At 58.6% G+C, this 55804-nt stretch carries 57 protein-coding genes and 1 tRNA gene; 40 read left to right on the forward strand and 18 right to left on the reverse strand.

The genetic code is table 11. From position 1 onward, the window contains the following. Positions 1 to 153: 153 nt before the first annotated feature. Entirely contained in the window at positions 154 to 2649 is a 2496-nt protein-coding gene (locus tag BMH52_RS02640; protein ID WP_073842851.1) for a LuxR C-terminal-related transcriptional regulator, read from the forward strand. Here BMH52_RS02640 and BMH52_RS02645 read toward each other — a convergent pair. Further along, the gene (locus BMH52_RS02645; protein ID WP_014719869.1) at positions 2646 to 3521 is read right to left on the reverse strand and encodes a helix-turn-helix domain-containing protein; all 876 of its coding nucleotides are present in this window, start codon (positions 3519 to 3521) and stop codon (positions 2646 to 2648) included. The genes BMH52_RS02640 and BMH52_RS02645 overlap by 4 nt on opposite strands. Before the next feature lie 136 nt (positions 3522 to 3657). Here BMH52_RS02645 and BMH52_RS02650 point away from each other — a divergent pair, with 136 nt between their 5' ends. Next, positions 3658 to 4560: a DMT family transporter gene (locus BMH52_RS02650; protein ID WP_020302018.1), complete on the forward strand. Its 903-nt coding sequence runs from the start codon at positions 3658 to 3660 to the stop codon at positions 4558 to 4560. A 156-nt stretch (positions 4561 to 4716) separates the two neighbouring features. On the opposite strand, the gene norR is transcribed toward BMH52_RS02650, so the two are convergent. Continuing rightward, on the reverse strand, positions 4717 to 6264 hold the full coding sequence (gene norR, locus BMH52_RS02655) for a nitric oxide reductase transcriptional regulator NorR (protein ID WP_073842853.1): 1548 nt from the start codon (positions 6262 to 6264) through the stop codon (positions 4717 to 4719). Between the two features lie 147 nt (positions 6265 to 6411). On the opposite strand from norR, the gene hmpA reads away from it, so the two are divergent. The 8 genes from hmpA (at position 6412) to queC (ending at position 14810) form a co-directional block, all read left to right on the forward strand. Further along, the gene (gene hmpA / locus BMH52_RS02660; RefSeq protein ID WP_073842855.1) at positions 6412 to 7593 is read left to right on the forward strand and encodes an NO-inducible flavohemoprotein; all 1182 of its coding nucleotides are present in this window, start codon (positions 6412 to 6414) and stop codon (positions 7591 to 7593) included. 236 nt (positions 7594 to 7829) lie between these two features. Next, positions 7830 to 8336, forward strand: a complete 507-nt coding sequence (locus BMH52_RS02665; protein WP_014719865.1) for a disulfide bond formation protein B — start codon at positions 7830 to 7832, stop codon at positions 8334 to 8336. 794 nt (positions 8337 to 9130) lie between these two features. Continuing rightward, complete coding sequence (cyoA, locus tag BMH52_RS02675) at positions 9131 to 10072, forward strand: ubiquinol oxidase subunit II (protein ID WP_003194054.1); 942 nt, start codon at positions 9131 to 9133, stop codon at positions 10070 to 10072. A gap of 3 nt (positions 10073 to 10075) precedes the next feature. Next, positions 10076 to 12094 (forward strand): cytochrome o ubiquinol oxidase subunit I, encoded by a 2019-nt coding sequence (gene cyoB / locus BMH52_RS02680; protein ID WP_003194053.1) that lies wholly within the window; start codon positions 10076 to 10078, stop codon positions 12092 to 12094. 3 nt (positions 12095 to 12097) lie between these two features. Then, positions 12098 to 12724: a cytochrome o ubiquinol oxidase subunit III gene (locus BMH52_RS02685; RefSeq protein ID WP_003194052.1), complete on the forward strand. Its 627-nt coding sequence runs from the start codon at positions 12098 to 12100 to the stop codon at positions 12722 to 12724. Continuing rightward, positions 12724 to 13059: a cytochrome o ubiquinol oxidase subunit IV gene (cyoD, locus tag BMH52_RS02690; protein ID WP_003194051.1), complete on the forward strand. Its 336-nt coding sequence runs from the start codon at positions 12724 to 12726 to the stop codon at positions 13057 to 13059. The genes BMH52_RS02685 and cyoD overlap by 1 nt, the downstream gene beginning before the upstream one ends. Positions 13060 to 13070: 11 nt before the next feature. Continuing rightward, positions 13071 to 13958 (forward strand): heme o synthase, encoded by an 888-nt coding sequence (gene cyoE / locus BMH52_RS02695; protein WP_019817484.1) that lies wholly within the window; start codon positions 13071 to 13073, stop codon positions 13956 to 13958. A 153-nt stretch (positions 13959 to 14111) separates the two neighbouring features. Beyond that, positions 14112 to 14810, forward strand: coding sequence for a 7-cyano-7-deazaguanine synthase QueC (gene queC, locus BMH52_RS02700; protein WP_014719863.1), 699 nt, complete (start codon positions 14112 to 14114; stop codon positions 14808 to 14810). A gap of 107 nt (positions 14811 to 14917) precedes the next feature. Here the strand turns inward: queC and BMH52_RS02710 are convergent, their stop codons facing one another. Then, a complete protein-coding gene (locus tag BMH52_RS02710; RefSeq protein WP_014719862.1) occupies positions 14918 to 15781 on the reverse strand; it encodes a queuosine precursor transporter in 864 nt (287 codons plus the stop codon). Then, the gene (locus tag BMH52_RS02715; RefSeq protein WP_003194047.1) at positions 15768 to 16373 is read right to left on the reverse strand and encodes a helix-turn-helix transcriptional regulator; all 606 of its coding nucleotides are present in this window, start codon (positions 16371 to 16373) and stop codon (positions 15768 to 15770) included. The genes BMH52_RS02710 and BMH52_RS02715 overlap by 14 nt, the downstream gene beginning before the upstream one ends. Positions 16374 to 16584: 211 nt before the next feature. Between BMH52_RS02715 and BMH52_RS02720 the strand changes: the two genes are divergently transcribed. The 7 genes from BMH52_RS02720 (at position 16585) to BMH52_RS02750 (ending at position 24463) form a co-directional block, all read left to right on the forward strand. Continuing rightward, positions 16585 to 17670 (forward strand): pyridoxal phosphate-dependent aminotransferase, encoded by a 1086-nt coding sequence (locus BMH52_RS02720; protein ID WP_014719861.1) that lies wholly within the window; start codon positions 16585 to 16587, stop codon positions 17668 to 17670. 197 nt (positions 17671 to 17867) lie between these two features. Beyond that, complete coding sequence (locus BMH52_RS02725; RefSeq protein WP_020302014.1) at positions 17868 to 18584, forward strand: LuxR family transcriptional regulator; 717 nt, start codon at positions 17868 to 17870, stop codon at positions 18582 to 18584. Between the two features lie 248 nt (positions 18585 to 18832). Then, positions 18833 to 19897, forward strand: a complete 1065-nt coding sequence (locus tag BMH52_RS02730; protein ID WP_020302013.1) for a fatty acid desaturase family protein — start codon at positions 18833 to 18835, stop codon at positions 19895 to 19897. 4 nt (positions 19898 to 19901) lie between these two features. Next, positions 19902 to 20873 carry a proline dehydrogenase family protein gene (locus BMH52_RS02735; protein ID WP_020302012.1) on the forward strand — a complete coding sequence of 324 codons (972 nt, stop codon included), beginning with the start codon at positions 19902 to 19904 and terminating at the stop codon, positions 20871 to 20873. Between the two features lie 14 nt (positions 20874 to 20887). After that, complete coding sequence (locus BMH52_RS02740; RefSeq protein ID WP_014719857.1) at positions 20888 to 22138, forward strand: ATP-grasp domain-containing protein; 1251 nt, start codon at positions 20888 to 20890, stop codon at positions 22136 to 22138. Then, entirely contained in the window at positions 22138 to 23340 is a 1203-nt protein-coding gene (locus tag BMH52_RS02745; RefSeq protein WP_019817486.1) for an MFS transporter, read from the forward strand. The genes BMH52_RS02740 and BMH52_RS02745 overlap by 1 nt, the downstream gene beginning before the upstream one ends. 1 nt (position 23341) lies before the next feature. After that, positions 23342 to 24463, forward strand: a complete 1122-nt coding sequence (locus BMH52_RS02750; RefSeq protein WP_073842857.1) for an aminotransferase class V-fold PLP-dependent enzyme — start codon at positions 23342 to 23344, stop codon at positions 24461 to 24463. Positions 24464 to 24473: 10 nt separating this feature from the next. On the opposite strand, the gene BMH52_RS02755 is transcribed toward BMH52_RS02750, so the two are convergent. The 9 genes from BMH52_RS02755 to BMH52_RS02795 form a co-directional block, all read right to left on the reverse strand. Next, complete coding sequence (locus tag BMH52_RS02755) at positions 24474 to 25190, reverse strand: hypothetical protein (protein ID WP_020302011.1); 717 nt, start codon at positions 25188 to 25190, stop codon at positions 24474 to 24476. Between the two features lie 98 nt (positions 25191 to 25288). After that, positions 25289 to 25543, reverse strand: a complete 255-nt coding sequence (locus tag BMH52_RS02760) for a Txe/YoeB family addiction module toxin (RefSeq protein WP_014719853.1) — start codon at positions 25541 to 25543, stop codon at positions 25289 to 25291. Further along, positions 25540 to 25794 (reverse strand): type II toxin-antitoxin system Phd/YefM family antitoxin, encoded by a 255-nt coding sequence (locus BMH52_RS02765; protein WP_003194039.1) that lies wholly within the window; start codon positions 25792 to 25794, stop codon positions 25540 to 25542. Before BMH52_RS02765 ends, BMH52_RS02760 begins: the two co-directional genes overlap by 4 nt. Before the next feature lie 144 nt (positions 25795 to 25938). Next, positions 25939 to 27192, reverse strand: coding sequence for an aspartate aminotransferase family protein (locus BMH52_RS02770; RefSeq protein ID WP_073842859.1), 1254 nt, complete (start codon positions 27190 to 27192; stop codon positions 25939 to 25941). Between the two features lie 110 nt (positions 27193 to 27302). Further along, positions 27303 to 28316 carry a sensor domain-containing diguanylate cyclase gene (locus tag BMH52_RS02775; protein WP_019817488.1) on the reverse strand — a complete coding sequence of 338 codons (1014 nt, stop codon included), beginning with the start codon at positions 28314 to 28316 and terminating at the stop codon, positions 27303 to 27305. Between the two features lie 138 nt (positions 28317 to 28454). Next, complete coding sequence (locus BMH52_RS02780) at positions 28455 to 30356, reverse strand: alkaline phosphatase D family protein (protein WP_073842861.1); 1902 nt, start codon at positions 30354 to 30356, stop codon at positions 28455 to 28457. Positions 30357 to 30798: 442 nt separating this feature from the next. Next, entirely contained in the window at positions 30799 to 33027 is a 2229-nt protein-coding gene (locus tag BMH52_RS02785; RefSeq protein ID WP_032903662.1) for an ATP-binding protein, read from the reverse strand. Beyond that, positions 33024 to 33638: a biliverdin-producing heme oxygenase gene (locus BMH52_RS02790; protein WP_019817490.1), complete on the reverse strand. Its 615-nt coding sequence runs from the start codon at positions 33636 to 33638 to the stop codon at positions 33024 to 33026. Before BMH52_RS02790 ends, BMH52_RS02785 begins: the two co-directional genes overlap by 4 nt. Before the next feature lie 212 nt (positions 33639 to 33850). Further along, entirely contained in the window at positions 33851 to 34213 is a 363-nt protein-coding gene (locus BMH52_RS02795) for a response regulator (RefSeq protein ID WP_003194033.1), read from the reverse strand. 163 nt (positions 34214 to 34376) lie between these two features. Between BMH52_RS02795 and BMH52_RS02800 the strand changes: the two genes are divergently transcribed. From BMH52_RS02800 to BMH52_RS02815, 4 genes are all read left to right on the forward strand, one after another. Beyond that, positions 34377 to 34808 carry a VOC family protein gene (locus tag BMH52_RS02800; RefSeq protein WP_072435022.1) on the forward strand — a complete coding sequence of 144 codons (432 nt, stop codon included), beginning with the start codon at positions 34377 to 34379 and terminating at the stop codon, positions 34806 to 34808. A gap of 30 nt (positions 34809 to 34838) precedes the next feature. Then, complete coding sequence (locus tag BMH52_RS02805) at positions 34839 to 35213, forward strand: cytochrome c family protein (RefSeq protein WP_072435024.1); 375 nt, start codon at positions 34839 to 34841, stop codon at positions 35211 to 35213. A gap of 179 nt (positions 35214 to 35392) precedes the next feature. Beyond that, on the forward strand, positions 35393 to 35905 hold the full coding sequence (locus tag BMH52_RS02810) for a type VI secretion system amidase effector protein Tae4 (protein WP_072435026.1): 513 nt from the start codon (positions 35393 to 35395) through the stop codon (positions 35903 to 35905). Then, entirely contained in the window at positions 35902 to 36135 is a 234-nt protein-coding gene (locus BMH52_RS02815; RefSeq protein ID WP_072435028.1) for a hypothetical protein, read from the forward strand. Before BMH52_RS02810 ends, BMH52_RS02815 begins: the two co-directional genes overlap by 4 nt. An 802-nt stretch (positions 36136 to 36937) precedes the next feature. Here the strand turns inward: BMH52_RS02815 and BMH52_RS02825 are convergent. Then, a complete protein-coding gene (locus BMH52_RS02825) occupies positions 36938 to 37309 on the reverse strand; it encodes a PH domain-containing protein (RefSeq protein ID WP_014719840.1) in 372 nt (123 codons plus the stop codon). 156 nt (positions 37310 to 37465) lie between these two features. On the opposite strand from BMH52_RS02825, the gene BMH52_RS02830 reads away from it, so the two are divergent. Next, on the forward strand, positions 37466 to 38101 hold the full coding sequence (locus BMH52_RS02830) for a LysE family translocator (protein WP_032903668.1): 636 nt from the start codon (positions 37466 to 37468) through the stop codon (positions 38099 to 38101). Between the two features lie 8 nt (positions 38102 to 38109). Here the strand turns inward: BMH52_RS02830 and BMH52_RS02835 are convergent, their stop codons facing one another. Beyond that, positions 38110 to 38802, reverse strand: coding sequence for an NBR1-Ig-like domain-containing protein (locus BMH52_RS02835; protein WP_073842863.1), 693 nt, complete (start codon positions 38800 to 38802; stop codon positions 38110 to 38112). A gap of 225 nt (positions 38803 to 39027) precedes the next feature. Here BMH52_RS02835 and BMH52_RS02840 point away from each other — a divergent pair, with 225 nt between their 5' ends. Together BMH52_RS02840 and BMH52_RS02845 are read left to right on the forward strand one after the other, a co-directional pair. Further along, positions 39028 to 39834 (forward strand): 2OG-Fe(II) oxygenase family protein, encoded by an 807-nt coding sequence (locus tag BMH52_RS02840; RefSeq protein ID WP_032903670.1) that lies wholly within the window; start codon positions 39028 to 39030, stop codon positions 39832 to 39834. A 26-nt stretch (positions 39835 to 39860) separates the two neighbouring features. After that, entirely contained in the window at positions 39861 to 40499 is a 639-nt protein-coding gene (locus BMH52_RS02845; protein WP_020302002.1) for a LysE/ArgO family amino acid transporter, read from the forward strand. Here BMH52_RS02845 and BMH52_RS02850 read toward each other — a convergent pair. Both BMH52_RS02850 and BMH52_RS02855 read right to left on the reverse strand, forming a co-directional pair. Further along, the gene (locus BMH52_RS02850; RefSeq protein ID WP_020302001.1) at positions 40470 to 40799 is read right to left on the reverse strand and encodes a hypothetical protein; all 330 of its coding nucleotides are present in this window, start codon (positions 40797 to 40799) and stop codon (positions 40470 to 40472) included. The two genes, BMH52_RS02845 and BMH52_RS02850, sit on opposite strands and share 30 nt — an antisense overlap. A gap of 83 nt (positions 40800 to 40882) precedes the next feature. Continuing rightward, positions 40883 to 40967 (reverse strand) — tRNA-Leu (locus BMH52_RS02855). 108 nt (positions 40968 to 41075) lie between these two features. Between BMH52_RS02855 and queA the strand changes: the two genes are divergently transcribed. The 6 genes from queA to BMH52_RS02885 all read left to right on the forward strand — a co-directional run bounded on the left by queA (position 41076) and on the right by BMH52_RS02885 (position 47149). Next, positions 41076 to 42125, forward strand: a complete 1050-nt coding sequence (gene queA / locus BMH52_RS02860) for a tRNA preQ1(34) S-adenosylmethionine ribosyltransferase-isomerase QueA (protein WP_003194027.1) — start codon at positions 41076 to 41078, stop codon at positions 42123 to 42125. Between the two features lie 5 nt (positions 42126 to 42130). Beyond that, a complete protein-coding gene (gene tgt / locus BMH52_RS02865) occupies positions 42131 to 43246 on the forward strand; it encodes a tRNA guanosine(34) transglycosylase Tgt (RefSeq protein WP_161937012.1) in 1116 nt (371 codons plus the stop codon). 43 nt (positions 43247 to 43289) lie between these two features. Beyond that, positions 43290 to 43628, forward strand: a complete 339-nt coding sequence (gene yajC, locus BMH52_RS02870; protein ID WP_003175975.1) for a preprotein translocase subunit YajC — start codon at positions 43290 to 43292, stop codon at positions 43626 to 43628. 62 nt (positions 43629 to 43690) lie between these two features. Further along, complete coding sequence (gene secD, locus BMH52_RS02875) at positions 43691 to 45559, forward strand: protein translocase subunit SecD (RefSeq protein WP_014719826.1); 1869 nt, start codon at positions 43691 to 43693, stop codon at positions 45557 to 45559. A 9-nt stretch (positions 45560 to 45568) separates the two neighbouring features. After that, entirely contained in the window at positions 45569 to 46483 is a 915-nt protein-coding gene (gene secF / locus BMH52_RS02880) for a protein translocase subunit SecF (protein ID WP_014719825.1), read from the forward strand. 123 nt (positions 46484 to 46606) lie between these two features. Further along, entirely contained in the window at positions 46607 to 47149 is a 543-nt protein-coding gene (locus tag BMH52_RS02885; RefSeq protein WP_003194023.1) for a glycine zipper 2TM domain-containing protein, read from the forward strand. Between the two features lie 204 nt (positions 47150 to 47353). Here the strand turns inward: BMH52_RS02885 and suhB are convergent, their stop codons facing one another. After that, entirely contained in the window at positions 47354 to 48169 is an 816-nt protein-coding gene (gene suhB / locus BMH52_RS02890) for an inositol-phosphate phosphatase (RefSeq protein WP_005791195.1), read from the reverse strand. Between the two features lie 145 nt (positions 48170 to 48314). On the opposite strand from suhB, the gene trmJ reads away from it, so the two are divergent. From trmJ to iscX, 10 genes are all read left to right on the forward strand, one after another. Then, positions 48315 to 49085 (forward strand): tRNA (cytosine(32)/uridine(32)-2'-O)-methyltransferase TrmJ, encoded by a 771-nt coding sequence (trmJ, locus tag BMH52_RS02895; RefSeq protein ID WP_014719824.1) that lies wholly within the window; start codon positions 48315 to 48317, stop codon positions 49083 to 49085. Between the two features lie 2 nt (positions 49086 to 49087). Continuing rightward, the gene (gene cysE / locus BMH52_RS02900) at positions 49088 to 49873 is read left to right on the forward strand and encodes a serine O-acetyltransferase (protein ID WP_014719823.1); all 786 of its coding nucleotides are present in this window, start codon (positions 49088 to 49090) and stop codon (positions 49871 to 49873) included. 287 nt (positions 49874 to 50160) lie between these two features. After that, entirely contained in the window at positions 50161 to 50652 is a 492-nt protein-coding gene (iscR, locus tag BMH52_RS02905) for a Fe-S cluster assembly transcriptional regulator IscR (RefSeq protein WP_073842865.1), read from the forward strand. A 50-nt stretch (positions 50653 to 50702) separates the two neighbouring features. Beyond that, on the forward strand, positions 50703 to 51917 hold the full coding sequence (locus BMH52_RS02910) for an IscS subfamily cysteine desulfurase (RefSeq protein WP_003194019.1): 1215 nt from the start codon (positions 50703 to 50705) through the stop codon (positions 51915 to 51917). Between the two features lie 99 nt (positions 51918 to 52016). Continuing rightward, on the forward strand, positions 52017 to 52403 hold the full coding sequence (gene iscU, locus BMH52_RS02915; protein ID WP_003175965.1) for a Fe-S cluster assembly scaffold IscU: 387 nt from the start codon (positions 52017 to 52019) through the stop codon (positions 52401 to 52403). A gap of 28 nt (positions 52404 to 52431) precedes the next feature. Beyond that, positions 52432 to 52755 (forward strand): iron-sulfur cluster assembly protein IscA, encoded by a 324-nt coding sequence (gene iscA / locus BMH52_RS02920; RefSeq protein ID WP_003209680.1) that lies wholly within the window; start codon positions 52432 to 52434, stop codon positions 52753 to 52755. Positions 52756 to 52763: 8 nt separating this feature from the next. Further along, on the forward strand, positions 52764 to 53285 hold the full coding sequence (gene hscB / locus BMH52_RS02925; protein WP_034128027.1) for a co-chaperone HscB: 522 nt from the start codon (positions 52764 to 52766) through the stop codon (positions 53283 to 53285). A 51-nt stretch (positions 53286 to 53336) separates the two neighbouring features. Next, positions 53337 to 55199, forward strand: coding sequence for a Fe-S protein assembly chaperone HscA (gene hscA / locus BMH52_RS02930; RefSeq protein ID WP_073842867.1), 1863 nt, complete (start codon positions 53337 to 53339; stop codon positions 55197 to 55199). A 3-nt stretch (positions 55200 to 55202) separates the two neighbouring features. Further along, positions 55203 to 55544, forward strand: coding sequence for an ISC system 2Fe-2S type ferredoxin (fdx, locus tag BMH52_RS02935; protein WP_005791182.1), 342 nt, complete (start codon positions 55203 to 55205; stop codon positions 55542 to 55544). Between the two features lie 14 nt (positions 55545 to 55558). Continuing rightward, positions 55559 to 55759: a Fe-S cluster assembly protein IscX gene (gene iscX / locus BMH52_RS02940; protein WP_014719820.1), complete on the forward strand. Its 201-nt coding sequence runs from the start codon at positions 55559 to 55561 to the stop codon at positions 55757 to 55759. Positions 55760 to 55804: the final 45 nt, after the last annotated feature.

Consider the following 55804-nt stretch of genomic DNA (forward strand, 5'->3'; position numbering starts at 1 on the left):
CTATAGCACCGCCATCGCAGGCAAGCCAGCTCCCACACTGAAGGGCGTATACCTTGGTTTTTATGGTCTTCAATCAACCCGCTGAATACTTCTTCAACAACCGCCAACCACAGGTCTAGGGTGACGCAACAATAAAAACAGCAGGATGCAGCAATGACCGCCATGACCCGCTGCCTGGACCGTTCTGGATTTATGCCACGGCTGTCCGCCCACCATGTGTTGCGTGCGCGGCTGACTGTGCCGCTGCTGACGGCGCAGGCGCGGGTAAGGTTGCTGTGCGCGCCGGGTGGCAGTGGCAAGAGCGCGTTGCTCGCCGAGTGTGCGTTGCAGGCGCCGAAGGGGTGTCAGGTGGTGTGGATGCCACTCAACGGTGCCGCGCTCAGCCCCTTGGAATTCTGCGCACGGCTGGCGCAGCAGCTTGGCTTGCCGTTTGTGGATGAAGCCACGTTATTGCTCGACTTGGGCCGTTGGCCACACACCACGTGGTTGTTTCTGGATGATTTCTGTCGCTCACCTGCGCCTGAGCTGGATGCGCTGCTGGACCGTTTGCTCGCCGCTGGCAGCCCGCAGTTGACCTGGTGGCTGGGCGCGCGACGGCGCCCGTTGTGCAATTGGCCACGCCTGTTGCTCGACGATGAGTTGCTGGAGTGCAGCGAGTTGTTTTTCAGCGCTGAGGAAGTCGAGCAACTGCTCGCCCCGGGGCATACCGTCGACAGCGTGATGCAGTTCAGCGCCGGTTGGTGCGCCGGTGTGCGTATCGCCTTGTTGGGCGACGGCCACCCCGACAAGACCCTGCTCGATTACCTGCAGCATGAGCTGTTCAACACCTTGTCGGCACCATTGGCTGAGGCCTGGCGCGTGTTGGCCCATCTGCCGCGCTTCAACCTGAACCTGTGTGAGTACTTGTTCGGTGGTGGTGATGGCGCTGAGCATTTGCGCGAATTGCAGGCACTGGGTGCGTTTATCCAGCCCTGGGAAGACACTAGCGACTGGCTCCACATTTTCCCACCGTTGGCGCGACTGCTGCGCGACGAACCCTGGCCGGCCAAACGCTCCTGGCACCGACGCGCGTGCCAATGGTTCAGCGCCGAGGGTGACTGGCAGGCCGCGTTCGAGCAGGCGTTGCTGGCGCAGGAATATGAAGTGGCGGTGAGCCTGTTGCAGCATTTCAGTTTCGAGGATTTGTTTCGCCAGCAGAACGCCGTGCTGCTGTTGCGCCTGCATGAACAGCAGGGCGATGAATTGATGTTGGGATCGGCGCAACTGGTGGGGCTGCTCACGGCCGCGTTGTTGTTTGCCGGGCGCTTCGAACAGGCGGCCTTGTGTATCGACCAACTGGCCCGGTTCGCCCCGCAACCGACGGCCGCCGCGCAGCGCTACCTGCTGGCGCGTTGGCAGGCGCAGTGGGGGTGGTTGCTGCATTTGAGCGGTGATGCCGAGCGCTCCCGTGAGCACTTTCTCGAAGCCCTGCAAGCGCTGCCTGACAGCGCCTGGACATCACGGCTGATGTGCCTGTCGGGCCTGACCCAGCAAGCCTTGCTGCGCGGTGAGTTGGAGGCCGCCCAACGCTTGAACCGTGAAGCGCTATGCCTGGCCCGGGCCCACGGTTCGCTGGTATTGGAGGCCCTGCTGGAGTTGGATCACGCCCAGTTGTTGGAACAGCGTGGCGCGCCGTACCGGGCACAAAGCCTGTTGGAAACGGTGCAAGCGATGTTGGCCGGGCAACGGCTCACCGCCGGGCCGTTGGTGGGGCGTATTGTCCTGCGATGTGGGCATCTGGCCTTGCGTCAGGGCCAAGACACCCTGGCCGCCGAGTGTTTCGAGACCGGCTTGAGCATGTGCCTGCAGAGCCAGGACAAGCGCGTGCTATATGGCTATCTCGGCCTGGCGCTGCTGGCGGCCAACCGTGGCGACTACGCCCAGGCGTTCATTCAATTGCGCGACGCCGAGCGCCTGATGCAGCAGCGCCATGTCCCGGAGACGGTGTATCGCGCGGTGTTGTTGTTGGTCAGCGGACACCTGTGGCTACAACAGGGCCGGGCTGAATTGACGGTACAAGCGGTGCGCCGGGTGTTGCGCCATTTCCGTGGGCCCTGTGCCAAGCAGGCACCGCCGGCGACCCTGGAACTGATCCCGCGTCTGGAGTATTTGCTGGTGCTGGCCGAGGTCAGGCTGGGCTGTGCCGAGCAACCTATCGCACGGCTCAATGCCTTGCTCGAAACCTCCCGGCAGCGCGGCATGCTGTGTCTGGAAACCGAACTGCACCTGGCGTTGGGTGAGGTGACCTGGCAACTCGGTGACCCGGCGTTGGCCCGTCGTGCATTGCAGGCCGGGCTGGCGCTGGCGGCTCGTTGCCAGGTACAGCAGGCGATTCGCGAGCTGCGCTTGCGTGCCCCTGGGTTATTGAGTGAGCTGGGCCTGGAGCCTCAGGTCACGCCTGCCGGTGCGACGCAAAACCCTCTGAGCCAGCGCGAACTCGAAGTGTTGCAGTTGATCGCCCTGGGCAACTCCAATCTGGAAATCGCCGACCGCCTGTATATCTCCTTGCACACCGTCAAGACCCATGCACGGCGCATCCACAGCAAACTCGGGGTGGAGCGCCGCACTCAGGCGGTGGCCAAGGCCAAGACGCTGGGCCTGATGGCCTAGGCGCGCAGTGCCTGGCGATATTCACCCGGGGTGGCGCCCATGGCTTGGCGAAAGCGTTGGTTGAAATGGCTGGCGCTGGAAAAACCGCACCTCAAGGCGACCTCACCCAAGGGCAACGAGCTGCTGCGCAGCAAAGTTTGCGCGCGTGCCAGGCGGCGTGCCAGCAGGTATTGATGGGGCGGCACGCCGAAGCTCTGACGGAACATCCGGGCGAAATGGTATTCCGACAGCGCGCACATCGACGCCAACTGGCCGAGGCTGATGGGATCTTCAACATGGTGGTCGATGTACTCCACCAAACGCCGCCGTTGGTGCGCCGCCAACCCGCCTTTGAGGCGCAGGCCGTCGCGCACGCCGACCTGGTTGAGCAGGGTGTGGCTGAGCAGTTCATGGGCCAGGCTGCTGGTCAGCAGGCGCTCGCCGGGTTCGAGCCAGTTGAGGCTAATCAACTGGTGAAAGCGTCGGGCCTGACGGGCGTCCTCAAGGAAGGTCGTCTCACGCAACTGCAACTCCCGCGGCTCGCGGTCCAGCAGGGTGACGCAGCCGAGGGCAAATTGCTCCGGGCTGAAATACACATGGGCCAGGCGTATCTCGCCATTGATCACCCACGCCGACTGGTGCTCGGCCGGCAGTATGCACAATTTGTCGGGGCCGCCCTTGGTGCCTGGCCGGTCACGGCGAAAGGTGCCCGTGCCGCCGCCGATATAACAGGACAAGGTGTGATGGCTGGGCGCCTGGTAGTCCTGGGCATCGTGGTGGTTGCTCCACACGGCCGCAGACAAACCGTCACCGAGCTCGGCGCAGGCTTCCAAGCGTGCGTGAGGCGAGCGGTTGAGGGATTGAAAGACGTGCAGCGATTCCAGCTCTGGCATGGTGTGTTCTCCGACGTCTTGCATCCTACTCCCGGCGGCGGGCGCTGTGAGCCCATCGCCCGACAAAAGCGCAAGAATGTGCAAGAACCTCAGGGTGGTTGAAGGCAACACTGTGGCTCAAACGACGGAGCCTGCTATGAACCTCTTCCTGTATTTACTCACGGTGCTGATTTGGGGCACCACCTGGATTGCGCTCAAATGGCAGCTGGGCGTGGTGGCGATTCCCGTGTCGATTGTCTATCGCTTCGGCCTGGCGGCGCTGGTGCTGTTTGCGCTGTTGCTGCTCAGCCGCAAGTTGCAGGTGATGAACCGGCGCGGGCACCTGATCTGCCTGGCCCAAGGGCTGTGCCTGTTCTGCGTCAACTTCATGTGCTTTCTCACTGCCAGCCAGTGGATCCCCAGTGGCCTGGTGGCCGTGGTGTTCTCCACGGCGACCTTGTGGAACGCGCTCAATGCCCGGGTGTTTTTCGGCCAGCGGGTGGCGCGTAACGTGTTGATGGGCGGGGCGCTTGGGTTGCTGGGGCTGGGCTTTTTATTCTGGCCGGAGCTGGTTGGGCATACCGCTAGCCCGCAAACCCTGTTGGGCCTGGGCTTGGCCCTGCTGGGCACCCTGTGCTTCTCGGCGGGCAACCTGTTGTCCAGCCTGCAACAGAAGGCTGGGCTCAAGCCGTTGACCACCAATGCCTGGGGCATGGCCTATGGGGCGGCGATGCTGGCGACCTATTGTGCGGTGCGTGGCATTCCGTTCGAGATGGACTGGAGTGCGCGGTATATCGGTGCGCTGTGGTACCTGGTGATCCCGGGTTCGGTGATTGGTTTTACCGCTTACCTCACCCTGGTGGGCCGCATGGGCCCGGAGAAGGCGGCGTATTGCACGGTGCTGTTTCCGGTGGTGGCGCTGAATGTGTCGGCCGTGGCCGAGGGCTACCAGTGGACGGCGCCGGCGTTGATGGGGCTGGTGCTGGTGATGCTGGGGAATGTGCTGGTGTTTCGTAAACCTCGGTCCATCTTGGCGGGCCTCAAGGCTAGCCAAGCCTGAATGTGGGAGCCGGCTTGCCGATAGAAGCAGCACCTGCCACGAATCCCCTGAGGGAGCGGGCTTGCCCGCGAAGGCGGTGTGCCAGTCAATGTATCTTTAACTGACCCACCGCTTTCGCAGGCAAGCCAGCTCCCACATTGGACTGAGGTGCCTGCTTTATTTGAGGCCTAGCCGCTTGGCCATGCGCCCCAGGTTGGCGCGGTCCAGGCCCAGTTCGCGGGCGGCGCTGGCCCAGTTGCGCTGATGGCGTTCCAGGCAGGCGCTGATGAGTTGGCGCTGGTAGTGCTCGGTGGCCTGGCGCAGGTCGCCGCTGACCATGGGCAAGGCTTGGGCCGGTGCTTGTTCGGCCACCGCCGTACTCACGTCGGGCAAGTCCAGGTCCAGGGCGCTCAGGCTGAGAATTTTCGGGCGCTCGCGGCAGTTGCCCAGGGCTTTCAACGCGCTGCGGCCGATCAAGTGCTCCAGCTCGCGCACATTGCCGGGCCAGTTGTAGGCCAGCAACGCCGCCTGGGCATCGCCGGTCAGGCGCAGGCTGCCCAGGCCCATGCGCGAACGGTTCTGTTCAAGGAAGAAGCCAGCCAACAGCAGCACATCACGCCCGCGTTCACGCAGTGCCGGCACTTGCAGCGGGTACACGCTCAGGCGGTGGTAAAAATCGGCACGGTAGCGGCCATTGCGCACTTCTTCGGCAAGGTCGCGGTTGGTGGCGGCAATCAGGCGCACGTCCACCTGGTGTTCCTTGTCCGAACCCAGGCGCTGCAACTGGCCGCTTTGCAGCACGCGCAGCAGCTTGGCCTGTACGCTCAATGACAGTTCACCGACTTCGTCCAGGAACAACGTGCCGCCGTTGGCCAGTTCAAACTTGCCTCGGCGCTCATTCAGCGCTCCGGTGAAAGCGCCGCGTACATGGCCGAACAGCTCGCTTTCTACCAGGGTTTCCGGCAGTGCGGCGCAATTGAGGCTGATCATGGGCTTGTCGGCACGCGATGACTCGGCATGGATCGCCTGGGCCACCAGCTCCTTGCCGACCCCGGTTTCGCCGGTGATCAGCACGGTCAGGTCGCTGCCGCCTACCAGCTTGATTTCCTCGACCAGCCGTTTATGCGCCTTGCTCTGGCCGATCATTTCCTTGTGCTGCTGGCCGCTGGCCTGGCGATAGATTTCGGCGCGCTGGTGCTCGTCTTCGGCCCGCAGCGCCAGGCGCTCAATGCGTTCAGCCACATTGACCGTGGCCGCGGCCAGGCTGGCGAAGGCCTGCAGCGCGTCCAGTTCGACCCGTTCAAAGCGCTCGTTGTCGAGAGCGTCAAGGGTCAGCAGGCCCCACGGCTGGTCGTCGATAAACAGCGGGCAGCCCATGCAGTCGTGGACTTCGAGGTGGCCGTGTAAACCGGCGACCAGGCCGTCATAGGGGTCGGGCAATTGGCTGTCGCTGTCGAAGCGGGTAGGGCCGGGGCTACTCAGCAGTATTTCAAAGCGCGGGTGTTCGCTGATCTTGAAACGTCGGCCCAATGTGTCAGGGCTCAAGCCATCCACCGCCAGCGGCACCAGCCACTCGCCATCCAGCCGCAGCAGCGCGGCGGCATCGCAGGGCAACAGGGCGCGCATGGTTTGCAGCAGGCGGCGGTAGCGCTCGCCTTCGGGCAGTTCCCGGGACAGATCGGCGACCAGCGGCAGCAGGGCGGTGAGCAGCGGTTTTGCAGTCATAATGACTCCTTGTAGTCGATATGACTATAAAGCGTAGGAGGTCATACTGACTACATAATGTTTAAGCTCTTGAAAAACATGGGTTTATTAGTTGGCACGAATACTGACTACCTAAGGGTAATGAGTAAAAAGACCGAGGAGTCTCCCATGCTGAGTGCCCAAGACCGTGCCATTGTTAAATCCACTGTGCCCCTGCTGGAAAGCGGCGGTGAAGCACTGATCACCCATTTTTACCGCATGATGCTGTCCGAGTATCCCGAAGTCCGTCCGCTGTTCAACCAGGCCCACCAGGCCAGTGGTGACCAGCCTCGCGCCCTGGCCAATGGCGTGCTGATGTACGCGCGGCATATCGACCAGTTGGACCAAATGGGCGACCTGGTGGCCAAGATCATCAACAAGCACGTGGCCTTGCAGATTCTGCCGGAGCATTACCCCATCGTTGGGGCCTGCCTGCTGCGGGCTATTTCCGAAGTGCTGGGCAGCGAGATTGCCACCCCCGAGGTCATGAGTGCCTGGGGCGCGGCCTACGGCCAGTTGGCGGACATTCTGATCGGCGCCGAAGCGGCCATCTACGACGAAAAAGCCCAGGCGCCCGGCGGCTGGCGGGGTGCGCGGGCGTTCCTGCTGGTCAAGCGCGTGGAGGAGAGCGACGAGATCATCTCCTTCTACTTCGCCCCGGTGGACAACGGCCCGATCCTGGCCGCAGCCCCCGGCCAGTACATCGGTCTGAAACTGGTGCTCGATGGCGAAGAAGTGCGCCGCAACTATTCCCTGTCGGCCCTCACCGACACCGGGCTGTACCGCATCAGCGTCAAGCGCGAAGTGGGCGGGCGGGTCTCCAATTACCTGCACGACCAGATGCACGTCGGCGCGACCATTGATCTATTCCCGCCGTCGGGCGAGTTCACCCTGGCCGCCAGTGATAAACCGCTGGTGTTGATCAGCGGCGGGGTAGGCATTACGCCCACACTGCCGATGCTCGAAGCCGCCCTGGCAACCGAACGCCCGGTGCACTTCATCCATTGCGCCCGTAACGGCGGGGTGCATGCGTTCCGTGATTGGGTGGACACGCTGGCGGCCCAGCATCCGCAGCTCAAGCGTTTCTACTGCTATGCCGAGGATGACGGTATCAGCCCGGCGGCAGACCAGGTCGGGATGCTCGACCAGGAGCAACTGGCAGCCTGGTTGCCTGAGCAGCGTGATATTGATGCCTACTTCTTGGGCCCCAAGGGTTTCATGGCGGCGGTCAAGCGCCATCTCAAGGCGCTGGGTGTGCCGGAGAAGCAGGCGCGCTATGAGTTCTTTGGCCCGGCGGCGGCGCTGGAATAATCCTCCCTAGTAACAACACTATCCAAAATGTGAGAGCGGGCTTGCTCGCGAAGGCGGTGTGTCAGTCAATACATGTGTCTCTGATACTCCGCCTTCGCGAGCAAGCCCGCTCCCACATTTGGCACTCTATTGCGCCTGATTAATCCGCTGTTAACCCCCCTCTGTTTTAACCACTGCCTGTGTGTAAACTCGTTGCCATCAGGCACAACCATAATCAGAGAAAGGGAAAGACGGGGATGATTGACGACATGCGTTTAGGCAGGGAGCGGCGCTTTCTGGTGTTGCTGGGCATCATATGCCTGGCGCTGATTGGCGGGGCGCTGTACATGCAAGTGGTGCTGGGCGAAGCGCCGTGCCCGCTGTGCATTCTGCAGCGCTACGCCTTGCTGCTGATTGCGCTCTTTGCGTTCATCGGCGCCGCCATGCGCACCAAGGGCGCGCTGACGTTCTTTGAAGGGTGGGTGGTGCTCAGCGCCTTGGGTGGCGTGGCTGCGGCCGGCCACCATGTGTACACCCAGTTTTTCCCCCAGGTCAGCTGCGGCATCGATGTGTTGCAGCCGATCGTCGACGACCTGCCCCTGGCCAAGGTGTTTCCCCTGGGCTTCCAGGTCGACGGCTTCTGCAGCACCCCCTACCCACCGATCCTCGGCCTGTCCCTGGCCCAATGGGCACTGGTGGCATTCGTGCTGACGGCGATCCTGGTGCCCCTGTGCATCTATCGCAACCGTCACCCCAAAGCCTGAGTCACTGCGGTTGCCAAACGCTCCGTTCCTTCTGAATGAAGGCCGGAGCGTTTTTGTTTGTAGGGATTTGTGAAAGCACCGTGACGAGGGGCAACGGAAGGTGCGCGCAGCGTGCGACATGTTGTCACACGGACGCTGTCGCAGGACGTTTCTGACCCGCCAAATCGGCCCTTTAATTTGCACCCGGCGCACAAATTGTGCTGTCAGTTCGTGGTTCGTGCAGTGGCCCGATTTGTGTGCGGCTCCAACCCCTGCTGCCTCTATGAATGCCTTGTTTTATGGGGACTTGGACGGCATCCGCATGCCCTTACAAGCCGTAAGGGAAGTGGCACTGTGCCCAATAACACGGCAATTTTTGTGGTTTTTGTTGAGAATCGAACACGATAAGATCGCGAATCTTTGCAACTTTGGTGAAGGATTGTTGCTGGAATCGATAAAAATTATTTCTTTATAAGACATGGTTTATACATCGCTAGCTAACTACAATCGCCCGCACTGAATGTCCGGTGCTGTTCAATATTTGAGCATTGGAGCGGTCGAGGAGCAGATGGAAGGCTCAATGCGACCCCAGGTTCCGGCAGCCTTTCAACTATCCGCACCAAATGGAATTGGTCTGTAACAAGGCCTTTAGCCACGAAATCGAATAAGAACTCACTGCAGGTCCGTGAAACGTACAGTCATGACGTGTCGGGCAGGCTCTTATTCAATCGAAGAGAAATGCCAACCCTTGGCAGGGTGAAGTGTTGGCGATCAAAACCCAACTGCATTGCGCAAGCTGCTTTAGAGGTCGTGAGATGAGTAAAAACAGGTACCCCCGATTACTAGGCTTTTTGCCGCTGCTTGGCATGATGTTAATGCTGGGAGGCTGCAAGTGGACCTTGCTCGACCCAAAAGGACAGGTCGGTCTGGATGAACGAAACCTGATCATCACCGCTACCCTGCTGATGCTGCTGGTTGTGGTGCCTGTGATCGTGATGACCTTCGCCTTCGCCTGGAAATACCGCGCGTCCAACACCAGCGCTACCTACGCGCCGAAGTGGTCGCACTCCACCAAGATCGAGATCGCGGTGTGGCTGGTTCCGATCCTCATCATCATCGCCCTGGGTTACATCACCTATAAGTCGACCCACGCGCTGGACCCGTACCGTCCGCTGGAGTCCGACGTCAAGCCTGTGAACATCCAAGTGGTCGCGCTGGATTGGAAGTGGCTGTTCATCTACCCGGACCTGGGTATCGCCACTGTCAACGAGATCCGCTTCCCGGAGCACACCCCGCTTAATTTCCGGATCACCTCCGACGCCGTGATGAACTCGTTCTTCATCCCAGCACTGGGTGGCCAGATCTACGCGATGGCAGGCATGCAGACCCGCCTGCACCTGATCGCCAACCAGAAAGCTGAAATGGAAGGCATCTCCGCCAACTACAGCGGCGCTGGCTTCACCGGCATGAAATTCAAAGCGATCTCGACAAGCCAGGAAGATTTCGACGCCTGGGTAGCTGCAGTCAAGGCCGCACCTAAACAGCTTGATCAAGCTGAATACGATGCTCTGACCAAACCGAGCCAGAACAACCCTGTCGCCTTGTACTCCGCGTATGAGCCGGACCTGTTTCAGAAAATCGTCGACAAGTACGAAGGTATGAAGCCAGGCAAGCCGGTCAAGCACGAGAAGAAAGAAGTGGCCGTGGTTGAAGGTTCTGATACGGGCGCGCATTCAACTGCTGGGGCAGAGGAGTAAACGATGTTTGGTAAATTAAGTTGGGACGCGGTCCCATTCCACGAGCCGATCGTAATGGTGACTATCGCCATGATCGCGCTGGGTGGTTTGGCGCTGGTTGCGGGTATCACCTATTTCAAGAAGTGGTCCTACTTGTGGACCGAGTGGTTGACCTCGGTCGACCACAAGAAAATCGGCGTCATGTACGTCATCGTTGCCATGGTCATGCTGCTGCGTGGCTTTGCCGACGCCATCATGATGCGTACCCAGTTGGCCATGGCCACCGAGGGTTCGCCTGGCTACCTGCCACCTGAACACTATGACCAGATCTTCACCGCTCACGGTGTGATCATGATCATCTTCATGGCGATGCCATTCTTCACCGGCTTGATGAACCTTGCCTTGCCGCTGCAGATTGGTGCGCGTGACGTTGCCTACCCGTTCCTGAACTCCCTGAGCTTCTGGCTGCTGGTTTCCGGCGTGGTGCTGATCAACGTTTCCCTGGGCGTCGGCGAATTCGCCAAGACCGGCTGGGTTGCGTATCCGCCATTGTCGGGCTTGCAATACAGTCCGGGCGTGGGTGTGGACTACTACATCTGGGCGCTACAGTTATCAGGGCTCGGGACGACATTGACGGGGGTCAACTTCCTGGCCACCGTCCTGAAAATGCGCGCCCCTGGCATGAAACTGATGGACATGCCGATCTTCACCTGGACCTGCACCTGGGCAAACGTGCTGATCGTGGCTTCGTTCCCGATCCTGGCCGCTACCATGGCGCTGCTGTCGCTTGACCGTTACCTGGATTTCCACATTTTCACCAATGAACTTGGTGGCAATCCAATGATGTACGTGAACCTGTTCTGGGCATGGGGTCACCCTGAGGTGTACATCCTGATCCTGCCGGCGTTCGGTATCTTCTCCGAAGTGATCTCGACCTTTACCGGCAAGCGCCTGTTCGGTCACCACTCGATGGTCTACGCCTCGGGCGCAATCTCCGTACTGGGCTTCATGGTATGGCTGCACCACTTCTTCACCATGGGCTCGGGGGCCAGCGTCAACGCCTTCTTCGGCCTGGCGACGATGCTGATTTCCATCCCGACGGGGGTGAAGCTATTCAACTGGCTGTTCACCATCTACCACGGTCGTCTGCGCATGACCAGCCAGGTTCTGTGGACCCTGGGCTTCATGGTGACCTTCGCCATCGGCGGCATGACCGGCGTACTGCTGGCCATCCCGGGTGCTGACTTCGTGCTGCACAACAGCCTGTTCGTGATCGCTCACTTCCACAACGTGATCATCGGTGGTGCGGTATTCGGCTACATCGCTGGTTTCAGCTTCTACTTCCCGAAAGCGTTCGGCTTCAAGCTGCACGAAGGTTGGGGCAAGGCTGCGTTCTGGTTCTGGATCTCGGGCTTCTTCGTCGCGTTCATGCCGCTCTATGCACTGGGCTTCATGGGCATGACCCGTCGTCTGAACGCCACCACCAACCCTGAGTGGGTACCGTACCTGTACGTTGCCATGTTCGGTGCGGTGATGATCGCTGTGGGCATCGCCTGCCAGCTGATCCAGCTGTATGTCAGCGTGCGTGATCGCAAGCAGAACATGTGCGAATCCGGCGACCCATGGAACGGCCACACCCTGGAATGGTCGACCTCGTCGCCACCACCGTTCTACAACTTCGCCGTGATCCCTACTGCGAACACCATTGATGCGTTCACCGAAGCCAAGGAAGACGGTACTGCGTACCAGAAGCCCAAGCACTACGAGCCGATCCACATGCCAAACAACACCGCCACTGGCGTGGTGATGGGTGCGCTGTTGACCGTGTTCGGTTTCGCGATGATCTGGCACATCTGGTGGCTGGCAATCGCGAGCCTGGTGGGCACTATCGGTTACTTCATCATTCACGCTGCCCGTGATGATCAAGGCTACATGGTGCCGGTCGAAACGATCGAACGCATCGAAGCCGAGCAGCACGCTCGCCTGGTAGCCGAGAAGAAGATCCCGGCCAACCGTGTAGAAACCTCGTTGGAACAGGCTTAAACCATGTCGAACTTAGTGACCAATGCTGGACACGCCCATGTCGATGACCATGGGCACGATGACCACCACCACGACTCGGGGCCAATAACCGTCTACGGTTTCTGGCTCTACCTGATGACCGACTGCATCTTGTTTGCGTCGATCTTCGCGGTGTACGCGGTACTGGTAAACAACGTAGCGGGTGGCCCGTCGGGCCACGACATCTTCGAACTGCCTTACGTGCTCGGCGAAACCGCCTTGCTGTTGTTCAGTTCGATCACCTACGGCTTCGCCATGTTGGCCTTCTACAAGGGCAACAAGAAGGGCGTACTGAGCTGGCTGGGCCTGACCTTCCTGTTCGGCCTGGGCTTCATCGGCATGGAGATCAACGAGTTCCACCTGCTGATCTCCGAAGGCTACGGCCCGCACCGTTCCGGTTTCCTGTCGGCGTTCTTCACGCTGGTCGGCACCCACGGTCTGCACGTATCCGCTGGCCTGCTGTGGATGGCAGTGATGATGTATCAGGTCAATAAGCACGGCCTGACCAACACCAACAAGACCCGCCTGAGCTGCCTGAGCCTGTTCTGGCACTTCCTGGACGTGGTCTGGATCTGCGTATTCACCGTCGTTTACTTGATGGGGACTCTGTAATGGCTAATGCACACTCCCATGACAGCCACGATTCAAGCCACGGCAGCGTAAAGTCTTACGCCATCGGCTTCATCCTGTCGGTCATCCTGACCCTGATCCCGTTCGGCCTGGTGATGTACCCAACCTTGCCGAAGTCGATCACCTTGATGATCGTCCTGGCGTTCGCGGTGATTCAGGTTCTGGTTCACCTGGTGTACTTCCTGCACCTGGACCGCTCCAAAGAGCAGCGCGAGAACGTGATCGCGTTTGTGTTCGCAGGCCTGGTGATCGTTCTGCTGGTTGGTCTGTCGCTGTGGATCATGTTCAGCATCCACACCTACATGATGGCGAAGTGAGGTAAGACCCGATGTCGCTTAAGCACTTTATCCAAATCACCAAACCGGGGATCATTTTCGGTAACGTGCTTTCTGTGGCGGGCGGTTTCTTCCTGGCCTCCAAGGGACATGTCGATCTGGCCATCTTCCTGGCTGCAATGATCGGTACGTCCCTGGTGGTTGCTTCCGGTTGCGTATTCAACAACTGCATCGACCGTGACATCGACATCAAGATGGAGCGCACCAAGAATCGCGTGCTGGTCCAGGGGCTTATTTCCCTGAAGCTGGCACTGATCTTTGCGACCGTCCTGGGTGTTGCCGGTGTGGCCCTGTTGTACAAGGTGGCCAACCCATTGGCGGCGCTGTTTGCCGTGATTGGCTTTGTCATCTACGTCGGTCTCTACAGCCTGTACCTCAAGCGCAAGTCGGTTCACGGCACGCTGGTGGGCAGTCTGTCGGGGGCGATGCCGCCGGTGATTGGTTATGTGGCTGTGACCAATAGCTTCGACATGGCCGCGCTGGTGCTGCTGGTGATGTTCAGCCTGTGGCAGATGCCGCATTCCTACGCCATCGCGATTTTCCGCTTCAATGACTACCTGGCTGCGTCGATTCCGGTATTGCCGGTCAAGCGTGGCATCCAGGTGGCCAAGAAACACATCCTGCTCTACATCCTGGCCTTCCTCGTGGCGACCTTGATGTTGACCTTCAGTGGCTACGCCGGCATGAGCTACCTCGCCGTCGCCGCCGCCATGGGCATGTACTGGTTGTACATGGCCTGGACCGGCTACAAGGCGGTGGATGACACCGTCTGGGCGCGCAAGCTGTTCGTGTTCTCGATTTTCACCATCACCGCGCTCAGCGTGATGATGTCCCTGGATTTCCAAGTGCCGAAAGAGCTGTTGCTGACCTACGCCCACTGAGTGGTCTTGCAGTAAAAAAGCCCCGCCTTCGAAAGTCGTGCGGGGTTTTTTATTGAGCGCTGCGCTAAACCGGATACGCTGCGTTATCGTTGACGTTTTTCGCGAGCGAGCGCACTCCTACATCCCAATTCTACAAATGCAGGAAGCAATGCAATGAGTAAAAAAGCCGTGATGGTCTTCAGTGGCGGGCAGGATTCGACCACCTGTCTGATCCAGGCCCTGCCGCTGTATGACGAAGTGCACTGCATTACCTTTGATTACGGCCAGCGCCATGTGGCAGAAATCGAAGTGGCCCAGAAGCTGGCCAAGCAGTTGGGGGCCACTGTGCACAAAGTGATGGATGTGTCCCTGCTCAATGAGCTGGCGATCAGCAGCCTGACGCGCGACAACATCCCGGTACCGACCGTGAACAGCTCGGGTGAAAGCCTGCCGAGTACCTTTGTGCCGGGGCGCAACATCCTGTTCCTGACCCTGGCTGCGATCTACGCCTACCAAGTGAAGGCCGAGACCGTCATCACCGGTGTATGCGAAACCGACTTCTCAGGCTACCCCGATTGCCGGGATGAGTTTGTCAAAGCACTCAACCAGGCCCTCAAGCTGGGCATGGAATACGACGTGCGCCTCGACACCCCGTTGATGTGGCTGAACAAGGCCGAAACCTGGGCCCTGGCCGACTATCACGGGCAACTGGAGCTGGTGCGCGAGCAGACGCTGACTTGCTACAACGGCATCATCGGTACCGGCTGTGGCGAGTGTGACGCGTGCAACCTGCGCGCTCGGGGCTTGAATGACTACCTGCAGAACAAGACAACTGTCATGCAGAGCCTCAAGCACAAGTTGCAGCTGAAATAACCCTTGTAGGAGCGAGCTTGCTCGCGAAGAACGTCAACGATAACGCAGCGCATCGGGTTGAACGCGGCGCGCTCGGGTTCTTCGCGAGCAAGCTCGCTCTTACAGGATTATTGATAGCGCTTGAACAATGAACGTGCCCCGTAGGCAGGCAGGATGTTGAAGAACGCAAAGCCGACTTTGATCGCGATCTGTACATAGATCATGCTGAGTATGTCGCTGGTCTGCATCGCCCCGTAGAAGGCGATAAAGCAGAACAGGAAGCTGTCGATAATCACTGCAAAGAACGTACTGAGGAATATCCGCAGGTATAGGTACCTGGAGTTGGTCAGCTCCTTGATCTTGCACAGCAAATAGGAATTTATATTCTCCGACACCAAGAACGACACCGAAGAGGCCACCAGCACCGACGACACTTGCAGGATCACGTCGGTATAAGGCCCATCCAGCTTCCAGCCCGGTAGCCCCGGCAGGAACGTGGAGCCATACAGCAGGATGATGATCATCGCGTTGCTGGCAAACGCAAACAGAATGGCTCGCCTGGCCAGGCGCAAGCCAAAATTCTCGTTGAGCAAGTCCACGATCAAGAAGGTCAGTGGGTACAGGAACGTGCCCGGCGTGACGATGATGCCCAACGACTCCAGGTAAATCGGTTTGGTCGCGGCAATGCTGGTGAAGATATAGAAGGTGAACAGCAGCAAGTTCAGGATGATGTAAATCATCCAGGAGTTTTCATTGCGGTCGTTTATATCGTAGGCGGTCAGTGTCCCGCCTTGGGAGTAGAATTTTTTGTACAGATTCTTGATTTCCATCTTGTTGAAGTTGTCCATCATTTCACTGCTGAGCACTTCACTCAGCTTGATCTTGAGGACCTTGCCCGTGGCGATCACCATGATCACCGCCAGGCGTTTGTCGTTTTCAAAGCCCAGTAACTTGTATTTGCTGTTTTCCACGGCGCCCTCAGACGTTGTCATTGAAGCGCTCCTCAAGGATGTCGCCGATGACACACAAACGCTCTGAGTTCCCGCAGGGTTCGAGGGTGATGAACAGCTTCTTGGTGGCGCGGTCGTACACCAGCTTTTCTTTATCGTCGCTCGACGAGCCTTTCTGCACGATCAGCAAGTCCCCCGGTTCATTGAGGCCCGGAATCCCGTGCTCCAGGCGCACGCCGATCAAGTTGCAGGCGCTGCCGAAGTAATACGTCAGCGGATGAAGCGTGGCCAGTTCACCGATGCGCTTGCCCAGGTTCTGCATGAGCAGGCTTTCCTTGAGCACAGGCACTGCCGCCGGGTTCTTGTTACCCAGTGGGGAAACATTGCTCTCGATGACTTCCTTGGCCTCAAAACTGATGGTCTCGATTTCTTCGTAGGAGACGCCGAAGAAGTCCGAGATTTTGCGAATGGTCGACTGCTGTACGTTAACGACCTTGCCTTCCAGGATGTTGTAGATGGTGGTCCTGGTCAGGCCGGCGGCACTGCTTAACGAAAGCTGGGTTTCGCCACGACTCTTGATCAAGTACTTGATGTTGCTCTTCAAGTGCTCGGTTTTTTCCCGTCTGTGTATCAAGTGCTCACCACTTCCATTTAGTCATCAGTCCATGCCGGCAGAACCCGTTCTTGAAGGTTCGCGGCAGTGAAAGTGTTGCATGCGCCCGCTATAACAATAAAGTGCTGAGTGCAGGGATACGCCTTGGTGGTAAATCAGGCAACGGCTTTCTCGTCATAGTCTTCTATACGGCCTGCGCGAATCCCTCGCGCCTCTACAAGGAGTAGTCACCATGGTGCGTGTCAGTCGTCGATCCCTTCTCGCGCTGGGCGCGGCCCTGCCTGTGATGGGGCAGCTCAAATGGGCCCTCGCCAGCCCAGCGCCGACAAAATCTGACCAGGTGCTGCTCAATTACAACGAAAGCCCCTACGGCCCTTCAGACGCGGCTCGCCAGGCAATGCAGCGCGCGATTGCAGCGTCCGGACGTTACCCTTACCCCGATATGTACGCATTGGCCGCGCTGTTCGCCCAACAACAGGGTATAGCCGAAGACAACGTCGGGGTGTTTGCCGGCTCGATGGCTGCCTTGCGTTACGCAGTGCTGGCGTTTGCCAGCCAGACCCGCGGCCTGGTGATGGCCACGCCGTCCTACGAAGTCCCGCGCCAGGCGGCCGAGTCGATCAAGGCGCCGGTGCATGAAGTGAACCTGGATGCCCAGCATGCCCATGATGTGCCCGCCATGCTCGCGGCTGACCCACAGGCCGGCATGTTGTACCTGTGTAACCCCAACAACCCGACCGGCACCCTGACCTCGACCGATGCCATCCGGCGGGCCCTGGCGCACAAACCCAAGGGCAGCGTGCTGGTGGTGGACGAGGCTTATATCGAATTCTGCGATACCCCCAGTTGCGTGAGTTGGGTCAACGACCACGACGACCTGCTGGTGCTGCGCACCTTCTCCAAGATCTACGGCATGGCCGGTGCGCGCCTGGGCCTGGCGATCGGCCACCCGGCGTTGCTGGAGCGGTTGGCGGTGTTTGGCGGCGACAACGTCCCGGCCGGCGCCAGCTTGCTGGCCGCCCGTGCCAGCCTGGAAGACGCGCAACTGGTGGGCCAACGCAAAGCGCTCAATGCCAGGTTGCGCGATGAAACAATCGCGTGGCTCAAGGGCCGGGGCTTTAGCTGCACCGTCTCCCACAGCAACTGCTTCATGATCGACGTGAAGCGGCCGGCAGAGCAGGTGATTGAGCAGTTGGCGGCGCAGAATGTGTTGGTTGGGCGGGTATGGAAGGACTGGCCGCATTGGGTGCGGGTGACGGTGGGCAACTCGCGGGAGATGGAGCGTTTTCGCGAGGCCTTTGCGACGCAGGTGGTCTGATCAGGCGGCGCTATAGCTGCTCACGGTCGGTTCGCCATCGGAAGCACTGGACAAGGCCGTCAGGCGTGTTTCATTCTTTCCCCTGTTTAGAGAAATTTCCTACGGAGTGGGTCGGCTCTGATCAGAAGCTTCCGGATTGAAGCACTTCCGTCAGATCGCTAGCTTCACCCCGTTGTCACTCATCAGGGATGATATTCATGCGAAGCGATGGTCAAGCCAATAACAACACGCTCATTCAGCCCGCTGATGTGCGTCAATTGCTCGATGCCGAGCTGAGTCGACGTGGCCTCGGGCATTTCGAGGTTTATCAATGCGGGCCGACGCTGGACGAAGCGGAAATCATCACCAATTACCCCGATGCGCTGGACCGCGGTGACGCGGCGGATGATTTTTACCAACGCGGTCATTTGTTGTCCTTGTCCAAGCGCCGCATAAAACCGTTTTTCTGGAGCGATGAAAACATCCTGGCCCCTGCGGCAGAAGCGGTGCCGGTGCCGGGGCCGTGTGCGCCTGTGGGCGAGGGCGCCAGTTTTATTGTGCATGGCAACCAGGGTTTTTATTCCATTCTCAACCTGTGCAGTTTCGGAGAGCATCAACAGTTTCGCGAAAGAGTGCTGGCCAACAAAAGCGAACTGCAGATGCTGCTGGTCTCGGTTTACGACGAGGCGCTGGAAAGTGGTGCAACCTCGCTTGCCCCTGTTGTACGCGAAACCGTGCTGACGCCTCGCGAAACAGAGGTATTGTCCTGGACCAGCCTGGGCAAGACCTATAACGAAATAGCGCTCTTGGTCTCCATGAGCCCGCGTACGGTAAAGTTTCATATGAAGAATATCTTCAGCAAGTTGAATGTCACCAACGGCAAGTCCGCAATCCGTAAAGCCTTGCAACTGGGCTACATCCGCGAACAGGCCTGATCCGCAGGCCTCTCTCGTAAAAATACCGCGCTCGCCGATGAATTTTCATCGGCGAGCGCGCGCGTGCGCGCGTGATTTGGCGCTACCTGTCTAAAAGGGCAGCTTGTTCACTGTTAAGCGGTGCTTTAGTTTTTTTGCAGCCGATGAGTCTAGCTCAGGCAAAAAAACAATAGGCGCAGCACTCAAAAAATCATCTTCGCCCTGCGCGGATCGAGTGCTGCAGCGCGCCGCTTAATTATGGAGTGATTATGCTGGTCGATAAAAACAAAGAACCTGCTAGCGAATACGCTGCCGGTATTTCCCGGGAAACATTCGGGATGCTTAAACACTTGTGTAAAAAAGATAACTATCACTGGGCCATCGCACTGGGTAAGGACTATGCAATTATTGCGTTTGCCATTTACCTGTCGTTGGGCGTCAGCTATTGGTTCTACCCGGTTTCGCTGTTTCTAATCGGCACCACCCAACGTGCTTTGACTAACGTACTACATGAGTCAACCCACAAGGTGTTGGCAAAAAACCGTGCGATCAACTGGTTTGCCGGTACGTTTCTTTCTGGGTATCTGGTCTTCCACTTGTACCAGTCCTACAGCACTTCGCACATCAAGAACCACCACGTGCACTTGGGGCATCCAGAAAAAGACCCTGACTACAATTTCCATCTCAAGTGCGGCCTGTATGACCTTCAACAAAGCGAGCGCGAGTTCTTCTTGAAGAACGTCGTGATGGCGCTATCCGGCTACAGAACCCTTCAGTACATCAAGTATGTGGTCAAGGACCGTGTCCAGGGGCAAGACCCGCGCATCCGCAAGGAACGCATGATGATGTGGGCTTATTGGGCGGTAATTTTTGCTGTGGTCGCCTGGTTCGGGGTGGTCGCTGAATGGGTGTTGTTCTGGCTGGTGCCGCTGTTTACCACCGCCGTAGCCGTAGGCTGGATCATCGAGTTGGCCGAGCATTATCCGATGCCGGCGGTTGAGACCGACAAGTTGTTGCTGACCCGCAACCGTAAAGGCAATGTTTTGGAGAACTTCTTTTTCGGTCGCCACGACGACAATTACCACCTCGTGCACCACCTACATCCGTCCATTCCCCACTGGAATATGCGCAAGGCTCATAAGCTGCTGATGACTCACCCTGAGTACGCGCGCTGGGACAACCTGTGGGCCGGGATCTTTACCCGTGATCGGCAGAGCCGCCACAAGGAAACGTTGCTCAGTTACGCGTCCAAGTTCCGCGCTCACAAGATTGCCAACCACACCGACGATTCGAGTTTCGCACGTCGTATGCTCAACCAGTCCTACGGGGTTTAATGCCATGAACACGACCGACAACAGCCTGCTGGCAACCCTGGCCCTGAAGAAACTGGCGGCAAACAAAACCTATCGCGATTTGTTCCTGCAGAGCGAGACGCTGCGCGATTTCCTGCGGCCCGCCGCTCTTCGTTACATCATCTCCGAAGATCGCCTGGAGATGCTTGATAAGCTTGGGGCCCTGCTGGAGAAAGGCTATCGCACCGGTGTCGAGTTCGTTGGCGAGGAAGCGACGACATTAGCCGAGGTCACCGCGGCTACCGATGAGTACCTGAAACTCATCGACTTGATTGCACAGCATCCCAAGCTTGAAGAACCCCCGCAGTTGGGGTTCGACCTGTCCAACGTCGGCACCATCATTTCCCGCGAACTGGCGATTGAGAACTGCTCGAAGATCCTCACCCATGCAGCCGATAAGGATATCGGTGTGATCATCAGTATGGAGCGTTCTCAATGGACGGATTCGATCCTCGATATCTTCCTGCAACTGAGCGGGCGCTTTCCCAACGTGGGTATCACCTTGCAGGCGCAATTGAATCGAACCCCGGATGACCTCGGGGCGGTCCTGGAAACTGGCTGCAAAGTACGCTTGGTCAAAGGCGTCTATGCTGAGCCTGCCGCGATTGCTTTACCGCGTGGCAATGCGCTCAACGAGCGTTACCTGGGGTTGCTGGACCGAATCAATGGCGGCCGTGGCCCGTTCGCTTTCGCGACCCAGGACCCACAGCTGGTTGAAGAAATCCTCACCAGCCGCATCGCCGACCGAGGCGAGCTGGAGATGCTTCACGGTGTGCGCCCTGAATTGATTCAGAAGGTGAAAAACCAGGGTCAGGTCAAGGCCCGCGTGTCGGCGGTGTATGGCATCAATTGGTACCTGCACCTGTTGCACCGTGTGGCTGAGTTTCCGCAGAACATTTTCCTGGCGCTGGATGACGTGGCTTCGCCACGGGCCTCTGAAACCGCCACTCATTACTGAAAAAGGACATTCTTATGAAGCAGTACGTCGCATTGGTGGATGTCTACTCGAGCGGTAATTTCCTGCCGCAATATTTTCGGGATGCGGGCTTCAGCCTGATCCATGTACAGAGTACCCCAGAGTTGATGCCGAGCATGCTCGGGCCGAATCTGTCGGAGTTCGAACACAATTTGGCGTTCAACGACAACGCTGAAGAGATCGTGCAACGCCTGCGCGAATTCAACGTAGTCGCCGTCATTGCTGGCCAGGAGCCAGGCGTGCCATTTGCCGACTACTTGAGCGAACAACTGCAGTTGTCCACTTCCAACGGCAGCGCGGGGTCGCGTGCGCGCCGCGACAAGTTTGAGATGATCAATAAAGTCGCGGCCGCGGGCCTGTTGACCGCCCGCCAGATCAAATCCTCGGACCCCCAGCAACTGCTGGCTTGGGTAGAGGCCGGCCATGTGTTTCCGTGCGTGATCAAACCGCTGAGCTCGGCTTCGACAGACGGCGTCTCGATCTGCCACAACGTCGAGGACGTCAAGCGCGCCTGTGAGGAAGTCATATCCAACCTGGATATCTTCGGCCTGGCCAACACCGAAATTCTTTGCCAGTCCTACCTCAAGGGCCCGGAGTATATCGTCGATACCGTCAGCCGTGATGGGCAGGCCTACGTCTGTGGGATCTGGCGTTATGTGAAGCGTGAAATCAGTGGCGGCAAGAACATCTATGACCGTGACGTTCTGATTGCGCCGGACAGTGCCGAGGCCAACGTACTGGTCGATTACATCGTGCAGGCGCTCAAGGCGTTGGGTATCAATAACGGCCCAGCCCATTCGGAAGTGATCCTCACTGAAGCCGGCCCTGCGCTGGTAGAAGTCGGTGCTCGCTTGAACGGCAACATGGAGCCCCGATTCCACGACATCAGCCTGGGCGGCAACCAGGCGCAGCTCACCTATCTGGCGTACTGCGATGGTGAGGCGTTCAAGGCAAACTATGCCGGCAAGCGCTATCAAAAGCTCAAGGAAGCCTGTGTCATCAACACCGATACTACGCTGCAAGGTGAGGTCACTGGCTTCAACGACTCAGCTATCCAACTGATCGAGGCGCTGCCCTCGGTGCATAAGCTGAGCGTCAAATACAAGGCCGGCAAGTTGATGAAAAAGACCGTGGACCTGCTCAGCAGCCCTCTGCGGGTGTTTCTGGTATCGGAGAGCCAGCGCAGTATCGACGAGGATTACGAGCAGATTCGCCAGAACAAAGACCACGTCTATGTGATCCGCTGATGATGGGCACCTATCGCGCTTTACGTGGGCTCAATGCCCGCTTGCAGTTGCTGTTCCTGATCACCCTGGTGTTCCGCATGGGCACCATGGCGTTCCCTTTCTATGCGGCGTACCTGATTCATCAGCACGCCGTATCGGCGGGCACCGCAGGTTTGCTGGTGGGCGTGTATGGCGCGGGTGCGTTGTTTGTGGACTTGATCATCGGCGGGGTGATCAAGCGTTTTTCTGCCAATCGGGTGATCCTCGGTTCGTTACTGCTCAATGCGGTGCTGCTGCTGATCATTCCGTCGGTGGATAACACCGTGGTGTTGTTTGTGCTGTCGTTTCTATGGGGGGGCTGCTACGAAGCATTCACCCCCGCCACGTTCTCCGAAACAGTGGCTCACAGCAGTAGCGAATCGCGCAAAGTGGCGTTCTCCTGCAACCGCCTGGCGATCAACATCGGCATGGCAATCGGGCCGCTCTTGGGCAGCCTGATTTTCCTGAGTAACGCCGATGCGGTGTTCTACCTCAACGCGGCGTTGTCCCTTGTCGCCTTTATCGCCTGCCTGTGGTTTGGGCGTACGGTGCCGGTGACACAAGGGGCTGGCGTTGCCAGTAAAGGCAATGGGCTGCCGGAAAGCGCAATGCACGAGCGTTCGCGCTTGCTGGTGATTCTGCTGGCAGCGTTGCCGGTGCACATCGCCTATGCGCTGCCGCCAACGTTTCTGTCGGCCTACATCATCAACTACACCGAGTTGCCGGCCTACTACGTCGGCATCATCTTTTTTATCAATGCACTGCTGGTGATTCTATTCGAAGTACCGATTAACCAACGCATGTCGCACCTGTCGAGCAGTCGCTCACTGGTGGCGGGTTTCCTGATGGCCGGCGTAGGGTTTTTCCTGATGGGCTTCAGCCATATCGGTGCATTGTTGCTGGCCGCCACCGTGCTCTGGAGCCTGGGGGAGATGGTTGTGTTCCCCGGTATCACCCACTACGTCAGCAGTATCTCCAGCCGTCACACCGTTGACCGCAACCTCGGCTATTACTCGGCGGGGGTGAATATCGGCGTGATGATCACACCGCCGCTGGCGTTCATGCTGATGTCACAGCCATCCCTGCCTTCGCCGTGGCTGCTGGCGGGTACGGTATTGCTGTTGTTCGCAGTGGCAGTGGGCGTGATGAAAGGATCGGCTGTTTTGTGGAACAAGGAAGCATGAAATGAATAGGGTGCATTTGAACACCGCCGGTGCGGGCCTGATGTCGTCGGCCACGCTCAATGCTATACAGCGTTTTACCTCCATTGAAGCGCAGATAGGCAGCTATGAAGCCGAGCTTGCCTATGAAGAGTTGCTCAACGTCGACTTGTACCGAGTGATGGCCGGTCTGTTGAATGCTCAGCCTTCACAGATTGGTTTTTTCAGCAGTGCCACCGAAGCCTGGACCAGCATCCTCGGCAAACTGCAATTTCCCCGGGGTAAGCGGGTCTGGGTGTCAACTTCTGAGTACGCGGCCAACCTGATCTTTTTCAACTACCTCAAGTTATCGAGTGACATTCGCGTCCAAGTGATCCCCACCACGGCCACCAGCCCGCTGGATCTGGAGTGGGTGCGGCGTCATTTGGACGATGATGTGTTCCTGGTCAGTGTGTCGCACCTGCCTTCGTGCTGTGGGGTGATCAATCCGGTGGAAGCGCTGGGCGCGTTGCTCAAGGACGCGAATGCGTTGTATGTGGTGGATGCCTGCCAGTCGTTGGGGCAGTTACCGCTGGATGTGCGGGATATCCATTGTGATTTGTTGACAGGTGCGGGCCGCAAGTTTCTCTGCGGGCCCCGTGGCAGTGGGGTTGCTTACGTGTCGCCACGCTTGCTTGGCCAATTGCAGCTCAATTTTGCCGACTTGCACGCCGCCAGCACCGATGGCCAGGTCAACCGGCTGGACGTGGCCAGTGCGCGGGTGCTGGAAATTGCTGAAAAAAGCCTCTCGGCTCAGGTGGGCATGCATACGGCGCTGCAGGAGTATGTGCAGGTCGGCGGCGGGCAGGTGAATACAGAGCCCTATGCGCTGCTGGCGAAGGAATTGCGACGCCTGCCGCAGTTGACGCTAATGTGCGACCAGTTCGAGCAGACTGGAATTGTCTCGTTTGTGCCGCACAACCTGCCGGCCAAGGCATTTGTCGGCCAAGCCCGCGAGCTGGGGCTCAACTTGTGGGCAGGCACCACCGCTCACACTCCGTTGTTGCTTAAAGACCTGGGCGTCACACACTTTGTGCGTGCCTCGGTGGGCCGGCATATCACTCTCGCCCAGGTCGAGCAGGCTCTTTTGACCCTGCGAAGTTTGTAGTGTTGGGCACTTACTGGGCGGCGATGGCGTAGCCGTCAAAGGCGCTTTGCTGTTGCAGCGCGGTCACGATGCTCTTGCGCGTGACCGGCTGCTCGGCGCCGCTGTTGTCGATGAAGGTTTCGCTCGCAAGCTCCGCCTCGCTGCCTTCGCCTACAAAGGTGAAGCCCAGGAACTCCAGTGCTTCGCGGTCCACATTGAGCTTGGAGCGCGGCGTGCGCAGCGGCAGGGTGACGCTGATTCCATCTTTGCTGATCACAAACACTTCGGTGTCTTTCTTGGCGCGTGCAGCTTTGCCCTTGCCGGCGCTCGGGTTGCTGATGGCCTGGTGCGACTGGTTAAGCACCTTGAGGGCCAGGCCATAGACCAGTTCCTGGAACTCGGGATCGTCCTTGAAGCTGGACAGGATGCGGCTGATCGAGAACTGACTGCTCAGGTGTTCCAGGGCGGCGTTGTCTGCGGCTTCGGCGTCTTTCAATTGCTTGAGCTGGCCCATCAGCTCATAGGCTTTGTCATCATCGAAGGCATCGTGGGCCTGGCGGATGGCAACGCGCAGCTCGCGGATCTGGTCGCTTTCCTTGGAGGTGTGAAACGCGTCCAGCACCATCTCGCTGATGATCTTGGCGGCTGGCACATGCTGTGAAAGATTGATGGCGTTTTCGTATTCGGCTTTGGCGTGCAGGGCGACTACGGATTCTTCGGCGGATTTTTCGGTGTAGGAATCAGACATTAAAATTTCACTGCGTAGTATGCGGAGAGACAAAAAACGTCGGGCATTTTCAGCGGGTGGGGGGATCAGGTCAAGGTGGCTGGGGCGTCAGAATAATTTCAGTAGTGGTAGCGGCACATCAATATTTGTACTTCATCATCCTCGATGCCATAAACCAAACGATGCTCCGCGGTGATTCGTCGAGACCAGAAACCACTCAGGTTATGTTTGAGGGGTTCAGGCTTCCCCACGCCGCCGAACGGGTCTCTTTGTATGGCCTTGATCAAGAGATTGATGCGCTTGAGCCCGGCTTTGTCGTTCTGTTGAAACCAGAGGTAGTCGTCCCAGCCTTCAGGGGTAAAGAGTATTTTCATTCTTCAATCAACCGCCTTGGCTTGGCTTTGCCTGCTCGTAAGCTGTTGACTGAGTTAATGAGACGTTCGGCATTTTTAGGCGAGCGCAGCAGGTAAGCCGTCTCTTCCAGAGCATTGAACTCTGATAACGAGATCATCACCACGGGCTCGCCTTTTTGTCGAGTCAGTAGAAGTGGGACGTGATCATCGTTGACGCGGTCCATCGTTTCGGACAGATGGGCTCGGGCGTTGGTGTAGTTGATAGTTTCCATGGGGACTCCTTGTTGGGTGGGTTTAACGTACAGAAATACGTACATATCCACAACGGGAATCTTATCAACGGTCATCCACCTCGCCCGGACTTCACGAACAAGCTCAACGACTGAGTGGAGCAGCGTCAAACCTGTTGATACATGTTACTCGTCCAGTTCTTCGAGGCACGCTTGGAGAATATCCAGACCTTCCTCCAACACCTCAGGCTCAATGGTCAGCGGGGCCAGCAAGCGCACGATGTGCCGCGACTTGCCGCTGGGCATCAGCAACAAGCCAGCCTCTCGCGCCAGCTCCAGCAGTTGCGCCAGTTGCTTGGGGGCGGGTGTGCCGTCGGCATGGGCCAGTTCAATGCCCCGCATCGCGCCGACACCGGTGAGGCGGCCCAGGTAGGGCGACAGTTGCTGTGCGCGCCAGGCTTCATAGCGGCCCACAATCGCGGCCGCCTGCGCGACGCCCCAGGCGTGCAGGTTTGTGTCGCTCATCACCTCAAGGGTCGCCAGCGCCGCCCCACAGGCGATGGGATTACCCGAGTAGGTACCGCCCAGGCCGCCTTTGGGCAGGTTGTCCATCAGCGCCTTGCGCCCGACCACCGCCCCCAGCGGCATGCCGCCGGCGATGCTTTTGCCGAGCAGCAGCAGGTCCGGCTCGATGCCCAGGCGCGAGAAGGCGAAACGCTGGCCGGTGCGACCAAAACCCGACTGGATTTCATCAATGATCAGCAGGATGTTGTGCTGGTCGCAGAAGCGCCGCAGCGCCTGGGCGAACTCAGTGTCCAGGGCGAGAAAACCGCCTTCGCCCTGTACCGGCTCGATGATGAAGCAGGCCACATCGGTTACGTCGATCTCCACGCTGAACAGACGCTCCATGGCCTTCAGCGCTTCGGCGCAGGACACGCCGTTATCGGTACTGGGGTAGGGCAGGTGATACACAGGGCCGGGCAGTACACCGACCTTCTGCTTGTAGGGCGCGACCTTGCCGTTGAGGTTGAGGGTCGCCAGGGTGCGCCCGTGGAAGGCGCCGTCAAAGGCGATCACCGCCGTGCGCCCGGTGGCACCACGGGCGATCTTCAGGGCGTTTTCCGCCGCCTCGGCACCGCTATTGGTGAGCATGCCGCTGACGGGGTATCCCACCGGGATAAAGGCGCTGAGACGTTGCATCAACTCGATGTAGGGCGTATGCGGTGCGGCGTTGAACGCGTAATGGGTGAGCCGAGTCGCTTGCCCGCAAATGGCCGCCACCACGGCCGGGTGGCAATGGCCCAGGTTGAGTACGCCGATACCGCCGACAAAGTCGATGTAACGCTTGCCCGCCGTGTCCCAGACTTCGGCGTTTTTACCGTGGCTCAGGCTGATGGGGTGAACGATGGAAATCGACTGGCTGATGCTAGCGTGGCTCATGACTCGGGGACTCGGCAGTGGTGGGCGCAGCGCTATCTAAGCCGCGCGCCTGGCCTTGCCGCAAACGAAATAAAGTTGCCGGGTCATTCCACCTTGGAAGGAGCTGCGGCCTATTCCGACACCCCATCCTTGCCCGCCGCCTTGGATCGGTACAAGGCTTGATCGGCCCGCGCCATCAGCGCCGCCGGCGATTCCCCCATGCGCCGCTCTACTACGCCCAGGCTCAGGGTAACGTTCAACGCGCCCAAGGGGGCCGCCGCCTTGATTTTATGGCGAATCCTTTCGGCCAACTCTTTGGCCGTGTCCAGGCTGCTTTTGGGCAGCACCACCATAAACTCGTCGCCGCCCCAGCGCGCCAGCAAGTCGCTTTTACGTACGCAGGCTTCCAGGTGTTCCACTACCCGTATCAGCGTCTGGTCGCCGACGCCGTGGCCATATTGGTCATTGATCGGCTTGAAGTCATCGACATCCATGGCCACCAGTGCCAAGGGCAGGCGGAAGCGTTCGGCGCGGTCGCATTCCTCCAGCAGCACCTTTTCCAGGCGATACCGATTGGCGATGCGCGTCAGGGCGTCCCGCTCGGCCAAAGAGCGGTTTTCGTCCAGTTGCAATTGCAGTTGCTGGTTGACGCGCGACAACTCGAGGGTGCGCTCCGCGACCAGCGCTTCCAGAGACTGGTTGCGCTTTTGCAACTGTTCGATGGAGCATTTGCGCGTATGGATATCGCGGTGTGCGCCGACCATGCGCGCCACGGAACCGTCGGGGTTGCGGGCAATGACGTAGCCGCGGTCCTCGATCCAGAGGTACGTACCGTCTTCTTTTCGGCAACGGTATTCGGCCCGGTAATGAGCGGCGCGTTGGCTGATGTAGTCATCGAACACCGCCATCACGCGAGGGTAATCCTCGGGGTGGATCACGTTCTCCCAGGTGAAGACGCTGTTTTCCAGGGAGTGGTGGGAGTAGCCAAGCATTTCGTACCAGCCGGGATTGCGGTAGACGAAGCCGGTATTGGCGTTCCAGTCCCAGATGCCATCACTGACCAGTTCCATGATGGCGTGCAACAGGTCGACGTTAAGGTCGGACACCTCATTGCGTAGCGGTTCTTTGCCGGATGTATCGTCCATCTGCGCGCTTCCTGCGGGGGGCTGGCGCCCAAGGCCAGTCATGGTTGACGCCGATACTCCGTGGCTGGCGCTACTGTACATCGGCGCTTGCGCGCTTTGAATAGGGCAGGTGTGCTGCTTATGACGAGTGGCGAAACGCTATTTTTCTGGCGCCATCATCTTTGTTCGAGGTCTTCCATCCGCGTTGTGCTGGTAAATGGCCTGCGGTTGGCCCTGCTCATTGAAAAACACCTGGCCAATGCCCGCCGAGTTCCACAACCGCTCACCCGCTTCGGCATGCTCTGGGATATAAGGCATCACCTGCATGGTGCGGCGGCGGGTAAACCAGTTGAGGGGCGAGCGTGGGGAGTAGAGCCAGCGGTTGAGGCGATCGAACCATTCCAGCAGGCGCGGCGGGAACTCGTTCTTGATGCCACTGCTGGTGATTTGCCAGATATTGGGGCCCCCGTTGCGGTGGCGGATCAGCACTTGGTAGACAAACGAGTAATGCACGTCACCGGAAAGGATCACGTAGTTACCTGGCGTGCGTGAGTGGCGGAAGATATTCAAAATCACTTGGGCGGCGCCGCGGTGGGCCATCCAGTTCTCGGCGTCCACCAGCAGGGGAAAACCGCACCAGCTGAAGACCTTTTGCACCGTCTCGATCAGCTTGACGCCAAAGACTGGCGCGGGCGAGACGATGATGGCGGATGGATGGTCCAGCAGCGCTTGTTGCAGTTCGCTCAAGGCTTCCCAGTCCAGCAGGCCGGAAGGTTGCTTGAGGGTGAACTCGCTGCGCCAGCGTCGGGTGCGGGTGTCGAGTATCACCAGCGCCGGGGTGGTGGGCAATACGTAGTGCCACTGCTGGAATTTCAGCAAGGCCTCCAGCAACGCGTCTTGCGCCGTCGCCTCGAGATGATTGGCCTGTACCCGGCCGGTCAGTGCCTGGGTTTGGCCCAGCAGTTCGCCAAACACCTGGGGCTGGTTACCCCAGCCTTGGCATAACAGATACGCCAGCAAGGCATTGCCGATGATGCGCTTGGAGAAGGGATGGCCGTAGGCGGTTTCTTCCCACTGGGCGCTGAGGTTCCAGTCGTCAGTGATGTCGTGATCGTCGAACATCATCAGCGTCGACAGGTGCGCGAACACCCGCGCTACCCCAGGCAGGCCGTCGCGGAACTGATCGATATGAACCTGTTCGCGGGCATAGCGTTGTTGTTCTTGCGCACTCAGCGGCGGCGGTTCTGGTGCGATCAGCGTCCAGGGTATCGGCGACCAGGCCAGCAGGTACATGGCGATCACTTCGGCAAAGGTCACCAAGTGATTGTCGGCGGTGCTGCTGGTGAAAATCGGCTTCTTCACACCGCCGAAAAAGCGTTCGCGCAAGGTCTCGTTACTGTCCAGCGCAGGGAGCAGGTCGGCCCGGTGGTAATAGCTGGCGCGATGCCCATAAAGGCTGGCGCTGTCGCTCACCACCGCACCCTCTAGAAACTCATCGAACAGGCCCAGGCGCGCAATCAGCCCGTGAATGGCTCGCAGCATGGGCCCTGCGACGTCGTCGGCGTAGATCTGGTCGCCATTCATCATCAGCAAGGCTGGGCGTTCGAGCGGTGTGCGGGCGTCCCCCAACAGACGGTCGACACACAGCAAGCCTTCGTCGGCACGATGGTGGGGTTTGCGGCACGAGCCATGCACCAAGTGATGGATGCGGCTATGCAGCACGAAGCTTGGCGTAGTCGCGTCGCCATACAGCAAGTGCGGTGCCCATTGTGCAATGCCGAGGCCGTCGATCAACAGGTCGTAACCGATGATTTCATCCTGTGGCAGGGCGTGGCTCAGGGCTATGTCGATCAGGTGGATAACGGCATGGCGGCCGACGGGCACGACTTGGCAGTGCGTTGCATCGAGCGGGATATCCCGCGCCTCGCCCGAGGGTAATTGCAGCCGCAAGCACAGGGGCAGGGCACGACTGCCCACCAACCAGATAACCAGGCGCTGTGGTTCCAGGCGTCTTAGCAAGGGGCCGGCGATCACGGCAGGCAGGATTTCAGGTTGACCCATGAAGAATGCAGCTCATACCAAGTGGGACTGGAAAGGATAACGCAGAGGATGTCAGTGTTTTGTTAACGCAAGTGCAGCGCGTTGCGCTGCACTCGTTGCCGGTGACTCCTAACGGTTTAAAGCAGTTTGCCTCCTCCGAGAGAGGTCATACCCGAATCTTTGGGTTTTGGTCGCGTGTCCTGCCCCTGTGGGGGGCTGTCAATCGGCGAAGAGATGAGGGCGGGATTGGCTGAAGGCTGGTTATCTTTCATGCCTTGCTGGATGTTATAGCTCAAGCTGTCAAACGAATTGCCAATGATCATCGGTACAACCCCTTACTCAATTGGAGGACTGTTGTCGCACCAATACTCCCTTTGAGTGCGCACCGTTTCAGTGGCATTGGCCGGGTTGTTCGTTCCCGGCCAAAGGTATCCGCATGTTGGGTTTAGAAAATGGGCGCGTTTCAGGCAGGCTTTGGCACCGTAAACCTGAACTCACTACCGCACCCCAACTCACTTTCGGCCTCGATGCGCCCACCATGAGCCTGGACAATCCCCTGGGTGATATACAGCCCCAACCCGCTGCCGGTGGGGTTGTTTTCAGTCTGGGTCCAATAGCGATCGAACACATGGGGCAAATCGTCCGGTGCAATGCCTTCACCGGAGTCTCGCACCGAAAATACAATCTCCTCACCGTTGCTCATGGCGCTGATGCCGATGTTGCCTTGGCGTGGGGTGAACTTGATCGCATTGCCGATCAGGTTCGACAGCACCTGGAACAAGCGCTCCGGGTCGGCCTTGATCTGCAGGCCGGGCTCGACATTGAACGACAGGTCGATGCCTTTTTCCGAGGCCAGGGGGGCCAGCAACGAATACGCTTCTTCAAAGATCTGGCTGACGTCCAGCGCCACCGGCTTGACCACATAGCGCCCGGCCTCGATCTTCGAGGTGTCGAGCAAATCTTCCAGCAACACATTCATGCGCCCGGCGGCCTGTTGCATGGTGTCGATCGCGGAAGAGATACGGCGTGAGGTGTGTGGACCATCGGAGCTGAAGGCTTTTTGCATCATGCCGCAGAGCATGGAGATGACGGTCATGGGGTTGCGCAGGTCGTGGGAAACCACCGCGACCAGCTCGTCCCGCGCACGCACCGCTTGTTGCTCGCGCAGCACTTGGCGGGACAGGTCGTTCTCCAGGGCCGAGCGGCGCAAATCGTTGGCGGCAAACAGGTCGCCATGGCTCCATTTGGTGGAGATGCCGGCCATTTCCACTTTCCAGATTTCAAACGAGGTGCGTGGGCGAAGGCGCATGCCCGCGTCGCAGGTTTCCAGATTCAGCGGCTTCTGCGGGTCGCCACTCCAGTGGATGTTCTCTTTGACTTCCGGGCGAAACCACAACACACCGTTATCCACAGGCTTGGGCAAGCTCATGGCGAGCACGCCGCTGGCCACGCTCTGGAACTCAGCGGCAGGCGGGTAAACCGAGGCCAGGTTATGGCTGGAAAATACCGGTTCACCGTTGGCCTGCAACCACTTGTGCAGCGCGCGTATCTGCGCCGGTTCCGGGCAATTGCCGTAGCGGTGCAGTTGTTTATCTTCGATGATCGCCACGCCGCCGGAGAGGGTCAGGTCCATCAGCATTCGGCCTTGTTGGGCCAGGCCGTCGAAGACGTTATTGGCAGAGGCTTTCATCGCCAGGTCCAGCAGCGCCAGCGCTTGGACTTTCTCGTCGCGCTGGCGGGTCAGCTCCAGGGCCTCCATGGCACTGATCTGCAATGACAGCACTTGGCCGATGGTCTGGCAGGCCATGCGCAGGTCATTAGGTACCAGCAGCGGCTCACGGTTGCCGCAGCTGATCAGGCCCCAGAGTTTGTCGCCCTTCATCAACGAAATACTCATGGACGACAACACGCCCATGTTCTGCATGTACTGGCAGTGAATCGGCGACACGCTGCGCAGGGTGGCGAAGCTCAGGTCCAGGGGCTGCCCGGTGTCCGGGCGCAATTTGGGCACCAGCGGTACCGGTTCGTAGGACGCATTCGGGATGATCCGTAGCCAGTTGGTGCGATACAGCTCCCGAGCCTGCTCGGGGATGTCGGACGCGGGGAAGAACAGCCCGTTGAACAATTCCATTGACGGCGCCGAGGCCTCCGCGATCACCTGGCCATGGCCTTCCTCTTCGAAGCGATAGATGAGCACCCGGTCATAACCGGTCATGGCCTGGATTTCGTTGACGGTGATGGCGTAGAGCGCCTCCAAGGTCTTTGCCGATTGCAGGCGGTGCAGCATCTTGCCCAGATCGCTGGTGCGGCCATTGTGCGCTCGGGGTTTGAAATCCTTGAGCCGTGGTTCGAATTCCAGCACTAACACGCCCTGGTGGCGATGCAACAGGCCTTCGAACTGCTCACCCTTGAAGGTGATCAGCAGGGGCGGCGAGTCCAGGAATGCGCTGTCCTCGGCCATGGTTTGCACGGCCTGGGCGTACTCCTCGCCAATCAATCTGTGCAACGGTTGATCCAACAGCGCCTCGGGGGCGTGGCCGAACAACGTACCGACGTTGGCACTTACCTGAATAATGTTCAGGCCAGGTTCCGACAAAGTCAGCAGCACGCCGTGGGGCTGGATGGCCCCCGGAAAACGAATGGGTTCGTCGGCGCAGTTGGCAAGCAGCTCTTCAAAATCTTCGGGTTTCATAGCAATACCTCCTGGCTGTCGAGCCATTGCTCAAAGCCGCTGAATGTCGAACGGGCCGCCATCACCGCGCGCGCGGCGGCATCTGTATCCAGTGGCTGGCGGCTCAGATAATCGAGGAAATCTTTCCAGCGCCGTCCGGTCTCGGCGCCGTATACATTGAGAAAGGCACCGCCGTTGTCGGCGTTCACATCCAGGCGCAGGGCCATTTCCCGGCGCAGCACTTGGCCACCCAGGGTGGCGCCTTCCAGCACATACAGGGCGCCGAGACACGCAGCCGGCGTGTCTAATACGGGGAGTTGGGCACAGCGAGGCAGGGCATGGATGGCGTGGTCAGTCAGGCCGAGTGCGTGCAGGTCATGGACCAGTGTTGGCGTTTTCACACGCAACACAGGCTCATATCCATCGGGAATCAAACCGCTGTCATACAGCGCCGCTTCCATCGGCTGATAAAAGCCGTAGTACGCTTGCAGCAGGCGCCGATACCACTGGGCATCCAGGCGCTCGGAAAAAAACGGCAGGCGCTGTTCCAACGCTACATGCAGCAGGCCCGTGCCCGTGCGCAACGTTTCCAACAAGGAGGGCGCACTAACGTCATGGGCCTGTGAATGCATTCAATGAGCTCGAACTGTGGGCCTGTCGGCCATGAATGACGCGTGAAAATGGGCGACGATTCTACACAACTCATTGTCGTCAGCTGAACGCAGAAGCGAAAAGGCTGACCAGCGGATCAGAAAAGTCGCTCCCTGCACCTTACATGACCGCAGAACTGGCCCTCAAGTTCGGTTGAAATGATATCGCGCTGCTATCCACGCAGGGGCAGGCCCTAGTGCGTCAATGCTGTCTGCACGCACTCAAGCAAGTGGTCGGTACTCCAGGGCTTGGGCAGAAACCGCACGGAACTGCCCAACTCGGCGGCGATTTTCGTATTACCTGAGGTCAGCACTACTTGTACTTCAGGCCAGCGGTGGGCGACCACACGGCTCAAGTCATAACCATTGAGCAAGCCGGGCATTTGAATATCACTGACAATCAAATCCACCGGGTCATCGCCGCGCTCCAGGTAAATCATCCCTTCGTCTGCCGATGCAAACGATGTCACCACCGCACCAAAGTCTTCCAGCACATCTACCATCAACGCCCGAATGATCTCGTCGTCTTCCAATACCAAAATCGATGGCTGAGCCATGATCTTTACTCCACCATCAGGGGGTTCAGTAAGGTGGAGTGGAAGGTGGCCGGATAGGTTCGATTGGATGTTTTTTAATCGATGGGTGGTCGTTTGACTGCTTGTGAGCCATGGGCACGACAATCCGTTAAGGTGAACGCCACTCTGCCATCCAAGGAATGCCATGTTCAACCGTAACCCACTCGTGCCTGAACTGATCGTCACCCGCCTTGGCGCGAGCCTGGCGTTCTGGATCGAACAGTTAGGTTTCGCTATTGCCTATCAGCGCGCAGAAGAAGGCTTTGCCTACCTCGACCTTAACGGCGCGCAAATCATGCTCGAACAATACGACCCCGAGGCCGGCCAGTGGCTTACCGCACCGTTGCAGCCCCCATTCGGGCGCGGCATCAACCTGCAAATCGATGTGCCCGCCGTAGCACCCATCCTGCAACGCTTGGCGCAGATCGGCTGGCCCTTGTTCCGCGATGTAGAGGACGCCTGGTACCGAGCCGGTGACGTGGAGGCCGGGCAGCGCCAGTTCATCGTGCAAGACCCGGACGGGTATCTGGTGCGTCTGGTGCAGCGGCTGGGAGAAAGGCCGGTCGAACAGGCATAATCCACGGCAACAGCCGATAGGGAGACGTGAATGAAGTATGTGTTATTGACCCTCGCCCTGACCGTTATCGCCGCACCCGCGTTCGCTGCGGGCGACGCCGAGGCGGGCGGCAAACTCTTCACCAAGACCTGCGGCGGCTGCCACAGCATTGGTGAGGGGGCGCGGGGTGGTTTTGGTCCGGAACTGAACGGCATCATTGGCCGGCCTGCCGGTACCACTCAGGACTATCAGTATTCGGATGCGATGAAGAACTCGGGCGTGGTGTGGACGCGGGAAAAACTGGCGGCCTACATCGAAAATCCGAAGTCGGTGGTGAGTGGCACGCGGATGATCTTCTGGGGGATCAGTGACCAGGAGAAGATTGAAAATATTCTGGCGTATCTGGAGACATTCCAGCCCAAGTGAGATGCCCAGGCTGGCACGCATCACCGTCCTCTGTCCTCCTACAAAAAAGCACAGTGTGAGCGTTAGCCTGCATCAAAAGCCTACACACAAGTAGGACTGTTCTGATTTGCGCCTGACCTCACCATTATCGGCAAAGCGTTTGCTACGTTCGTGTGAAAAATACGCGATGGAAGCGCTTAATGCTGACGTTCAACTCCCTATGGAAAAACCACCCGGAAATTTTCGGAGACGCCGCCCCTTGTAGAACCAACGGCGCCAAAAATTTCAGTGACCAATGCGCCATTAACCTGGGCGTAGCACTGCGCAGGTCAGGCGCCGACCTGAGCAGATTGAGAGGCGTGCGCTATTGTTGGCAGCATGCCAAGAGTGAGGGCCATGTGCTGGCGGCTGAGGAAATGGCCAAAGCTCTAAATGGCGCGAATATCCCCGGCTTGCAGCGGCCGAAAAAGATAAAACCTGAGGATTTCGAAGAAGTGTTGGCGGGGCAGCAAGGCATTATCTTTTTCAAAGATTTTTGGCGCCGAGGGAATGAGACGTTTGGCAATCGCAGCGGTGACCACATTGACCTTTGGAATGGACGGCGGTTGACGGATTGGCTGAGTTATCCGCGTATCCAGCTGGGATTTTCGATTGAGGGGACGTTCTCGGACTATCACGAGTCCAGGGAGATCTGGTTTTGGAAGATCATATGAAATTGGTTAAGGGCGTGGTGTTTGTCGTCGGGGTGGTTGTAGTGGCGCTCGGATTGTTTAACGGTTTGGTGGTGGTCATGTCTGCGTATTTTGGGCCGTTTTATCAAGGGGATGCGGATCAGAGCAGGAATTTTGGGTTTTGGTTGGTTGGGAATGGGGTTGTGATTTTGGGAGCGGCGTTCAGTGGGGCGGTTTGGTATGGCAGGCGTTTGAGTAAGGGGCGGGAATGATGGTGTACTTCGACGGGGTTGAGGGGCGACTTAAAATTAGGCGAGCTCGGGTTGTGCGCTTAAAAACGTTGAGAGAACGGCAGGATATTGTGAGTCAGATATGTATGGAGGCTTTGGCGCTGCAGGCACAGGAACTGGGAATGGGATATGGCTCCGATGAGCGGGATAGCTATGGTGATGGCTATTTGCTAGTTTCGAGAGTGGCCGGTGACCACCAGCACTTCGATTAAGTGGGTGCCTGAGTATTTAGTGATTCAGCGGCTGTGATTTTCCTGAGTAAGTCCAACGTACCTTAAGGAAACTAAAATGACAGATAGAAGACCTCTGAATCCAAATGTTAATGTTCCGAAGCCCGGTGGTGGCGAGCAGCCGCGATCAAGAAATAAAGATGGCCAGGTTCGCGATAAGCGGGACGATGCAGGAAAGCCCAGGAAGAAGTAAATAGCAGAAAGGGAAGGCCTACCATGTAAGTAGGCCTGCTCTTTGGATTTGATAATCATAGAAAGCGAACCCTCTAACTTTCTCTCGAGGGCAATTTTCTTGAGCACGTATAGGGGCTGGCGTCATCGCAGCATAGGTATCACACAACTTCGGCGCGACGCTGGACCTGTGGCGAGGGAGCTTGCTCCCGTGACGGCCTGACAGCCAGCGCTGGTCTAACTGATGCGCTGCGATCCAAATGTGGGAGCTGGCTTGCCTGCGAAGACGGCCTGACAGCTGACACAGTTATACCGAGTACATATCCAGTCCTGAGGTAACGGCCACTTAGGGTTCCGCCCTGACGGCGGCTTGTGCCTGCGGATCAACTCAGCAGATGCTTGGAAATCAGTCGGGAGATTTCCACGATCGAGGTCTTGCCAGTGAACTCGAATTTCACCTTCCCCAACGACGAAAAATAAATCTCCAACTCCGAATCCAAGTCAAACGTCCCGGACGTTTCCACCGAGTACGCCACGATGTTCTTGTATGGCAATGAGGTGAAATCCTTCTTGCTGCCGGTAATCCCCTGCACGTTCACCGCGATGATGCGTTTGGTGGTGAACACGACGCCGTCGCGCATGGCCTTGTAGGCGTCGACCACTTCTTCGCCGTCCAGCAGCAGGGCCGCTACGCGTTCGGCGTATTCGTTGTTTTGCTTGAGCTTGAAGAAACCTTTGTTGTTGAAGTCGATCATGTGCCTGTCCTGGGTAGGTGATGCCGCCGGTGTATGACGTTTTGCCTGCGGATCTGTATCTAACGCCTGGGCCTTCAAGCCTCTAGCATGACGCTCAACACGACCGCGTCGGCGAAGGATTTCACGCTGGCAGCCTAAAAAACCAGGAGCCAATCCATGCCTGATATGTCCAGCTTGCTCGCCTACGGCCTGATTTCACTCGGCATGGTACTGACACCGGGGCCGAACATGATCTACCTCATTTCCCGCTCCATCTGCCAGGGGCGCACGGCCGGGTTGATTTCCCTGGGCGGGGTGGCGCTGGGGTTTGTGGTGTACATGGTGTGCGCGGCGCTGGGTATCACGGCGTTGGTGATGGCGGTGCCGTTTGCCTACGACGCGCTGCGGCTCGGCGGAGCGCTGTATCTGGTGTACCTGGCCTGGCAGGCGGTCAAGCCGGGTGGGCGCTCGCCATTCCAGGTGCGCGACTTGCCCAAGGACAGCCCGCGCAAGTTGGTGACCATGGGCTTGGTCACCAACTTGCTCAATCCCAAAGTGGCGGTGATGTATTTGTCGTTGCTGCCCCAGTTCATCGATCCGAACGGTCATGGCAGTGTGCTGGTGCAATCCTTGGCGCTGGGCTCCCTGCAGATTGTTATCAGCGTGAGCGTCAACGCGGTGATTGCCTGCATGGCGGGCTCTATTGCGGTGTTTTTCGTCACACGGCCAGGTTGGCAGGTGCTGCAGCGCTGGCTGATGGGGTCGGTGTTGATGGGTTTGGCGGTGCGGATGGCGGTAGAGGGGCGCAAGTAAGGCTGCTTTCAGCGCGCCATGACGTTGACAATCACATGCAGGATGAATGCTGGCCCGTAGCAAGGCTGCCCATGTTCATCTTCGATACGCCAGATTGAGGTGACGGTACTGGTCTCCCTCGGGGCTCCGAACTCCACGGTGATATGCACTGGCTGGCCGGGCAAAGTATCTGCTATCGGAATATCGTTATTCAGGCTTCGCAGATGGCTATCCATCACCACTTCCAATGGCTCCCCCGAAGCGGTTCGACGGGCGATCACGTACTCACCGTCCACTCTCACCAATCGCCGGCCGCGCCAGGGGCGAATCCCGAGGTTCTGGATCTCCCAGGTTTTCTGAAAGGTTTCACCGGGCAGCACTACGGTCTGGTCAGGCGTGGTCACGTCTGCATTGAATACGGCAATGTCAGATGGGTCGTGCAAGCCAATGGCCCGGTTGGTGATAGCCATTGAGTAAGCATTAGTTGGAGCACCGGTCAGGTCGGCAAAGTAGCGAAACAGCAGCAGCGGGGAGACACGTAGCGCTTTGGCTAATTTGATCAGGGTACGTACGGACGGATCTTTTGAAGCACCGTCCGCCAATGCATAAAGGTAGGTTCTGGAGATGCCAGCCTCCTTAGCCAGGTTAGTCAGGGGTTTTCCCAGTTCTCGGCTGCGTCGTACAACAAGCGCTCGAAGAGTATCGCCAGTTTTGATGCTCATATTTTGCAAACCCGTTTCCAGTGGAAGTCGTCATCTTGTAAGCCAAAAAGGACAACCTGCCCGCCGTCACGGTTACATAGCGATTCAGACTTTGGTCTTGCTGGCGACGTTGTGAAAGACATGGATAGGTCCCGGTTTGGTTGGCATATCCAGTGTCGCGGTTTCTCACATGCTTGCGAACCTTGTGTGTGTTGCATTCCTTTACATCTATCTGTGGATATAGCTATGAGTCCAATGAAAGCGTGCTGTGAATCCATTGCCCGATCAGGCTTTGGCATCCTGCAAATTCCTGATGCGATGTTGCAGGACTACAAAAAGATCATTGATGGCTATTCGGCCATTCCCCAGGCCATCAAGGATGAGTTTTCCTTTGCCCAGGACACGGATGGTTTTTTCCCTTTTGGCGCCGAGTACTCCCTTGCCGAGGATCACCCGGACCTGTGCGAGCGGTTTTGTTACTGGCCCGCGCACGCTTCAAAAAGAACCGCTTTCGAATTCACCCGAAGTACTTTCGTTGTCGCAGTCGGCAGTTTTGAACGACAGATGAGCGAGTTGGCCCAGGGAGTTATGGATGGCATTTGCGAGGAATTTGGCGTTGCCCCCTTGGCCCCCTTTCGCGCGGCATCGTACATCCAGCTGTGTGTCTATGGTCCACAGGCGAAAGACCATTCTCGTCAATATGCCCAGGATCCTCATGAAGACGGGCATATGCTTTCGTTTATCAAGCCTACCCGCGAAGGGCTGGTTTTGATGAAAGGACGATCGTTGGAGCCGGTACGCCTTCTGGAGAACGAGGTCGCGGTGCTGGCGGGTTCCTTGCTGACAGAGCTCTCCGATCATGCCGTGCCTGCCGCCTACCATGCTGTACTTGCGCCCAGCAAACCGGTCGCCAGAAGCTCATTGATCTACTTTGCAAATCCCAATCCGGATCAGTTGCTGACGACCTTTTACCGTCAGAAATCCATTGACCTGGGCAGTACTGTGAATGCTCGTCATACCGGTTTCGGTAATCAACCGATTCAACTGCGCTAAATAGTCCTGGAGGGCTCGAACAGTCCATGTTTCCTCACTTCAATGCCCTTTACATCGAAGGTTTGCTCTTGGGTATCGGACTGTTCGCCGCCCCTGGCCCGAAAGACACCTTGGTGATCCGCCAAGGTGTCGGTCGCGGGCCGATCTGGGGCGTTGTCGCTATTTGCGTAATGGCCGATATTTTCCTGATCGCTTTCGGGGTCACGGGTTTAGGTTCTTTGTTGGGAAGCCGGCCTGAGGTGATGGCACTATTGCTGTTGTCCGGCGCTGCGTATCTGCTTTGGTTTGGTGGCCAACGTCTGTTGGCCTGCATCCGGGATCAGTCCATGCCGGACGCTCAAGGCGGCAACTCGCAAAGAGGGCTGTTGCGCTCGGCGGTCATACTCGGCTTTGCCAACCCTTACGCCTGGCTCGATACCGTGGTGTTGATTGGTTCCATCGGTGCCACGAAACCTGCGGGCCAACAGGCGCTGTTCGCGACAGGCGCCATGACGGCATCACTCGTGTGGTTCGTGGTGTTGGCGCTGTGCTGTCAGCGATTGACGGTATTGTTTCGCAAGCCTGCGGTCTGGCGCTGGCTGGATGCAGGGGTGGCGGTGTTGATGGTTTACCTGGCCGTTACCCTGATTACCGATTCATTGCACATCTTTCAGATAGCTCTTTAGTACGGTCAGCGGGCAGGTCAACTCATCAAGACGAGCGATGTTTTGCACATCGGTGGATAGCCTTTGCAATTCACGCCCGAGAACGCTGTCCGCTCCACCCAATGCAATCAACGCCTGGGTGATGCACTCATCGAGCTTCAACTGGATCTCGGCCAGGTTTCCCTGGCGCACCAACAACCCAAACACCTCGCGATCATAGCCCTCCATCACGGGATCATCGCGCAGCAATGGGCTGCCGTGGTCAGTCTCATGCACCAGCTTCAACGCGAACAACGCAACCGCTTCAAGCGTCAACTCCATGGTCCCGCTCCCTCCACTGCCACGCCTGGCACTTTTTTGCAGGCGAAAAAAAAGACCTTGAATTTCAAGGTCTTTCTTTAAGATGGTGCCCCGAGGGAGACTCGAACTCCCACTCCTTTCGAAAACGGATTTTGAATCCGCCGCGTCTACCAATTCCGCCATCAGGGCTCAATGGCGGCGAAGTATAGAGATGAGATTACCGTTGGTCAATCACGTTTCATGGTCTATTTTCACTATTTCCGCTAGACTTCCCGGCCCTGCTAGACGAACCCCATCATGCGCGTTGCTGACTTTACTTTTGAGCTCCCTGATTCGCTGATCGCTCGCCACCCTTTGGCCGAGCGTCGCGCCAGTCGACTGCTGACCCTGGACGGGCCCAGCGGTGCCCTCGCACACCGTCAATTCACTGATTTGCTTGAGCATTTGCGCCCAGGCGATTTGATGGTTTTCAACAATACCCGGGTGATTCCGGCGCGGCTGTTTGGCCAGAAAGCGTCCGGCGGCAAGCTGGAAATTCTGGTGGAGCGGGTGCTGGACAGCCATCGCGTGCTGGCCCATGTGCGCTCCAGCAAGTCGCCCAAACCGGGGTCGAGCATCTTGATCGAGGGCGGTGGCGAAGCCGAGATGGTGGCGCGCCACGATGCCTTGTTCGAGCTCAAGTTTGCCGAAGAAGTGTTGCCGCTGTTGGAGCGCGTCGGCCATATGCCGTTGCCTCCTTATATAGACCGCCCCGACGAAGACGCGGACCGCGAGCGCTATCAGACCGTGTACTCACAGCGCCTCGGCGCCGTCGCCGCACCGACTGCCGGGCTGCATTTCGACCAGCCACTGCTGGATGCGATTGCCGCCAAGGGCGTCGACACCGCCTATGTAACCCTGCACGTGGGGGCCGGTACGTTTCAGCCGGTGCGTGTGGATAACATCGAAGACCACCATATGCACAGCGAATGGCTGGAGGTCAGCCAGGACGTGGTGGATGCGGTGGCGGCGTGCAAGGCGCGTGGCGGTCGAGTGGTTGCCGTGGGCACCACCAGTGTGCGTTCGCTGGAGAGTGCAGCGCGTGATGGCGTGCTCAAGCCGTTCAGTGGCGACACCGATATTTTCATTTTTCCAGGGCGACCCTTTCATGTGGTCGATTGCCTGGTCACCAACTTCCATTTGCCCGAATCCACGCTGTTGATGCTGGTGTCGGCGTTTGCCGGTTACCCGGAAACCATGGCTGCCTACCAGGCCGCCATCGCTAACGAGTACCGTTTTTTCAGCTACGGTGATGCGATGTTTATCACCCGTAACCCGGCGCCGCGCGGCCCTGAGGACAACTTATGAGTCGTATGTCGTTTGAATTGCTCGCTACGGACGGCAAAGCCCGTCGCGGCCGTCTGACCTTCCCACGCGGCACTGTGGAGACCCCGGCCTTCATGCCGGTCGGCACCTACGGCACCGTCAAAGGCATGTTGCCCCGCGACATCGTCGCCACCGGTGCCGAGATTATCCTCGGCAATACCTTCCACCTGTGGCTGCGCCCGGGCACGGAAGTGATCAAGAAGCATGGCGACCTGCATGACTTCATGAAGTGGCAAGGCCCGATCCTCACCGACTCCGGTGGTTTCCAGGTGTTCAGCCTGGGCGCCATGCGCAAGATCAAGGAAGAGGGCGTGACCTTCGCCTCGCCGGTCGACGGCGCCAAGGTGTTCATGGGCCCGGAAGAGTCGATGCAGGTACAGCGCGATCTGGGTTCGGACATCGTGATGATTTTCGACGAGTGCACGCCGTACCCGGCCGATGAAGACGTGGCGCGTATCTCCATGGAGTTGTCGCTGCGTTGGGCCCAGCGTTCGAAGAATGCCCATGGCGATAACACCGCGGCGCTGTTCGGTATTGTCCAGGGCGGCATGCATGAAAACCTGCGCAAACGCTCGCTGGAAGGCCTCGACAAGATCGGCTTCGACGGCCTGGCCATCGGCGGTTTGTCGGTGGGCGAGCCCAAGCATGAAATGATCAAGGTGCTGGATTACCTGCCGGGCCTGATGCCCGCAGACAAACCTCGTTACCTTATGGGCGTTGGCAAACCGGAAGATCTCGTAGAGGGTGTGCGCCGCGGTGTGGACATGTTCGATTGCGTGATGCCAACCCGTAATGCCCGCAATGGGCATCTGTTCATCGATACAGGCGTGCTGAAGATCCGTAACGCGTTCCATCGCCATGATGATTCGCCGCTGGATCCTACCTGTGACTGCTACACCTGCCAGAACTTCTCCCGTGCTTATCTGCACCATCTGGACAAGTGCGGGGAAATGCTGGGTAGCATGTTGAATACCATCCACAATTTGCGTCATTACCAAGTCCTGATGGCTGGTTTGCGCGAGGCTATTCAACAGGGTACATTGGCCGCCTTCGTCGATGCCTTCTATGCCAAGCGTGGCCTCCCTGTGCCGCCCTTGGACTGAGTTTTCCGACCCTAAGATTCACTATTTGCAACTGGAGTGCTAAATGAGCTTTTTTATCTCTAACGCCATGGCTGACGCCGCTGCGCCTGCTGCTGCCGGCCCTATGGGCGGTGGTTTCGAGTGGATTTTCCTGGTCGGCTTCCTGGTCATCTTCTACCTGATGATCTGGCGTCCACAGGCCAAGCGCGCCAAAGAGCAGAAAAACCTGCTGGGCAGCCTGCAAAAAGGCGACGAAGTCGTGACCACTGGCGGTATCGCCGGCAAGATCACCAAGGTTTCCGATGCTTTCGTGGTACTGGAAGTCTCCGACACCGTGGAAATGAAGTTCCAGAAGGGCGCCATCGCCGCCACGCTGCCTAAAGGCACGCTCAAAGCGATCTGAGTAACAACCTTTACCAATCGACGGGGCGCGCAAGGCGCCCCGCGTTATAAGCGGGCGGCGTGATGCTGAACAAATACCCTCTGTGGAAATACGTACTGATCCTGGCGGTGCTGGCGATCGGTTTTATTTATTCCGCTCCCAATCTCTATCCTGATGACCCGGCGATCCAGATCTCTGGCGCCAGCACTTCGCTGCAGGTCAATCAGGCTGATCTGGACCGTGCGAGCAAAGCGCTCACCGACGCGGGTATCCAGGTTAAAGCGGCAACCTTGGCGGCTGGATCCAAAGGCGGCTTGTTGCGCCTGACCAAGCAAGAAGACCAATTGCCGGCCAAAGATGTCGTACGCAAGGCCATGGGTGACGACTACGTTGTCGCGCTCAACCTGGCCCAGACCACGCCACAATGGCTGCGCAGCATTGGCGCGCACCCGATGAAGCTGGGTCTGGACTTGTCCGGTGGTGTGCACTTCCTGCTGGAAGTCGACATGGACAAGGCCCTGGACGCACGTCTGAAGGTCTACGAAGGTGACGTGAAGAGCCTGCTGCGCAAAGAGAAGCTGCGTTATCGCAGCCTGCCGCAGCTCAACGGCGCCATCCAGCTGGGCTTTGCTGACGAAGCATCCCGCGAACAGGCCCGTGCGCTGATCCGCAAGAACTTCAATGACTTCGACATCGTACCGGCCGACCTCAATGGTCAAGCGGTGCTGCGTCTGGCGATGAGCCCGGCCAAGATCGCTGAAATCCGCGAATACTCCATCAAGCAGAACCTGACCACGGTCCGTAACCGCGTCAACGAGCTGGGTGTAGCCGAGCCGATCGTGCAGCGCCAGGGCGCCAACCGCATCGTGGTTGAGCTGCCAGGCGTACAGGACACTGCTGAAGCCAAGCGTATCCTCGGCAAGACCGCCAACCTGGAGTTCCGTCTCGCGGCAGACCCAGGCGCTACGCGTGCCACTTCCGAAGAATTCGAATTCCGTGAAGGCAACCGTCCTCCTGCGCTGATCGAGCGTGGCTTGATCATCACCGGTGACCAGGTGACCGACGCCAAGGCCGGTTTCGGCGAGCACGGCACGCCTGAAGTGAACATCCGTCTGGATGGCCATGGCGGCGAACTGATGAGCCGCGCCACGCGCAGCAACGTTGGTCGCAGCATGGCGGTGATCTTCATCGAGCAGCGCCCGGTGACCACCTACACCAAGCAAATGGTCAATGGCGTCGAGAAAGACGTGCCGGTGCAGACCTTCAAGGAAGAGAAGAAGATCATCAGCCTGGCGACCATCCAGTCGCCGCTGGGTGCTCAGTTCCGTATCACTGGCCTGAACGGCCAGGGCGAGTCTTCCGAGCTGGCGTTGCTGCTGCGTGCCGGTGGCCTGGCTGCACCGATGTACTTCGCTGAAGAGCGTACCATCGGCCCGAGCCTGGGTGCCGACAACATCACCAAAGGTGTCGATGCGGCGCTGTGGGGTATGTTGTTCGTGTCGCTGTTCATCATCGCCATCTACCGCTTCTTTGGTGTGATCGCCACTGTCGCCCTGGCGGGCAACATGGTGATGCTGCTGGCGTTGATGTCGTTGCTGGGCGCCACACTGACCCTGCCAGGTATCGCCGGTATCGTACTCACCATGGGTATGGCGGTGGACGCCAACGTGCTGATCTTCTCGCGGATTCGTGAAGAGATCGCCGCCGGTATGACCGTGCAGCGTGCAATCAACGAAGGCTTCGGCCGGGCATTTACCGCGATCCTCGACTCCAACCTGACCACACTGTTGGTCGGCGGGATTCTCTTCGCCATGGGCACAGGCCCGGTGAAAGGTTTTGCGGTGACCATGTCCCTCGGGATCTTTACCTCGATGTTCACGGCCATCATGGTGACCCGCGCAATGGTCAACCTGATCTTTGGCGGGCGTGACTTCAAGAAGTTGTGGATTTAAGGGGCTGCCATGTTACGTACAATCAACTTCATGGGCGTTCGCAATATTGCGTTCGGCGTCACCGTGCTCCTTACCGTTCTGGCGTTGTTCAGCTGGTTCCATAAGGGCCTGAACTACGGCCTGGACTTCACCGGCGGTACGCTCATCGAGCTGACCTACGAGAAGCCGGCCGACGTTACCCTGGTGCGCAGCGAGCTGGTCAAGGCCGGCTATCACGAAGCCGTGGTGCAGAGCTTTGGTGCCACCACCGACCTGCTGGTGCGCATGCCTGGCGAAGACCCGCAACTGGGTCACCAGGTAGCCGAGGCCTTGCAGAAGGTCGGCGGCGATAACCCGGCGTCGGTCAAGCGCGTCGAGTTCGTCGGCCCGCAAGTGGGTGAAGAACTGCGCGATCAGGGCGGCCTCGGCATGCTGATGGCGCTGGTCGGCATCATGATCTACCTGGCATTCCGCTTTCAGTGGAAGTTCGGTGTCGGCGCCATTGTGTCGCTGATCCACGACGTGATCGTGACCGTGGGTATCCTGGCCTACTTCCAGATCACCTTCGATCTGACCGTATTGGCAGCTGTGCTGGCGATCATTGGTTATTCGCTCAACGACACCATCGTGGTCTTCGACCGGGTTCGTGAGAACTTCCGGGTGCTGCGCAAGGCGACGTTGATCGAGAACATCAACATCTCCACCACGCAGACCCTGCTGCGGACCATGGCGACGTCGATCTCCACCTTGCTGGCGATTGCTGCGCTGATGATCTTCGGTGGCGATAACCTGTGGGGCTTCTCCCTGGCGCTGTTTATCGGCGTTCTGGCGGGTACCTACTCGTCGATCTACATCGCCAACGTGGTGCTGATCTGGCTGAACCTCAACAGCGAAGACTTGATCCCTCCTGCCGCTACCGACAAGGAGGTCGACGACCGTCCTTGATGGGCGTTTGTTGATCCGCTGTTACAAGAAAGGCGCGAGTATTGAACTCGCGCCTTTTTTTTTGCTCCAAGGCTGGGTATAGCGCGGATCTTTCGGTCCGCTTGTGATGGTCAGGAGGTTCATGTGAACAAGTCGTTGCTGGTTGGTGCGGTATTGGGTGCTGTCGGTGTGACTGCCGGAGGCGCTGTTGCCACCTACAGCCTGGTAAAAAGCGGCCCTGAGTATGCGCAAGTACTGGCGGTACAGCCGGTGAAAACCCAGATCAAAACCCCGCGTGAGGTCTGCAAGGACGTCACCGTGACCCGGCAGCGTCCGGTGCAGGATCAACATCAAATCGCCGGTACCGTGGTGGGTGCCCTTGCGGGTGGCCTGCTGGGCAACCAGATTGGTGGCGGTAACGGTAAGAAGCTGGCCACCGTGGCCGGTGCGGTCGGTGGCGGTTATGCCGGTAACAAGGTTCAGGAAGGCATGCAGAACCGCGATACCTACACCACCACACAAACTCGCTGTAACACCGTTAACGACATCAGCGACAAGGTGGTCGGTTATGACGTGCGTTACAACCTGGATGGCAAGGAAGGTACCGTGCGTATGGAGCGTGACCCTGGCAGCCAGATTCCGGTGGATAAGGAAGGTCGTTTGATTCTAGGTCAGAACCAGCAGTAATCCCAAGCCTTGCAAGGTTCAAGTGTGGGAGCTGGCTTGCCTGCGATGGCGGTGGGTCAGTAACCCGTGAGTTGGCTGGCAGGCTGTTATCGCAGGCAAGCCAGCTCCCACATTGGATTGTATTGAGTCAGTTGGAATTGGTTTTTTGCTAAATCCCAGGCATAAAAAAGCACCCCGAGGGGTGCTTTTTTTGTGCTCGCTCGCTTAGCGCTTCAGCGAAGCCGGCAGGTGCGGCTGGATCGCCGTCAGTACTGCCTTGAAGCATTTGGTGTTGCCAGCCACGACGTGACCTTTCTCCAGGAAGTCGTGACCGCCGGTGAAGTCGCTCACCAGGCCGCCCGCTTCCTGAATCAGCAGGGCGCCTGCTGCCATGTCCCATTCGGACAGGCCCGACTCCCAGAACGCATCAAAGCGACCGGCGGCTACATACGCCAGGTCCAGGCTGGCTGCACCGGCGCGGCGGATGCCGGCGGTCTGGCCAACCAGGGCGCGGAACATACCCAGGTAGTTTTCCAGATTGTCCATCTGGTCGTCACGGAATGGGAAGCCGGTACCCAGCAGAGCGCCTTCCAGGCTGGTGCGGCCGCTGACACGCAGGCGACGACCGTTCAGTTGGGCGCCACGACCACGGCTGGCGGTGAATTCTTCCTGGCGAACCGGGTCCAGCACAACGGCGTGTTCCAGGCGGCCACGGTATTTGCAGGCGATGCTCACGGCAAAGTGCGGGATGCCGCGCAGGAAGTTGGTGGTGCCATCCAGTGGGTCGATGATCCACAGGTAGTCTTCGCCTTCGCCACTGCCTTTGTGCAGGCCGGTTTCTTCACCGAGGATGCCGTGGGTAGGGTAGGCCTTGCGCAGGGCGTCGATGATTTTCTGTTCGGCGGCGCGATCCACCTCGGATACATAATCCTTGGCGTCTTTTTCGTCGACCTTGATGGTATCCAGGCGCTCGATGGAGCGGAAGATCAATTCACTGGCGCTGCGGGCGGCGCGCAGCGCGATATTCAGCATGGGCTGCATGGATAGGTCACCTAAGGTTGTTAAAGAAAGCCGAGCATTCTAGCAGAAACTTTCCTCAGGTGAAGGACGACGTTCGCTTTCATGGCATAACCTTAGGCGGTTCTGTAAGATTTGCTCCCCTTTCCTGTGTCCGCGAGCGCCTCCCTTGCTGCAAAACATTCGTGTCGTCTTGGTCAATACCAGTCATCCCGGCAACATCGGCGGGGTGGCGCGAGCCATGAAAAACATGGGGCTGACGCGCCTGGTGCTGGTCGAACCGCGGGTATTCCCGCACCACGAGGCGGATGCCCGTGCGTCCGGCGCCAATGACTTGCTTGAAAATGCCCAGGTGGTCGCCACCTTGGAGGACGCCTTGGTCGGCTGCAATCTGGTGCTCGGCACCAGCGCCCGTGACCGTCGTATCCCTTGGCCGCTGCTGGATCCGCGCGAATGCGGCACTAAAGTGGTGGAGGAGGCTGCTGGCGGTGCTGAAATCGCCTTGGTATTCGGCCGTGAGGACTCCGGCCTGACCAACGAAGAGCTGCAGCGATGTCATTACCACGTGCATATCCCATCAGACCCTGAGTTCAGCTCGCTGAACCTCGGGGCTGCGGTGCAGGTGCTGACTTACGAAGTGCGCATGGCCTGGCTGGCCGCTGCCGGCCAGCCGAGCAAGGTGGAAAAGGAAGAGGTTGCATCGACCAAAAGTGGCGAGTTGGCCACCATGGACGAGCTGGAACGGTTCTATGAGCACCTGGAGCAAACCCTGGTCGCCATCGAATTCCTCGACCCTGAAAAGCCACGGCACTTGATGGCGCGCCTGCGTCGTTTGTACGGCCGCAGCTCGGTGAGCCGGGCTGAAATGAACATATTGCGTGGCATCCTCACGGAAACCCAGAAAGCGGCCCGTGGTGAGCTTCTTAAGCGGAAGGATTAAAAATGTTCGAGCGTTTGCGAGAAGATATCCAAAGTGTTTTCCACCGTGACCCGGCGGCGCGCAACGCCTTTGAAGTGCTGACCTGCTACCCGGGCATGCACGCGATCTGGATCCACCGCTTGTCCGGCGCCCTGTGGGGCATGGGCTGGAAGTGGCTGGCGCGGCTGGTATCGAACTTTGGACGTTGGTTGACCGGTATCGAGATCCACCCGGGTGCCAAGGTGGGCCGTCGGTTCTTTATCGATCACGGCATGGGCATCGTGATTGGCGAGACAGCCGAGATCGGCGATGACGTCACCCTCTATCAAGGCGTGACCCTGGGCGGCACCACCTGGAATAAGGGTAAGCGCCACCCAACGCTGGGCGATGGGGTGGTAGTAGGGGCGGGCGCCAAGGTGCTCGGGCCGTTTACCGTGGGTGCGGGCGCGAAGGTTGGCTCCAACGCGGTAGTGACCAAGGCTGTGCCGCCGGGTGCCACGGTTGTGGGTATTCCAGGCCGCATCATCGTCAAGCCGCAAGACGGTGATGAGCAAGAGGCCAAGCGCAAGGCGATGGCCGAAAAGATTGGTTTCGATGCCTATGGCGTTAGTGAAGACATGCCCGATCCAGTGGCTCGTGCTATTGGTCAATTGCTTGATCATCTGCAGGCGGTGGATGGCAAGCTGGAGGGCATGTGCGGGGCGCTGAAGGAGCTGGGCAGCCCGTACTGCGCCAAAGACCTGCCTGAACTGCGTGAAGAGGATTTTGCTGAGATCAAGGACGAGGCCGCTACCACCAAGGCGGGCTGAATGCGGACTCTTGTGGGAGCTGGCTTGCCTGCGATAGCTGTCTATCAGCTTGCTTATAGGTTGCTGGCCCACCGCAATCGCGGGCAAGCCAGCTCCCACATTTGATCTCCATTGGCTCGGTGGTCTTGCAGCAGGCCTGGTTGCGCTGTTCGATCCCACCCCATCCTGCTATGATTCGCGCGCCCTTTTTACGGGTATTCCTGACTAAAGTACTAGGTCTTATAGTTGACTTAAATACTCAGGAATCGCATACTTGCTCCCATTCTGAAACACCTTGGTACTTGTCCATGAGACTGACTACAAAAGGCCGATACGCGGTGACCGCCATGCTCGACTTGGCCTTGCACGCGCAAACTGGGCCGGTGTCCCTGGCCGATATCTCCGAGCGCCAAGGCATTTCCCTGTCCTATCTCGAGCAGTTGTTCGCCAAATTGCGCCGTAGCAATCTGGTTTCCAGCGTTCGCGGTCCGGGTGGTGGCTATCAGTTGTCCCGCGACATGCAGGCCATTCAGGTGGCCCAGGTGATCGACGCGGTCAACGAATCCGTCGATGCCACCAAATGCCAGGGTTTGGGTGACTGCCATGCCGGTGACACCTGCCTGACGCACCACTTGTGGTGTGACTTGAGCCTGCAGATCCATGAGTTTTTGAGTGGTATCAGCTTGGCTGATCTTGTGACTCGCCGTGAGGTGCAAGAAGTAGCCCAGCGTCAGGACCAGCGCCGTTGCAACACCAAGGCGCCGCGTCTGGACAAGATTGAAGCGTCCGCCGTCGAGTGACAGCCGAAGAGCTAACGGCACGCCAGCCAGCCTGATTTAGGAGAAAGTCCATGAAATTGCCGATTTACCTTGATTACTCAGCGACCACCCCGGTTGATCCGCGTGTCGCGCAAAAAATGAGCGAATGCCTGCTGGTCGACGGAAACTTCGGCAACCCGGCCTCCCGTTCCCACGTATTCGGCTGGAAAGCCGAGGAAGCGGTCGAGAACGCTCGTCGCCAAGTCGCTGACCTGGTCAATGCCGACCCGCGCGAAATCGTCTGGACCTCTGGTGCCACCGAGTCCGACAACCTGGCTATCAAGGGCGCGGCGCATTTCTACGCGACCAAAGGCAAGCACCTGATCACCACCAAGATTGAGCACAAGGCTGTCCTGGACACCATGCGCCAACTGGAGCGTGAAGGTTTCGAGGTTACCTATCTTGAGCCAACCACCGACGGTATCGTCACCCCGGCCATGATCGAAGCCGCGATGCGTGAAGACACCATCCTGGTTTCGGTGATCCACGTGAACAACGAAATCGGCACTATCAACGACATCGCCGCCATCGGCGAGCTGACTCGCTCCAAGGGCGTGTTGCTCCACGTCGACGCTGCTCAGTCCACTGGCAAGGTCGATATCGACCTGTCCAAGCTGAAAGTCGACCTGATGTCGTTCTCGGCCCACAAGACTTACGGCCCTAAAGGCATCGGTGCTCTCTACGTAAGCCGCAAGCCGCGCGTACGTATCGAGGCCACCATGCATGGCGGCGGTCACGAGCGCGGCATGCGTTCGGGCACCCTGGCGACCCACCAGATCGTCGGCATGGGCGAAGCTTTCCGTGTGGCCAAGGAAGACATGGCTGCCGAAAACGTGCGCATCAAGGCCCTGAGCGATCGCTTCTACAAGCAGGTCGAAAACCTTGAAGAGCTGTACATCAACGGCAGCATGACCGCTCGTGTACCGCACAACCTGAATTTGAGCTTCAACTACGTCGAAGGCGAGTCGCTGATCATGGCGCTCAAGGACCTGGCGGTATCGTCCGGTTCGGCCTGCACCTCGGCGTCCCTTGAGCCTTCGTACGTACTGCGCGCCCTGGGCCGCAACGACGAACTGGCCCACAGCTCGATCCGCTTTACGTTCGGCCGCTTCACCACCGAAGAGCAAGTCGACTACGCCGCGCAGAAGGTCTGCGAAGCCGTCAACAAGCTGCGCGTTCTGTCGCCACTGTGGGACATGTACAAAGACGGTGTCGATATTTCCAAGATCGAGTGGGCGGCACACTAACTATAGAAGCCGCCACCCAAGCTCTGTAGGAACGTGGCGGAAAACGCAGGCGTTTCTACAGGGTTCCAGAGCGGCCCTGATGAGTGAGGATTCAGTACCATGGCTTACAGCGAAAAGGTCATCGACCACTACGAAAACCCGCGCAACGTCGGCAAGATGAACGCGGAAGATCCAGATGTCGGCACCGGCATGGTCGGCGCCCCGGCGTGCGGCGATGTAATGCGCCTGCAGATCAAGGTCAATGATGCTGGCGTTATCGAAGACGCCAAATTCAAGACTTACGGCTGCGGTTCGGCCATCGCCTCCAGCTCCCTGGCGACCGAATGGATGAAAGGCAAGACCCTGGATGAGGCTGTCACCATCAGCAACACCCAGCTGGCCGAAGAACTGGCGTTGCCGCCAGTGAAAATCCACTGCTCCGTACTCGCTGAAGATGCCATCAAGGCAGCTGTTCGCGACTACAAGCAGAAGAAAGGCTTGATCTAAGCATTTGGCGACGAGTAAGGAGTCAACGATGGCTATCAGCATGACAGAAGCGGCTGCGCAGCACATTCGCCGCTCCCTGAATGGGCGCGGTAAAGGTGAGGGGATTCGTCTGGGTGTTCGCACCACGGGCTGTTCCGGCCTTGCCTACGTGCTGGAGTTTGTCGACGAGGTGGTTGAAGAGGATCAGGTGTTCGAAAGTCACGGCGAGAAAGTGATCATCGACCCCAAGAGCCTGACCTACCTGGACGGCACCGAACTCGATTTCGTCAAGGAAGGGTTGAACGAAGGTTTCAAGTTCAACAACCCTAACGTGCGCGGTGAATGTGGCTGCGGCGAAAGCTTCAACATCTGAGGCTACTCGTGGGTACTCCTTGTCATTTCGCTTTATTCGAGCTGCAGCCGAGCTTTCGGCTGGACCTTGAGCAGCTCGCCACGCGCTACCGTGAATTGGCGCGTGGGGTGCATCCGGACCGCTTCGCTGACGCTTCCGAGCGTGAGCAACGCCTGGCCCTGGAGCAATCGGCCAGCCTCAACGAAGCCTATCAGACGCTCAAAAGCCCCGCGAAACGCGCGCGTTACCTGCTCGCGCTGAACGGTGGCGAGTTGCCGTTGGAAGTTACGGTGCACGATCCGGACTTCCTTATGCAGCAGATGCAGTGGCGCGAAGAGCTCGAAGACTTGCAGGACGAAGCCGATATAGCCGGTGTTGCGGTCTTTAAGCGTCGTCTGAAAACCGCCCAGGATGAGCTCAACGAAAGCTTCGCAGCCTGTTGGGATGATGCGGCGCAACGCGAACAGGCCGAGCGCCTGATGCGGCGCATGCAGTTTCTCGACAAGCTCACCTACGAAGTGCGCCAGCTAGAAGAGCGCCTCGACGATTAACCCAGTGCTGCCCGTGATGCACGCCTGATAGACAGATAAGACCTGATTACCATGGCTCTACTGCAAATCGCCGAACCCGGCCAAAGCCCTCAACCGCACCAGCGTCGCCTGGCGGTCGGGATTGACCTGGGCACCACCAATTCCCTGGTTGCTGCCTTGCGCAGCGGCCTGTCCGAGCCACTGCCTGACGCCGATGGGCAGGTGATCCTGCCGTCCGCTGTGCGTTATCACGCAGATCGCACTGAAGTGGGCGAGTCGGCCAAGCTCGCCGCGTCCGCAGACCCCTTGAACACGGTGTTGTCGGTCAAGCGCTTGATGGGTCGTGGGTTGTCCGACGTCAAGCAATTGGGTGACCAACTGCCGTACCGCTTTGTCGGCGGCGAGTCCCATATGCCGTTCATCGACACCGTCCAGGGGCCCAAGAGCCCGGTCGAAGTGTCGGCCGATATTCTCAAGGTGCTGCGCCAGCGTGCGGAAAATACCTTGGGTGGTGAGCTGGTAGGGGCGGTTATCACCGTTCCGGCGTATTTCGATGACGCCCAGCGTCAAGCCACCAAGGACGCGGCGAAACTTGCCGGCCTGAACGTGCTGCGCTTGCTCAACGAGCCGACTGCGGCAGCTGTGGCCTACGGCCTCGATCAGCACGCTGAAGGCCTGGTCGCTATTTATGACCTGGGCGGCGGTACCTTCGATATTTCGATCCTGCGCCTGACCGGCGGTGTGTTCGAAGTGCTCGCGACCGGCGGCGACAGTGCCCTGGGTGGCGATGATTTCGATCACGCCATTGCTGGCTGGATCATCAGCAGTGCCGGCTTGTCGGCTGATCTGGACCCAGGCGCGCAGCGCAACCTGCTGCAAACTGCCTGCGCGGCCAAAGAGGCGCTGACTGACGCTGCTTCTGTTGACGTTTGCTACGGTCATTGGTCGGCCCCACTGACTCGCGAAGCCTTTGATGCGCTGATCGAGCCGATGGTCGCCCGCAGCCTCAAGGCCTGCCGTCGTGCTGTGCGTGATTCCGGTATCGAGTTGGAGGACGTTGGCGCAGTGGTCATGGTAGGCGGTTCCACCCGCGTTCCGCGCGTGCGTGAAGCGGTAGCCGAAGCCTTTGGGCGCCAACCACTGACCGAAATCGACCCGGATCAAGTCGTCGCCATCGGCGCTGCCATCCAGGCCGATACCCTGGCTGGTAACAAGCGTGATGGCGGCGAATTGCTGTTGCTCGACGTGATTCCGCTGTCGCTAGGCCTGGAAACCATGGGCGGCCTGATGGAGAAGGTGATTCCGCGTAACACCACCATCCCCGTCGCGCGCGCCCAGGACTTCACCACCTACAAAGACGGTCAGACAGCCATGATGATTCATGTGCTGCAAGGTGAGCGCGAGCTGATCAGCGACTGTCGTTCCCTGGCGCGCTTTGAATTGCGTGGCATTCCGGCGATGGTCGCGGGCGCGGCGAAAATTCGCGTGACCTTCCAGGTCGATGCCGATGGCCTGCTCAGTGTCGCTGCGCGCGAACTGGCGTCTGGCGTTGAAGCCAGCATCCAGGTCAAGCCGTCCTACGGCCTCACCGATGGCGAAATCGCCAAGATGCTCAAGGATTCATTCCAGTATGCCGGTGACGACAAGGTCGCCCGCGTATTGCGCGAGCAACAAGTGGATGCCCAGCGTCTGCTCGAAGCGGTGCAGGGCGCCCTTGAAGCCGACGGCGAGGGCTTGCTGGATGCCGAAGAGCGCATGGTCATTGACCTGCAAATGCAGGAACTGGCCGAACTGATGAAAGGCAACGATGGTTACGCCATCGAGCAACAGACCAAGCGCCTGTCGCAAGTCACTGATGCCTTTGCTGCCCGCCGTATGGATCAGACGGTTAAAGCCGCGCTGGCGGGCCGCAACCTGAATGAAATTGAGGAATAACTGATGCCGCAGGTCACTTTTCTACCGCACGCCGAACATTGCCCTGACGGCATGGTCGTGGAGGCTGAGACCGGCAAGTCCCTGCTCGACGTCGCCCATGACAACCACATCGAGATCGAAAGTGCCTGTGGCGGCGTGAATGCCTGCACCACGTGTCACTGCATCATTCGTAAAGGTTTCGACAGCCTAAATGAGGCTGACGACCTGGAAGAAGACTATCTTGATCGGGCGTGGGGCCTGGAGCCGACGTCGCGCCTGAGTTGTCAGGCGAAAGTGGGGACTGAAGACCTCACCGTCGAAATCCCGAAATATTCGCTCAACCATGCAGCCGAAGCGCCGCATTGATTCAAGGAAATGTCATGAGCCTGAAATGGGTTGATGTACAAGAAATCGCTATACAACTTGCGCAAGCTCATCCTGAGGTCAATCCTCTTACCGTGAACTTCGTCAAGCTGCGCGACCTCGTAATGGCACTGCCGGATTTTGACGACATCCCTGACCGGGGTGGCGAAAAGGTCCTTGAGGCGATTCAAGGCCTGTGGATCGAAGAAGCAGACTGAGCCGCCTTTTTACGCAGTTAGGCAATACCCAATAACCCGCGTATA

It is taken from the genome of Pseudomonas sp. BTN1 (assembly GCF_001907715.1).
Taxonomy (GTDB): domain Bacteria; phylum Pseudomonadota; class Gammaproteobacteria; order Pseudomonadales; family Pseudomonadaceae; genus Aquipseudomonas; species Aquipseudomonas paracarnis.

Bases quoted from the DNA above. Each gene is read 5' to 3' on its own strand.
- BMH52_RS02640 (WP_073842851.1), top strand. From the start codon at position 154: ATGACCGCCATGACCCGCTGCCTGGACCGTTCTGGATTTATGCCACGG.
- BMH52_RS02645 (WP_014719869.1), bottom strand. From the start codon at position 3,521: ATGCCAGAGCTGGAATCGCTGCACGTCTTTCAATCCCTCAACCGCTCG.
- BMH52_RS02650 (WP_020302018.1), top strand. From the start codon at position 3,658: ATGAACCTCTTCCTGTATTTACTCACGGTGCTGATTTGGGGCACCACC.
- norR (WP_073842853.1), bottom strand. From the start codon at position 6,264: ATGACTGCAAAACCGCTGCTCACCGCCCTGCTGCCGCTGGTCGCCGAT.
- hmpA (WP_073842855.1), top strand. From the start codon at position 6,412: ATGCTGAGTGCCCAAGACCGTGCCATTGTTAAATCCACTGTGCCCCTG.
- BMH52_RS02665 (WP_014719865.1), top strand. From the start codon at position 7,830: ATGATTGACGACATGCGTTTAGGCAGGGAGCGGCGCTTTCTGGTGTTG.
- cyoA (WP_003194054.1), top strand. From the start codon at position 9,131: ATGAGTAAAAACAGGTACCCCCGATTACTAGGCTTTTTGCCGCTGCTT.
- cyoB (WP_003194053.1), top strand. From the start codon at position 10,076: ATGTTTGGTAAATTAAGTTGGGACGCGGTCCCATTCCACGAGCCGATC.
- BMH52_RS02685 (WP_003194052.1), top strand. From the start codon at position 12,098: ATGTCGAACTTAGTGACCAATGCTGGACACGCCCATGTCGATGACCAT.
- cyoD (WP_003194051.1), top strand. From the start codon at position 12,724: ATGGCTAATGCACACTCCCATGACAGCCACGATTCAAGCCACGGCAGC.
- cyoE (WP_019817484.1), top strand. From the start codon at position 13,071: ATGTCGCTTAAGCACTTTATCCAAATCACCAAACCGGGGATCATTTTC.
- queC (WP_014719863.1), top strand. From the start codon at position 14,112: ATGAGTAAAAAAGCCGTGATGGTCTTCAGTGGCGGGCAGGATTCGACC.
- BMH52_RS02710 (WP_014719862.1), bottom strand. From the start codon at position 15,781: ATGACAACGTCTGAGGGCGCCGTGGAAAACAGCAAATACAAGTTACTG.
- BMH52_RS02720 (WP_014719861.1), top strand. From the start codon at position 16,585: ATGGTGCGTGTCAGTCGTCGATCCCTTCTCGCGCTGGGCGCGGCCCTG.
- BMH52_RS02725 (WP_020302014.1), top strand. From the start codon at position 17,868: ATGCGAAGCGATGGTCAAGCCAATAACAACACGCTCATTCAGCCCGCT.
- BMH52_RS02730 (WP_020302013.1), top strand. From the start codon at position 18,833: ATGCTGGTCGATAAAAACAAAGAACCTGCTAGCGAATACGCTGCCGGT.
- BMH52_RS02735 (WP_020302012.1), top strand. From the start codon at position 19,902: ATGAACACGACCGACAACAGCCTGCTGGCAACCCTGGCCCTGAAGAAA.
- BMH52_RS02740 (WP_014719857.1), top strand. From the start codon at position 20,888: ATGAAGCAGTACGTCGCATTGGTGGATGTCTACTCGAGCGGTAATTTC.
- BMH52_RS02745 (WP_019817486.1), top strand. From the start codon at position 22,138: ATGATGGGCACCTATCGCGCTTTACGTGGGCTCAATGCCCGCTTGCAG.
- BMH52_RS02750 (WP_073842857.1), top strand. From the start codon at position 23,342: ATGAATAGGGTGCATTTGAACACCGCCGGTGCGGGCCTGATGTCGTCG.
- BMH52_RS02755 (WP_020302011.1), bottom strand. From the start codon at position 25,190: ATGTCTGATTCCTACACCGAAAAATCCGCCGAAGAATCCGTAGTCGCC.
- BMH52_RS02760 (WP_014719853.1), bottom strand. From the start codon at position 25,543: ATGAAAATACTCTTTACCCCTGAAGGCTGGGACGACTACCTCTGGTTT.
- BMH52_RS02765 (WP_003194039.1), bottom strand. From the start codon at position 25,794: ATGGAAACTATCAACTACACCAACGCCCGAGCCCATCTGTCCGAAACG.
- BMH52_RS02770 (WP_073842859.1), bottom strand. From the start codon at position 27,192: ATGAGCCACGCTAGCATCAGCCAGTCGATTTCCATCGTTCACCCCATC.
- BMH52_RS02775 (WP_019817488.1), bottom strand. From the start codon at position 28,316: ATGGACGATACATCCGGCAAAGAACCGCTACGCAATGAGGTGTCCGAC.
- BMH52_RS02780 (WP_073842861.1), bottom strand. From the start codon at position 30,356: ATGGGTCAACCTGAAATCCTGCCTGCCGTGATCGCCGGCCCCTTGCTA.
- BMH52_RS02785 (WP_032903662.1), bottom strand. From the start codon at position 33,027: ATGAAACCCGAAGATTTTGAAGAGCTGCTTGCCAACTGCGCCGACGAA.
- BMH52_RS02790 (WP_019817490.1), bottom strand. From the start codon at position 33,638: ATGCATTCACAGGCCCATGACGTTAGTGCGCCCTCCTTGTTGGAAACG.
- BMH52_RS02795 (WP_003194033.1), bottom strand. From the start codon at position 34,213: ATGGCTCAGCCATCGATTTTGGTATTGGAAGACGACGAGATCATTCGG.
- BMH52_RS02800 (WP_072435022.1), top strand. From the start codon at position 34,377: ATGTTCAACCGTAACCCACTCGTGCCTGAACTGATCGTCACCCGCCTT.
- BMH52_RS02805 (WP_072435024.1), top strand. From the start codon at position 34,839: ATGAAGTATGTGTTATTGACCCTCGCCCTGACCGTTATCGCCGCACCC.
- BMH52_RS02810 (WP_072435026.1), top strand. From the start codon at position 35,393: ATGCTGACGTTCAACTCCCTATGGAAAAACCACCCGGAAATTTTCGGA.
- BMH52_RS02815 (WP_072435028.1), top strand. From the start codon at position 35,902: ATGAAATTGGTTAAGGGCGTGGTGTTTGTCGTCGGGGTGGTTGTAGTG.
- BMH52_RS02825 (WP_014719840.1), bottom strand. From the start codon at position 37,309: ATGATCGACTTCAACAACAAAGGTTTCTTCAAGCTCAAGCAAAACAAC.
- BMH52_RS02830 (WP_032903668.1), top strand. From the start codon at position 37,466: ATGCCTGATATGTCCAGCTTGCTCGCCTACGGCCTGATTTCACTCGGC.
- BMH52_RS02835 (WP_073842863.1), bottom strand. From the start codon at position 38,802: ATGAGCATCAAAACTGGCGATACTCTTCGAGCGCTTGTTGTACGACGC.
- BMH52_RS02840 (WP_032903670.1), top strand. From the start codon at position 39,028: ATGAGTCCAATGAAAGCGTGCTGTGAATCCATTGCCCGATCAGGCTTT.
- BMH52_RS02845 (WP_020302002.1), top strand. From the start codon at position 39,861: ATGTTTCCTCACTTCAATGCCCTTTACATCGAAGGTTTGCTCTTGGGT.
- BMH52_RS02850 (WP_020302001.1), bottom strand. From the start codon at position 40,799: ATGGAGTTGACGCTTGAAGCGGTTGCGTTGTTCGCGTTGAAGCTGGTG.
- queA (WP_003194027.1), top strand. From the start codon at position 41,076: ATGCGCGTTGCTGACTTTACTTTTGAGCTCCCTGATTCGCTGATCGCT.
- tgt (WP_161937012.1), top strand. From the start codon at position 42,131: ATGTCGTTTGAATTGCTCGCTACGGACGGCAAAGCCCGTCGCGGCCGT.
- yajC (WP_003175975.1), top strand. From the start codon at position 43,290: ATGAGCTTTTTTATCTCTAACGCCATGGCTGACGCCGCTGCGCCTGCT.
- secD (WP_014719826.1), top strand. From the start codon at position 43,691: ATGCTGAACAAATACCCTCTGTGGAAATACGTACTGATCCTGGCGGTG.
- secF (WP_014719825.1), top strand. From the start codon at position 45,569: ATGTTACGTACAATCAACTTCATGGGCGTTCGCAATATTGCGTTCGGC.
- suhB (WP_005791195.1), bottom strand. From the start codon at position 48,169: ATGCAGCCCATGCTGAATATCGCGCTGCGCGCCGCCCGCAGCGCCAGT.
- cysE (WP_014719823.1), top strand. From the start codon at position 49,088: ATGTTCGAGCGTTTGCGAGAAGATATCCAAAGTGTTTTCCACCGTGAC.
- iscR (WP_073842865.1), top strand. From the start codon at position 50,161: ATGAGACTGACTACAAAAGGCCGATACGCGGTGACCGCCATGCTCGAC.
- BMH52_RS02910 (WP_003194019.1), top strand. From the start codon at position 50,703: ATGAAATTGCCGATTTACCTTGATTACTCAGCGACCACCCCGGTTGAT.
- iscU (WP_003175965.1), top strand. From the start codon at position 52,017: ATGGCTTACAGCGAAAAGGTCATCGACCACTACGAAAACCCGCGCAAC.
- iscA (WP_003209680.1), top strand. From the start codon at position 52,432: ATGGCTATCAGCATGACAGAAGCGGCTGCGCAGCACATTCGCCGCTCC.
- hscA (WP_073842867.1), top strand. From the start codon at position 53,337: ATGGCTCTACTGCAAATCGCCGAACCCGGCCAAAGCCCTCAACCGCAC.
- fdx (WP_005791182.1), top strand. From the start codon at position 55,203: ATGCCGCAGGTCACTTTTCTACCGCACGCCGAACATTGCCCTGACGGC.
- iscX (WP_014719820.1), top strand. From the start codon at position 55,559: ATGAGCCTGAAATGGGTTGATGTACAAGAAATCGCTATACAACTTGCG.